Origin of the sequence: Pseudomonas sp. GD04015 (assembly GCF_029837675.1) — a bacterium.
Classification (GTDB): domain Bacteria; phylum Pseudomonadota; class Gammaproteobacteria; order Pseudomonadales; family Pseudomonadaceae; genus Aquipseudomonas; species Aquipseudomonas paralcaligenes.
This window is the reverse complement of sequence record NZ_JAOEEE010000002.1, coordinates 55,491-112,208: the sequence shown is the minus strand read 5'-3', so window position 1 is coordinate 112,208 and position 56,718 is coordinate 55,491. Positions and strand designations below refer to the sequence as shown.

General features: G+C 66.3%; 51 protein-coding genes (2 of these 51 running past the window's edge). 35 read left to right on the top strand and 16 right to left on the bottom strand.

The features are described 5' to 3' along the window. The 5 genes from N7640_RS02125 to N7640_RS02105 form a co-directional block, all read left to right on the top strand. On the top strand, window positions 1-2,510 hold the 3' portion of the coding sequence (locus tag N7640_RS02125; protein ID WP_279901612.1) for an Hpt domain-containing protein. It extends 5,467 nt beyond the left edge of the window; 2,510 of the gene's 7,977 nt are visible here — the last part of the coding sequence; the start codon falls outside the window, past its left edge; it ends in the stop codon at window positions 2,508-2,510. After that, the gene (locus N7640_RS02120) at window positions 2,503-3,522 is read left to right on the top strand and encodes a chemotaxis protein CheB (RefSeq protein WP_279901613.1); all 1,020 of its coding nucleotides are present in this window, start codon (window positions 2,503-2,505) and stop codon (window positions 3,520-3,522) included. Before N7640_RS02125 ends, N7640_RS02120 begins: the two co-directional genes overlap by 8 nt. Before the next feature lie 28 nt (window positions 3,523-3,550). Beyond that, window positions 3,551-4,021 (top strand): chemotaxis protein CheW, encoded by a 471-nt coding sequence (locus tag N7640_RS02115; RefSeq protein ID WP_279901614.1) that lies wholly within the window; start codon window positions 3,551-3,553, stop codon window positions 4,019-4,021. Between the two features lies 1 nt (window position 4,022). Beyond that, a complete protein-coding gene (locus N7640_RS02110) occupies window positions 4,023-4,814 on the top strand; it encodes an AraC family transcriptional regulator (RefSeq protein ID WP_279901615.1) in 792 nt (263 codons plus the stop codon). An 83-nt stretch (window positions 4,815-4,897) separates the two neighbouring features. Next, window positions 4,898-5,509, top strand: coding sequence for a LysE family translocator (locus N7640_RS02105; RefSeq protein ID WP_279901616.1), 612 nt, complete (start codon window positions 4,898-4,900; stop codon window positions 5,507-5,509). A gap of 1 nt (window position 5,510) precedes the next feature. Here the strand turns inward: N7640_RS02105 and N7640_RS02100 are convergent, their stop codons facing one another. The 4 genes from N7640_RS02100 to gpmI form a co-directional block, all read right to left on the bottom strand. Further along, window positions 5,511-6,230 (bottom strand): 16S rRNA (uracil(1498)-N(3))-methyltransferase, encoded by a 720-nt coding sequence (locus tag N7640_RS02100; protein ID WP_279901617.1) that lies wholly within the window; start codon window positions 6,228-6,230, stop codon window positions 5,511-5,513. A 364-nt stretch (window positions 6,231-6,594) separates the two neighbouring features. Then, on the bottom strand, window positions 6,595-7,905 hold the full coding sequence (locus N7640_RS02095; RefSeq protein WP_279901618.1) for a S41 family peptidase: 1,311 nt from the start codon (window positions 7,903-7,905) through the stop codon (window positions 6,595-6,597). 41 nt (window positions 7,906-7,946) lie between these two features. Then, window positions 7,947-9,191, bottom strand: a complete 1,245-nt coding sequence (locus N7640_RS02090; protein WP_279901619.1) for a murein hydrolase activator EnvC — start codon at window positions 9,189-9,191, stop codon at window positions 7,947-7,949. Window positions 9,192-9,299: 108 nt separating this feature from the next. Next, on the bottom strand, window positions 9,300-10,835 hold the full coding sequence (gpmI, locus tag N7640_RS02085) for a 2,3-bisphosphoglycerate-independent phosphoglycerate mutase (protein WP_279901620.1): 1,536 nt from the start codon (window positions 10,833-10,835) through the stop codon (window positions 9,300-9,302). A gap of 138 nt (window positions 10,836-10,973) precedes the next feature. On the opposite strand from gpmI, the gene N7640_RS02080 reads away from it, so the two are divergent. Genes N7640_RS02080 through secB form a run of 3 tightly spaced genes read left to right on the top strand, consistent with a single transcriptional unit; the run spans window position 10,974 to window position 12,161 of the window. After that, a complete protein-coding gene (locus tag N7640_RS02080; protein WP_220813728.1) occupies window positions 10,974-11,387 on the top strand; it encodes a rhodanese-like domain-containing protein in 414 nt (137 codons plus the stop codon). A 1-nt stretch (window position 11,388) separates the two neighbouring features. After that, window positions 11,389-11,643, top strand: coding sequence for a glutaredoxin 3 (grxC, locus tag N7640_RS02075; RefSeq protein WP_279901621.1), 255 nt, complete (start codon window positions 11,389-11,391; stop codon window positions 11,641-11,643). Between the two features lie 35 nt (window positions 11,644-11,678). Continuing rightward, window positions 11,679-12,161, top strand: a complete 483-nt coding sequence (gene secB, locus N7640_RS02070; RefSeq protein WP_220813730.1) for a protein-export chaperone SecB — start codon at window positions 11,679-11,681, stop codon at window positions 12,159-12,161. A 45-nt stretch (window positions 12,162-12,206) separates the two neighbouring features. Here the strand turns inward: secB and trmL are convergent, their stop codons facing one another. Continuing rightward, on the bottom strand, window positions 12,207-12,668 hold the full coding sequence (gene trmL, locus N7640_RS02065) for a tRNA (uridine(34)/cytosine(34)/5-carboxymethylaminomethyluridine(34)-2'-O)-methyltransferase TrmL (protein WP_279901622.1): 462 nt from the start codon (window positions 12,666-12,668) through the stop codon (window positions 12,207-12,209). A 91-nt stretch (window positions 12,669-12,759) separates the two neighbouring features. Here trmL and N7640_RS02060 point away from each other — a divergent pair, with 91 nt between their 5' ends. Then, the gene (locus tag N7640_RS02060) at window positions 12,760-13,299 is read left to right on the top strand and encodes a hypothetical protein (RefSeq protein WP_279901623.1); all 540 of its coding nucleotides are present in this window, start codon (window positions 12,760-12,762) and stop codon (window positions 13,297-13,299) included. Window positions 13,300-13,741: 442 nt separating this feature from the next. Next, entirely contained in the window at window positions 13,742-14,476 is a 735-nt protein-coding gene (locus tag N7640_RS02055) for a transporter substrate-binding domain-containing protein (RefSeq protein WP_279901624.1), read from the top strand. Here the strand turns inward: N7640_RS02055 and N7640_RS02050 are convergent. Genes N7640_RS02050 through N7640_RS02040 form a run of 3 tightly spaced genes read right to left on the bottom strand, consistent with a single transcriptional unit; the run spans window position 14,457 to window position 18,047 of the window. After that, entirely contained in the window at window positions 14,457-15,713 is a 1,257-nt protein-coding gene (locus tag N7640_RS02050; protein WP_220813734.1) for a diguanylate cyclase, read from the bottom strand. The genes N7640_RS02055 and N7640_RS02050 overlap by 20 nt on opposite strands. 13 nt (window positions 15,714-15,726) lie before the next feature. Further along, the gene (dbpA, locus tag N7640_RS02045; protein ID WP_279901625.1) at window positions 15,727-17,100 is read right to left on the bottom strand and encodes an ATP-dependent RNA helicase DbpA; all 1,374 of its coding nucleotides are present in this window, start codon (window positions 17,098-17,100) and stop codon (window positions 15,727-15,729) included. Between the two features lie 59 nt (window positions 17,101-17,159). Next, the gene (locus N7640_RS02040; RefSeq protein ID WP_279901626.1) at window positions 17,160-18,047 is read right to left on the bottom strand and encodes an acyltransferase; all 888 of its coding nucleotides are present in this window, start codon (window positions 18,045-18,047) and stop codon (window positions 17,160-17,162) included. 209 nt (window positions 18,048-18,256) lie between these two features. On the opposite strand from N7640_RS02040, the gene N7640_RS02035 reads away from it, so the two are divergent. The 9 genes from N7640_RS02035 to N7640_RS01995 all read left to right on the top strand — a co-directional run bounded on the left by N7640_RS02035 (window position 18,257) and on the right by N7640_RS01995 (window position 30,969). Continuing rightward, window positions 18,257-19,501 carry an HD-GYP domain-containing protein gene (locus tag N7640_RS02035; RefSeq protein WP_279901627.1) on the top strand — a complete coding sequence of 415 codons (1,245 nt, stop codon included), beginning with the start codon at window positions 18,257-18,259 and terminating at the stop codon, window positions 19,499-19,501. A gap of 154 nt (window positions 19,502-19,655) precedes the next feature. Then, complete coding sequence (locus N7640_RS02030; protein WP_279901628.1) at window positions 19,656-20,768, top strand: hypothetical protein; 1,113 nt, start codon at window positions 19,656-19,658, stop codon at window positions 20,766-20,768. Window positions 20,769-21,399: 631 nt separating this feature from the next. Next, window positions 21,400-24,987 (top strand): DUF2339 domain-containing protein, encoded by a 3,588-nt coding sequence (locus N7640_RS02025; RefSeq protein WP_279901629.1) that lies wholly within the window; start codon window positions 21,400-21,402, stop codon window positions 24,985-24,987. Further along, window positions 24,984-26,318 (top strand): DUF3999 domain-containing protein, encoded by a 1,335-nt coding sequence (locus N7640_RS02020; protein WP_279901630.1) that lies wholly within the window; start codon window positions 24,984-24,986, stop codon window positions 26,316-26,318. The genes N7640_RS02025 and N7640_RS02020 overlap by 4 nt, the downstream gene beginning before the upstream one ends. Window positions 26,319-26,409: 91 nt before the next feature. Further along, entirely contained in the window at window positions 26,410-28,245 is a 1,836-nt protein-coding gene (locus N7640_RS02015) for an autotransporter domain-containing SGNH/GDSL hydrolase family protein (protein ID WP_279901632.1), read from the top strand. A 150-nt stretch (window positions 28,246-28,395) separates the two neighbouring features. Next, window positions 28,396-29,406, top strand: coding sequence for a class 1 fructose-bisphosphatase (locus N7640_RS02010; protein ID WP_279901634.1), 1,011 nt, complete (start codon window positions 28,396-28,398; stop codon window positions 29,404-29,406). Window positions 29,407-29,409: 3 nt separating this feature from the next. Continuing rightward, a complete protein-coding gene (locus N7640_RS02005) occupies window positions 29,410-30,009 on the top strand; it encodes a DUF924 domain-containing protein (protein WP_279901636.1) in 600 nt (199 codons plus the stop codon). Between the two features lie 106 nt (window positions 30,010-30,115). Beyond that, window positions 30,116-30,370, top strand: coding sequence for an outer membrane protein assembly factor BamE (bamE, locus tag N7640_RS02000; protein WP_279901637.1), 255 nt, complete (start codon window positions 30,116-30,118; stop codon window positions 30,368-30,370). A gap of 59 nt (window positions 30,371-30,429) precedes the next feature. Beyond that, window positions 30,430-30,969 carry a lipocalin family protein gene (locus tag N7640_RS01995; RefSeq protein ID WP_279901639.1) on the top strand — a complete coding sequence of 180 codons (540 nt, stop codon included), beginning with the start codon at window positions 30,430-30,432 and terminating at the stop codon, window positions 30,967-30,969. On the opposite strand, the gene N7640_RS01990 is transcribed toward N7640_RS01995, so the two are convergent. Then, window positions 30,966-31,394, bottom strand: a complete 429-nt coding sequence (locus N7640_RS01990) for a DUF2141 domain-containing protein (RefSeq protein ID WP_279901641.1) — start codon at window positions 31,392-31,394, stop codon at window positions 30,966-30,968. The genes N7640_RS01995 and N7640_RS01990 overlap by 4 nt on opposite strands. Before the next feature lie 33 nt (window positions 31,395-31,427). Here N7640_RS01990 and N7640_RS01985 point away from each other — a divergent pair, with 33 nt between their 5' ends. From N7640_RS01985 to N7640_RS01945, 9 genes are all read left to right on the top strand, one after another. After that, complete coding sequence (locus N7640_RS01985) at window positions 31,428-32,345, top strand: dialkylrecorsinol condensing enzyme (protein WP_279901642.1); 918 nt, start codon at window positions 31,428-31,430, stop codon at window positions 32,343-32,345. 20 nt (window positions 32,346-32,365) lie between these two features. Further along, entirely contained in the window at window positions 32,366-33,523 is a 1,158-nt protein-coding gene (locus N7640_RS01980; RefSeq protein ID WP_279901643.1) for a beta-ketoacyl-ACP synthase III, read from the top strand. Then, entirely contained in the window at window positions 33,513-33,920 is a 408-nt protein-coding gene (locus N7640_RS01975) for a hypothetical protein (protein ID WP_279901644.1), read from the top strand. The genes N7640_RS01980 and N7640_RS01975 overlap by 11 nt, the downstream gene beginning before the upstream one ends. Further along, window positions 33,917-34,930 carry a BtrH N-terminal domain-containing protein gene (locus N7640_RS01970; protein WP_279901645.1) on the top strand — a complete coding sequence of 338 codons (1,014 nt, stop codon included), beginning with the start codon at window positions 33,917-33,919 and terminating at the stop codon, window positions 34,928-34,930. Before N7640_RS01975 ends, N7640_RS01970 begins: the two co-directional genes overlap by 4 nt. 109 nt (window positions 34,931-35,039) lie before the next feature. Beyond that, window positions 35,040-35,189 (top strand): hypothetical protein, encoded by a 150-nt coding sequence (locus N7640_RS01965; RefSeq protein ID WP_279901646.1) that lies wholly within the window; start codon window positions 35,040-35,042, stop codon window positions 35,187-35,189. Between the two features lie 162 nt (window positions 35,190-35,351). Further along, entirely contained in the window at window positions 35,352-36,926 is a 1,575-nt protein-coding gene (locus tag N7640_RS01960; protein WP_279901647.1) for a DUF6531 domain-containing protein, read from the top strand. Between the two features lie 21 nt (window positions 36,927-36,947). Beyond that, window positions 36,948-38,429 (top strand): DUF6531 domain-containing protein, encoded by a 1,482-nt coding sequence (locus N7640_RS01955; protein ID WP_279901648.1) that lies wholly within the window; start codon window positions 36,948-36,950, stop codon window positions 38,427-38,429. A 19-nt stretch (window positions 38,430-38,448) separates the two neighbouring features. Next, window positions 38,449-41,079: an RHS repeat-associated core domain-containing protein gene (locus tag N7640_RS01950; RefSeq protein ID WP_279901649.1), complete on the top strand. Its 2,631-nt coding sequence runs from the start codon at window positions 38,449-38,451 to the stop codon at window positions 41,077-41,079. A gap of 12 nt (window positions 41,080-41,091) precedes the next feature. Then, complete coding sequence (locus tag N7640_RS01945) at window positions 41,092-41,460, top strand: hypothetical protein (RefSeq protein ID WP_279901650.1); 369 nt, start codon at window positions 41,092-41,094, stop codon at window positions 41,458-41,460. 207 nt (window positions 41,461-41,667) lie between these two features. On the opposite strand, the gene N7640_RS01940 is transcribed toward N7640_RS01945, so the two are convergent. Beyond that, window positions 41,668-43,371 carry an amidase gene (locus tag N7640_RS01940; RefSeq protein ID WP_279901651.1) on the bottom strand — a complete coding sequence of 568 codons (1,704 nt, stop codon included), beginning with the start codon at window positions 43,369-43,371 and terminating at the stop codon, window positions 41,668-41,670. Window positions 43,372-43,540: 169 nt separating this feature from the next. Next, entirely contained in the window at window positions 43,541-44,287 is a 747-nt protein-coding gene (locus tag N7640_RS01935) for a sulfite exporter TauE/SafE family protein (protein ID WP_279901652.1), read from the bottom strand. A gap of 87 nt (window positions 44,288-44,374) precedes the next feature. On the opposite strand from N7640_RS01935, the gene N7640_RS01930 reads away from it, so the two are divergent. Together N7640_RS01930 and N7640_RS01925 are read left to right on the top strand one after the other, a co-directional pair. Beyond that, window positions 44,375-45,277: a LysR family transcriptional regulator gene (locus N7640_RS01930; protein ID WP_279901654.1), complete on the top strand. Its 903-nt coding sequence runs from the start codon at window positions 44,375-44,377 to the stop codon at window positions 45,275-45,277. Window positions 45,278-45,338: 61 nt separating this feature from the next. Continuing rightward, window positions 45,339-45,488: a hypothetical protein gene (locus tag N7640_RS01925; protein WP_279901655.1), complete on the top strand. Its 150-nt coding sequence runs from the start codon at window positions 45,339-45,341 to the stop codon at window positions 45,486-45,488. Here N7640_RS01925 and N7640_RS01920 read toward each other — a convergent pair. Together N7640_RS01920 and N7640_RS01915 are read right to left on the bottom strand one after the other, a co-directional pair. Further along, complete coding sequence (locus N7640_RS01920; RefSeq protein WP_279901657.1) at window positions 45,485-46,261, bottom strand: exodeoxyribonuclease III; 777 nt, start codon at window positions 46,259-46,261, stop codon at window positions 45,485-45,487. The two genes, N7640_RS01925 and N7640_RS01920, sit on opposite strands and share 4 nt — an antisense overlap. A 12-nt stretch (window positions 46,262-46,273) precedes the next feature. Further along, on the bottom strand, window positions 46,274-46,519 hold the full coding sequence (locus N7640_RS01915) for a hypothetical protein (RefSeq protein ID WP_279901658.1): 246 nt from the start codon (window positions 46,517-46,519) through the stop codon (window positions 46,274-46,276). A gap of 307 nt (window positions 46,520-46,826) precedes the next feature. On the opposite strand from N7640_RS01915, the gene N7640_RS01910 reads away from it, so the two are divergent. Then, the gene (locus tag N7640_RS01910) at window positions 46,827-47,312 is read left to right on the top strand and encodes a PaaI family thioesterase (protein WP_220812366.1); all 486 of its coding nucleotides are present in this window, start codon (window positions 46,827-46,829) and stop codon (window positions 47,310-47,312) included. A gap of 22 nt (window positions 47,313-47,334) precedes the next feature. Here N7640_RS01910 and N7640_RS01905 read toward each other — a convergent pair whose 3' ends face one another. Further along, on the bottom strand, window positions 47,335-47,466 hold the full coding sequence (locus N7640_RS01905; RefSeq protein ID WP_262880289.1) for a hypothetical protein: 132 nt from the start codon (window positions 47,464-47,466) through the stop codon (window positions 47,335-47,337). A gap of 30 nt (window positions 47,467-47,496) precedes the next feature. Further along, window positions 47,497-47,787 (bottom strand): hypothetical protein, encoded by a 291-nt coding sequence (locus N7640_RS01900; RefSeq protein WP_279901661.1) that lies wholly within the window; start codon window positions 47,785-47,787, stop codon window positions 47,497-47,499. Between the two features lie 308 nt (window positions 47,788-48,095). On the opposite strand from N7640_RS01900, the gene N7640_RS01895 reads away from it, so the two are divergent. Next, complete coding sequence (locus N7640_RS01895) at window positions 48,096-50,438, top strand: 7TM-DISM domain-containing protein (protein ID WP_279901662.1); 2,343 nt, start codon at window positions 48,096-48,098, stop codon at window positions 50,436-50,438. Window positions 50,439-50,471: 33 nt separating this feature from the next. After that, complete coding sequence (locus N7640_RS01890; protein WP_279901663.1) at window positions 50,472-52,805, top strand: TonB-dependent receptor; 2,334 nt, start codon at window positions 50,472-50,474, stop codon at window positions 52,803-52,805. Between the two features lie 72 nt (window positions 52,806-52,877). On the opposite strand, the gene N7640_RS01885 is transcribed toward N7640_RS01890, so the two are convergent. Then, window positions 52,878-53,417, bottom strand: a complete 540-nt coding sequence (locus N7640_RS01885) for a hypothetical protein (protein WP_279901664.1) — start codon at window positions 53,415-53,417, stop codon at window positions 52,878-52,880. A gap of 992 nt (window positions 53,418-54,409) precedes the next feature. On the opposite strand from N7640_RS01885, the gene N7640_RS01880 reads away from it, so the two are divergent. Both N7640_RS01880 and N7640_RS01875 read left to right on the top strand, forming a co-directional pair. After that, entirely contained in the window at window positions 54,410-55,681 is a 1,272-nt protein-coding gene (locus N7640_RS01880) for a reverse transcriptase domain-containing protein (RefSeq protein WP_279901665.1), read from the top strand. A gap of 95 nt (window positions 55,682-55,776) precedes the next feature. Then, window positions 55,777-56,718, top strand: partial view of a metallophosphoesterase gene (locus N7640_RS01875; protein ID WP_279901666.1) — the 5' end (the start) only. 1,878 nt of this gene lie beyond the right edge of the window; 942 of the gene's 2,820 nt are visible here — the first part of the coding sequence; the start codon lies at window positions 55,777-55,779; its stop codon lies beyond the right edge, outside the window.

Genomic DNA, 56,718 nt, shown 5'->3' with positions numbered 1-56,718 from the left:
TCGACGCGGTGCGTGGCAACCGCGCCGTGCCCGATGGCCTGGCGCTGATCGAAACCATCCGGCGCTTTCGCGCGGACCCGAATGCCCAACTGAGCGTACCCACCAGCGTGCACCTGCAGCCGGTGGTGGAAGAGGACGCCGGTGCCGAGGCGGACATCCTCGACATCTTCCTGGAAGAAGGCGACGACCTGCTGGAGGCCATGGAGGCCGCCATCGGCCACTGGGAGGCCGACCGCGAGAACGGCAAGGCCATCGACGAACTGCTGCGCATCCTGCACACCCTCAAGGGCGGTGCGCGGCTGGCCGGGCAGAAGCGCCTGGGCGATCTCAGCCACGACATCGAGCAGCACCTGACCGAGGCCCAGCAACAGGGCGCGCCCTGGCCGGACAGCCTGTTCCTCGACGTGCAGTCCGGCTTCGAAGGTCTCCAGGGCGAACTCGACCAACTGCGCAAGCGCCTGGACGACAGCCAGGCGGCCGACGAGCAGGCACCGAAGGCCGAGCAGCCGGCCGCCGAGCCGGTGCCGGTCACCCTGAGCACGCCGATCGTCGCCGCCAGCAGCCAGCCGCAGCAGGCCCAGCAGGTCAAGGTGCTGCCTTTCGTCGAGCGCGCCGCCGAGGCGGCCGCCCGCGCCGCCGCCCAGCGTGCGCCGCAGGAGCTGGTCAAGGTGCCGGCGGAGCTGCTCGAAGGGCTGGTCAACCTGGCCGGTGAGACCTCCATCTTCCGCGGCCGGGTCGAGCAGCAGGTGAGCGACGTCGGCTTCACCCTCGGCGAGATGGAAGCCACCATCGAGCGGGTGCGCGACCAGCTGCGCCGCCTCGACACCGAGACTCAGGCGCAGATCCTCAGCCGCTACCAGGCCGAGGCAGAGCGGGCCGGCTACGAAGATTTCGACCCCCTGGAGATGGACCGCCACTCGCAGCTGCAGCAGCTGTCGCGCGCCCTGTTCGAGTCCGCGTCCGACCTGCTCGACCTGAAGGAGACCCTGGCGGCGAAGAACCGCGACGCCGAGACCCTGCTGCTGCAGCAGGCGCGGGTCAACACCGAGCTGCAGGAAGGTCTGATGCGCACCCGCATGGTGACGTTCGACCGCCTGGTGCCGCGCCTGCGCCGGATTGTCCGCCAGGTGGCCGGCGAGCTGGGCAAGCAGGTCGACTTCCACGTCGGCAACGCCGAAGGCGAGATGGACCGCACCGTGCTCGAACGCATCGTCGCGCCGCTGGAGCACATGCTGCGCAACGCCGTCGACCACGGCATCGAGCCGGCCGACAAGCGCCGCGCCGCCGGCAAGCCCGAGGCCGGCAACATCCGCCTCAGCCTCGGCCGCGAGGGTGGCGACATCCTCCTGACCCTGGCCGACGACGGTGGCGGCATCCGCCTCGAAGCGGTCAGGCGCAAGGCCATCGAGCGTGGCCTGATGACCGAGGACAGCGACCTCAGCGATCACGAGATCCTGCAGTTCATTCTCGAGGCCGGCTTCTCCACCGCCGAGAAGGTCACCCAGATTTCCGGCCGTGGCGTCGGCATGGACGTGGTCCACTCCGAGGTGAAGCAGCTCGGCGGCTCGATGAGCATCGAGTCGACGGTCGGCGAGGGCACCCGCTTCCTGATCCGCCTGCCGTTCACCGTATCGGTCAACCGGGCGCTGATGGTCACCTCCGGCGAGGACTTCTACGCCATCCCGCTGAACACCATCGAGGGTATCGTGCGGGTCTCGCCGTACGAACTGGAGGCCTACTACGGCCCCGATGCACCGCGCTTCGAGTACGCCGGCCAGGCCTACGAGCTGAAGTACCTGGGCGACCTGCTGAACAACGGCCAGCAGCCCAAGCTGGTGGGCCAGAGCCTGCCGCTGCCGGTGATCCTGGTGCGTTCCAGCGAACACGCGGTGGCGGTGCAGGTGGACGGCCTGGCCGGTTCCCGCGAGATCGTGGTGAAGAGCCTCGGCCCGCAGTTCGCCGGGGTGCATGGTATCTCCGGCGCGACCATCCTCGGTGACGGCCGCGTGGTGGTGATTCTCGACCTGCTGGCGAACATCCGTGTACGCCACGCCCACCTGCTCGGCCAGGTCCAGGCGCCACGCCTGGCCAGCCAGGAGTCGGTGGCGGCGAGCGAGAGCGATGCCGCGCGGCCGACCCTGGTCATGGTGGTGGACGACTCCGTCACCGTGCGCAAGGTCACCAGCCGCCTGCTGGAACGCAACGGCATGAACGTGCTGACCGCGAAGGACGGCGTCGATGCCATCGCCCAGCTGCAGGAGCACCGCCCGGACATCATGCTGCTGGACATCGAGATGCCGCGCATGGACGGCTTCGAGGTGGCGACCCTGGTGCGCCACGACGAGCGCCTCAAGGACCTGCCGATCATCATGATCACCTCGCGGACCGGCGAGAAGCACCGCGAGCGGGCCATGGCCATCGGCGTCAACGAATACCTCGGCAAGCCCTACCAGGAGTCGGACCTGCTCGACAACATCCAGAAACTGGTCAAGGACAAGGCCAATGGCTGACAGAACTGCTGCTCGTATCGCGGTCATCGCCGACACCTCGCTGCAGCGCCACGTGCTGCAGCAGGCATTGTCCGGCAGCGGCTACCAGGTGGTGCTCAACAGCGACCCCGCGCGTTTGGACGAAGAGGCCCTGGCCGGTTGCGACGCCGACCTGTGGCTGGTCGACCTGGCCCAGTCGGAGGACTCGCCGCTGGTCGACAACCTGCTGGAGAAGGCCAGCGCCCCGGTGCTGTTCGGCGAGGGCCATGCCCCGGAGCGCCACTCCGAGAATTACCCGCGCTGGGAACGCCGCCTGTTCGGCAAGCTCAAGCGCCTGGTCGGCGACCCGGCCCAGGCCATCGGCCCGAGCCTGGAGGCCCTGCTGGCCGAGGCGCAGCGCCCCAGTCGCCTGGAGCTGCCGGCCGCGCTGGCCGGCACCCCGCTGGTGGCCGGCGAGCCGGCCCGCCAGGTCTGGCTGCTGGCCGCCTCCCTCGGCGGCCCCGCGGCGGTCAAGGAATTCCTCGACGCGCTCCCGGGCGGCCTGCCGATCGGCTTCGTCTATGCCCAGCACATCGACGCCGCCTTCGAGACGGCGCTGCCCCAGGCTGTCGGCCGGCACAGCCAGTGGCACGTCAACCCGGCGCGCAACGGTGACGCCGTGCGCTGCGGCGAAGTGGTGGTGGCGCCCATCGCCCATGAGCTGGGCTTCACCGAGGACGGCTCCATGCAGGTGGCCGACCGCGGCTGGCCCGAACCCTACAGCCCCTCGATCGACCAGATGATGCTCAACCTGGCCCAGCAGTACGGCACCAACTGCGGCGTGATCGCCTTCAGCGGCATGGGCAGCGACGGCAGCGCCGCCGCCGCCTACGTGCGCCGCCAGGGTGGTGTGATCTGGACCCAGAAGGCCGACAGCTGTGCCAGCCCGAGCATGCCCGACAGCCTGCGCGAAGGTGGCTACAGCAGCTTCAGCGGCGACCCGCGCGAGTTGGCCGCCGCCCTGGTCGCCCACCTGGCCGAGCAGTGCCAGTAACGGCCTCGCCGTCTTTCAAGGAGCCGCCATGAGCCAAGCCATCGCCAGCCAGAACAGCGTCAGCAGCCTCACCGGGTTGCTGGTGCCGCTGGCCGACAGAACCCTGCTGCTGCCCAACGTCACGGTCGCCGAGCTGATCCCCTACCGTCCGCCCCAGGTCACCCCGGGGCTGCCGTCCTGGTTCCTCGGCCAGGTGCCGTGGCGCGACCTGCAGCTGCCGCTGCTGTCCTTCGAGGCCGCGTCCGACGGCCAGCCGCAGATCGGCCCGGGTGTGCGGGTGGCCGTGCTCAATGCCCTGGGCGGCCGCGACAGGGTCAAGTTCATCGCCCTGCTGGTGCAGGGCATCCCGCGCTCGCTGAAGGTCGACAGCAGCCTGCAGCGCGCCAGCACCAGCCTGGCCCCGCTCGAACTGGACGCTGTGCAGCTCGGCGAGGCCGTGGTGAAGATTCCCGATCTGGTCGCGCTGGAGCAGAAGCTGGCGGATGCCGGCCTGATCTGACGTGAGCGGCGTTCGGCTGGCGCGACTCGGCGACCTGGAGGTCGCCAGCAGCTGCCTGCCGGGCCAGCAGTTCGAGAAGCACAGCCACGACGAATTCGTCATCGGCGCCAACCTGCTCGGCGAAGAGCATATCTGGCTGGATGGCCGTCGCTTCACGGCCGGCGTCGGCGCCATCACCACCTACAACCCCGGAGAGATTCAGGGCGGCGGCGTCGCCGAGGGGCAGCCCTGGCGCTATGTCGGCCTGTACCTGGCGCCCGCGCAGCTGGCCGAGAGCCTGGGGCGGGCCGAACTGCAGTTCGAGCGCCCGCTGCAGCAGACGCCGTCCCTGGCCGTCGACCTGGCCCGCGCGGTGGAAGCCTGCCTGAGCGACGACCCACTGCTGCGTGAACGTGGCGAAGAGGGCGTGACCCTGCTGCTCGGCCGCATCGTCGCTGGCGCCGGGGTGCGCCTGACCGCGGCGCGGGACATGGGCCCTGTCGCCGTGGCGCGGCTGCAGGAGCTGCTGGCGGCGCGCCTGGAGCGCACGCCCGGCCTGGACGAGATGGCCGCGGAACTCGGGCTCTCCAAGTTCCACCTGCTGCGCAGCTTCCAGAAGCACACCGGGCTCAGCCCTCGGCAGTGGGCCATGCAGTTACGCACCCGCCGCGCCCAGGGCCTGCTGCGCCTGGGCCTGCCGGCCGGCGAGGTCGCCCACGCCCTGGGCTTCGCCGACCAGAGCCATCTCAACCGTCACTTCCGCGCCGCCTATGGCCTCAGCCCGGGGCGATACCAGGCGTTCGTCCGGCGCTGAGTTTCGCCCGCCGCAATCCGGTCCAAGCCCGGCGACCCTGGCGCGGCGATAATCCGCGCCATTCGTGACTGCGGAGCTTTCCCATGCTGGCCATCTTCCTTGCCGCCATGCTGTTCGGCCTGGCCTTCTGCGCATCTCCCGGCGCCGTGTTCAGCGAGACCCTGCGGCGCGGCCTGATCGGCGGTTTCCGCCCGGCGCTGCTGGTGCAGCTCGGCTCGCTGATCGGCGACGCGGTCTGGGCGCTGATCGGCCTGACCAGCCTGGTCCTGCTGCTGGCCCAGGACAGCGTGCGGGTGCCGCTGACCATCGCCTGCGCGGTCTACCTGGCCTGGCTCGGCCTGCAGGGGCTGCGCGACGCCTGGAACCCGCCGGTCCAGGAGGCGAGCGGCGACACCCGGGGGCGCAACGCCTTCGGCGCCGGCGCGCTGCTGTCGCTTTCCAACCCGAAGAACATCGTGTTCTGGGGCGCCCTGGGCAGCGCCCTGGCGGGGATGGTCGAGGGCACGCCGAGCCGGGCGCAGATGGCGGTGTTCTTCGCCGGCTTCATGTTCGCCTCGCTGCTCTGGTGCTTCGTCTGCGCGGCGCTGGTGGACTGGCTGCGGCGCAACACCTCGGCGCTCTGGCATCGCATCAGCTATGCCGGCTGCGGCCTGCTTCTGCTGGCCCTGGCCGGGCTGACCCTGCGCGGGCTCTAGGTCAGAAGTCGCCCCACAGCTGCTGGGCCACGCTGAGCGCCACCACCGGCGCGGTCTCGGTGCGCAGCACTCGCGGACCGAGGCGGGCGGCCTGGAAGCCGGCGCCCTTGGCCTGCTCCACCTCGGCATCGGTCAGGCCGCCCTCGGGGCCGATCAGGAAGGCCAGGGTCTGCGGCTTGGCATGGCTTTCCAGCGGCGCGGCCACCGGATGCAGGACCAGTTTCAGTTCGGCCTGCACGCCGGCCTGCCACTCGGCCAGCGTCTGCGGCGCATGGATCGTCGGCAGCACCGAACGGCCGCACTGCTCGCAGGCGCTGATCGCCACCTGGCGCCAGTGGGCCAGGCGCTTGTCGGCACGTTCGTCCTTCAGTCGCACCTCGCAGCGTTCGGAGACGATGGGAGTGATTTCCGTAACGCCCAGCTCGGTGGCCTTCTGGATCGCCCAGTCCATCCGCTCGCCCCGCGACAGGCCCTGGCCCAGGTGGATGTGCAGCGGCGACTCGGCCAGGCCATCCAGCTGTTCGCGCAGTTCGACCCGAACCGTCTTCTTGCCGACCTCGACCAGCTCGCCCAGGTATTCCCGGCCGCTGCCGTCGAACAGTTGCACGGCGTCGCCTGCCGCATGCCGCAGCACGCGGCCGATGTAGTGGGCCTGGGCCTCGGGCAGCTCGTGCTGGCCGAGGGAGAGCGGGGCGTCGATGAAGAAGCGGGATAGGCGCATGGAAGTAGCTGTGGGCGGCAAGTGGAAAGACGCAAGCTTAAAGCTTTCGGCTCCGGTAGATACCGTTTTGTCTCGCACCGAGTAATGGTGAGTTCTGGGGCGAGGGATTCACCGGATGTCAGTGTGCCGTAGACGATGCATGGCAATTTGCGCATAGCAGCAATCTGTTTGCCGGCTTTGCCCTTAGGTCTCTTTCAGGGCTGTAGGAGCGAACTCTGCTTGAGCATGGTTGCGCACAAAGACTTCGCTGGAGAGCTAGCACCTACGGAGATGGTCAGAGTAGCGTGGCTGCTGCAATACGTAATGAGTGCACCACCAGGAAAAAACCGGGCATTGCCCGGTTTTTTCGTTTCCGCCCCCGGCGTCAGTCGCCGCGGGTGACGCTCAGCCCCTTGAGCAGGTTGAGCGCCTGGCTCAGCTGGTAGTCGTCGTCCTGCGGGCGCGGGTCCTGTTTCTTGCGGCTGCCGGTCGGGCGGTCTTCGCCGCCGTTGCCGTTGCCCAGGTGGCCGGCCAGGTCGGCTTCCTTGATCAGTTCGCCGCCATCCTCGCGGGTCAGCTTGGCGCGCGTCACCTCGATGTCCGGGATGATGCCCTGGGCCTGGATGGAGCGGCCGTTGGGCGTGTAGTAGAGGGCGGTGGTCAGCTTCAGTGCGCGGTCGTTGTTCAGCGGCAGCACGGTCTGCACCGAGCCCTTGCCGAAGCTGTCGGTACCCATCAGCACGCCGCGCTTGTGGTCCTGCAGGGCGCCGGCGACGATCTCCGAGGCCGAGGCGCTGCCGCCGTTGATCAGCACCACCAGCGGCACGCCCTCGCTGGCGTCGACCGGGTCGGCGTTGAAGCGCAGCTCGGAGTTGGCGATGCGGCCCTCGGTGTAGACGATCAGGCCCTGCTTGAGGAAGTGATCGGCCACCTCGACCGCGGCCTGCAGCACGCCGCCGGGGTTGTTGCGCAGGTCCAGCACCAGGCCGCGCAGCTTCTTGCCGTTGTCCTTGCGCAGCTTGGCCAGGGCCTTGCCGACTTCCTCGCCGGTGTTGACCTGGAACTGGGTGATGCGGATCAGCCCGTAGCCGTCCTCAAGCATCTGGCTCTTCACGCTGCGCACCTTGATCACCGCGCGGGTCAGTTCCACGTCGAACGGGCGGCCGCCCTCGCGCACCAGGGTCAGGCTGATCTTGCTGCCGGCCTTGCCGCGCATCTTGTCCACGGCTTCCATCAGCGACATGCCCTTGGTCGGCTGGCCGTCGATCTTGACGATCAGGTCGCTCGGCTGGATGCCGGCCTTGGAGGCAGGCGTATCGTCGATCGGCGAGACCACCTTGATGAAGCCGTCCTCGGTACCGACCTCGATACCGAGACCGCCGAACTCGCCGCTGGTGCTTTCCTGCAGCTCTGCGAAGGCTTCCGGCTCGAGGTAGGCCGAGTGCGGGTCGAGGTTGCTGAGCATGCCCTTGATGGCATTCTCCAGCAGGGTCTTGTCGTCCACCGGCTTCACGTAGGCGGCCTTGATGCGATCCATCACCTCGGCGAAGGTACGCAGCTCGTCCAGCGGCAGCGGTGCCTTGGCGTCGGTCGCGGTGGCGGGCGCCTCGACCACTTCTGCGGCCGCCGCGGCCGTGCCGCCGAGCAGCAGGCCGAGGGCCAGGGCGATGGGGGTGAGGCGACGGAATTGCTGCATGTGAACTCCCAATGTAATGAGGCACCGACGGTGGCTGGCCGTCAGCCCTGGGCGCGGCACCACTGCGCGGGGTCGCTCGGGCGGCCCTGCTGGCGGATGGCGAAGTACAGCGCCGGGGTATCCTGGCCACCGCTGGTGCCGACCGTGGCGATGGCTTCTCCTGCCTTGACGATGTCGCCGGCGTCCTTCAACAGGCTCTGATTGTGACCATACAGGCTCAGGTAACCGTTCCCGTGATCGAGGATGACCAGAAGCCCGGCGCCACGCAACCAGTCGGCGAATACCACGCGCCCGCCGTGCACCGCGTGCACCTGGCTGCCGGCGCCGGCGCCGATCAGCACGCCGTCCCAGGTGGAGCGTGAATCGCCGGCACGCGGTGAGCCGAAGCGCGCCACCAGCCGACCATTGACCGGCCACGGCAGCTTGCCCTTGGCCTTGGCGAAGGGACCGCCGAAGGCCGCGCCGTCGCTGGAGACCGCCGGACCGGACGGGGCGGTGGGCCTGCCGGACTCGCGTGCCTTCTGCGCCTCGAGCGCGGCCAGGCGGCGTGCCTCCTCGGCTTCGCGGGCCTGGCGGGCCAGGGTTTCCTCGATGGTCTTGAGAACGCGGGATAGCTCGATCTGTTCCTGCTCTCGCGCCTTGAGCTTGCGGTCGCCGGCGCCGTATTCCTTGTTCAGCTTGGCCAGCGCCACCTGGCGCTCCTTGCGCACGTTGGCCAGTTCGCCGCGACGGGTGTCCAGGGCGCTCTTCTGCTCCTGCAGCTGGGCCTGCTGGCTGGCGATGTCCTGCTCGACGTTGGCCAGCTGGCGCAGGGTCTCGTTGAAGGCGCCGAGCTGCTCCAGGCGGGCCTTGCCCAGGTAGTCGTAGTAGGTAAGGTTGCGCGAGAACTGCTCCGGCTGCTGCTGGTTGAGCAGCAGGCGCAGCGGTTCCCGCTGGCCGCTCTGGTAGGCGGCGCGCGCCTGGATGGCGATCAGCCGCTGCTGCTCAAGGCGCGACTGCTGGAGTTTTTTTTTCTCCTGGTCGAGGCGCTTCAGCTCTTCCTCGCTCTTCTTCAGCTCGCCTTCCAGGCCCTTGACCTGTTTCTCCAGGCCGCCCATTTCCTTCTCGGTGCGCTGCAGTTCCTTCTGCACGCCGGATTTCTCCTGCTGCAGCTTCTCCAGCAGTTTCTTCAGCTCGGCCACGTCGGCGCGGGCAGCTTCCAGCTGCTTCTGGGTTTCCGCCTTCTCGTCGGCGAAGGCCGGGACGACAAGGCAGGACAGGAGTACGAGGGCGAGGGCGCGGAACATGGGCGATGCGGGCACCTGGAGCGAGGGACGGCCTAGTATGCCCGTGGCGCCGCGCAAAAAAAACGCCCGCAGGCGGCAGCCGGCGAGCGTTTCACGGATTGCTCCGGGTTATTGCAGCTGGACGATGGTGGTGCCGGTCATTTCCGCCGGAACCGGCATGCCCATCAGGGTCAGCAGGGTCGGCGCCACGTCGGCCAGCACGCCGCCTTCGCGGATGCGCGCCGGGCGCTTGCCGACATAGATGAAGGGCACCGGCTCGCAGGTGTGGGCGGTGTGCGCCTGGCCGGTGCACTCGTCTTCCATCTGCTCGACGTTGCCGTGGTCGGCGGTGATCAGGGCCTCGCCGCCGACCCTGTCCAGCGCCTCGACGATGCGACCGACGCAGGTGTCCAGGGTCTCCACGGCCTTGACCGCCGCCTCGAACACGCCGGTGTGGCCGACCATGTCGCCGTTGGCGTAGTTGACCACGATCACGTCGAAGCGCTGGTTGTCGATGGCGTCGACGATCTTGTCGGTCACTTCCGGCGCGCTCATCTCCGGCTGCAGGTCGTAGGTGGCGACGTTGGGCGACGGGATCAGGATGCGCTCCTCGCCGGCGAAGGGCTCTTCGCGGCCGCCGGAGAAGAAGAAGGTGACGTGGGCGTACTTCTCGGTCTCGGCGATGCGCAGCTGGGTCTTGCCGTTGTTGGCCAGGTACTCGCCGAGCACGTTGGTCAGCGGTTCCGGCTTGTAGGCGCTGGGCGTCGGGATGGTGGCGGCGTACTGGGTCAGCATGACGAAGCCGGCCAGTTGCGGCACGCGCTTGCGCTCGAATTCCTTGAAGCCGGGCTCGACGAAGGCGCGGGTCAGCTCGCGGGCGCGGTCGGCGCGGAAGTTCATGAACACCACGGCGTCGCCGTCCTCCACCTTCACCGGCGCGCCGACAGTGGTGGCCTTGACGAACTCGTCGCTCTCGCCGCGCGCGTAGGCGGCTGCCAGGCCCTCGACGGCGCTGGCGGCGGCGAACTGGCCCTGGCCCTCGACGATCAGGTGGTAGGCCTGCTCGACGCGATCCCAGCGGTTGTCGCGGTCCATGGCGAAGTAGCGGCCGGTGAGGCTGGCGATGCGGCCCTTGCCGAGGCGGGCGAAGGTGGCGTCGAGCAGCTCCAGCGAGGGCTGTGCGCTCTTCGGCGGGGTGTCGCGGCCGTCGAGGAAGGCGTGCAGGTAGATCTTCTCGGCGCCACGCCGGGCGGCCAGCTCGGCCATGGCCACGATGTGGTCCTGGTGGCTGTGCACGCCGCCGTCGGAGAGCAGGCCGAGGATATGCACGGCCTTGTCGGCGCCCACCGCCTTGTCCACCGCGGCGTTGATCTCGGCGTTCTCGAAGAACTCGCCATCGCGGATCGCCTTGGTCACCCGAGTGAAGTCCTGATACACCACGCGGCCGGCGCCGAGGTTCATGTGACCGACCTCGGAGTTGCCCATCTGCCCGTCCGGCAGGCCCACGTCCATGCCGCTGCCGGAGATCAGGCCGTGCGGGAAAGTGGCGCGCAGGCGGTCGTAGACCGGGGTGCGGGCGGCGTGGATGGCGTTGTATTCGGGGCTGTCGCTGTGGCCGAAGCCGTCGAGGATGATCAGGACCAGGGGTTTGGGCGTGGCGCTCATGAAGGCTGGCTCGCTGTGGTGATCAAAAAGGTCGGGCATTCTACCGGCGGAACGCCCGCTGCGTCACCGCCGGGCGGGGCTTGGCCCGATGGGCGCGCTGTGTATACTGGCCGCCATTTTAGGCTTTGGAACCTCGCGATGCTGGCCCAACTGATTGAATTTGCCACTAACCACTATGTATTGAGTGGATGCTTCGTCGTGCTGGCGGTGCTGCTGCTGGTCACCGAGCTGCGCAAGGGCGGGCAGAGCCTGTCGAGCCGCGAGCTGACCGCGCTGGTGAACCGGGACGAAGGCGTGGTGCTGGACATTCGCAACAGCAAGGACTTCTCCGCCGGCCATATCGTCGACGCGTTGAACATTCCGTTCGACAAGGTCGCTGGCCGTCTCTCGGAGCTGGAGAAGTACAAGGCCAAGACCATCATCGTGGTCGATGCCATGGGCCAGCACGCTGGCAGCGTCGCCCGCGACCTGAAGAAGGCCGGCTTCACCGCCGCCAAGCTGTCCGGCGGCATCGCCACCTGGCGCGGCGACAACTTGCCGGTGGTCAAGTGACATGACCGAGGTGGTCGTCTACTCCAGCGCCTGGTGCCCCTACTGCATCCGCGCCAAGCAGCTGCTGACCGGCAAGGGCGTGGCCTTCCGCGAGATCAGCGTGGACGGCAAGCCGGACGTGCGTGCCGAGATGACCCGCAAGGCCGGGCGCACCTCGGTGCCGCAGATCTGGATCGGCACCACCCACGTCGGCGGTTGCGACGATCTCTTCGCCCTGGAGCGCGCCGGCCGGCTCGACGCGCTGCTCGGCTCCTGAACCCTTTCAGAAACCCCTAGTACAGAAGAACTGCCATGACTGAACAAGCAACCAACGGCGCCGCCGTCGAGAACAACGAAGGCCCTCAGTTTTCCCTGCAGCGCATCTATGTGAAGGACCTGTCCTTCGAGGCGCCGAAGAGCCCCGAGATCTTCCGCCTGGAGTGGGCCCCGAGCGTCGCCCTGGACCTGAACACCAAGCAGCGCCAGCTGGACGGCAACTTCTTCGAAGTGGTGCTGACCCTGTCGGTCACCGTGAAGACCGGCGAAGACATCGCCTTCATCGCTGAAGTGCAGCAGGCCGGCATCTTCCTGATCCAGGGCCTGGACCCGGCTTCCATGAGCCACACCCTGGGCGCCTTCTGCCCGAACATCCTGTTCCCCTATGCCCGCGAGACCCTGGACAGCCTGGTCATCCGTGGTTCCTTCCCGGCCCTGATGCTGTCGCCGGTGAACTTCGACGCCCTGTACGCCCAGGAGCTGCAGCGTCAGCAGGAAGCAGCCGGCGCCCAGGCCTGATCGCCCGCCGCTGTCGAGGAGCCGCCGCAAGGCGGCTTCTGCGTTTCAGGCTCCGGCGAAATCCAGCTGGCGCCAGCCCTCGTAGACCACCACGGCCACCGCGTTGGACAGGTTGAGGCTGCGGCACTGGGGGCGCATGGGCATGCGCAGGCGCTGCTCGTCCGGGATCTGCGCCAGCACGTCGGCGGGCAGGCCGCGGCTTTCCGGGCCGAACAGCAGCAGGTCGCCGGCGCGGTAGCTCATCTGGGCATAGCCGTGGCTGGCCTTGGTGGTGAAGGCCAGCACCCGGTCGGGCCGGACGTCCGTGATACAGTCGGCCAGCGATGCGTGGCGCTTCAGCGTGGCGTATTCGTGGTAGTCCAGGCCCGCACGGCGCAGGCGCTTGTCGTCCAGTTCGAAGCCCAGTGGCTCGATCAGGTGCAGGTGGCAGCCGGTGTTGGCGCAGAGGCGGATGATGTTGCCGGTGTTCGGAGGAATCTCCGGCTGGAACAGTACAACATGAAACATGGGCGGGGCTCGACAGGACCGGGGCCGCTATTCTACATCGCCGCCGGCGCCATTCCGCGCGACGGCGGCTCTTTGCGGTGGGGGAATCGCCTTGGCCTGGTTCGCCAGAAGAACGGACGCGCATGTCGAGGACGATCCGCAGGCGCGGGCGGATGCCCGCATCGCCCGCCGGGAGCGCATCGAGCGCCTGCGTCGCGGCAGTGTCTGGTACCTGGCCGTGATGCTGCTGGCCGTGCTGATCGGCCTGATGATCGGGCGCGTGGTCAACGGCCAGATTCCCTGGGGCGGCGCCCCGCCCCAGCGCCAGGCGCCGCCGCTGCAGGTGATGGTGGAAAGCGAGGCCGGCGCGCTGCGCCTGCAGCTTGTCTCGGAACGTCCGCTGGAGTACCGCCGTGTCGAGGCACCCGGCGCGGTGAGTCTGGTCCTGGCGGATACCCGGCTGTCGGGCGAGCCGCGCAGCGGCCGCGTGACGGGGCCGGGCGGCAGCCTGTCCTGGCGGGTGGAGCCCCGTGGCGGCGATGTCCACGTCCTGCTGGTCGGCCTGGGAGAGGGGCTTCGGGTGCTGGACCGGGCGCTGCCGTCCGCCGACGACTGGCGGCTGGTGATCGAGGCTCGGATGGACGCGCCGTAGAGCGCAACGGTGCATCGGATTTGGGCACGCTGCACTGGATGGGGTCACGGTCCACCGCCCGGGTTGGCTTCTGCCACTGGCGGCGCGGAGGGCACATGGTCCGTGGTCGCGGGTGGTTTTCCGGGTTTTGCCGCGCCGGAAAGCACAAGGGCCACCGCGGAGGGTGGCCCTTGTGCCTGGCTTGTAAAAGAGGGGATTCCCCGGCCTGCCTGTACCAAGGTCCCCAAAAAAGCAGTTGCCTGATACTAAGCAGAAGGTGTGCCAGTTTTGTGACGACGCCCGAAAAACCTTTCTCCCGGGTCTGTGACCTGCTGCTCGCCGACGAAGGTACGCCGCGCGTGATGGGGGCCGTCTGGCTAGGCTTAGGGTCTGCCTGCGTTTCGGCTTGATATGTGCTGAGACGTCAATGGACTCTGGGATGTTTTGCAGTCGGATGTCGGTTATGAACGGATTTCGTGGCGCGGTGCTGTGGGTCGCCCTGCTGCTGGTGCAGCCGGTCGTGGCCGAGCACCTGCGCCTGGCGGGCAATCCCTGGCCGCCCTTCACCGACCAGCGCCTGCCCGGCAACGGCCTGGCGGTAGAGCTGGTGAGCGCTGCGCTGCAGCGGGCCGGGCACACCACCGAATATGTGGAAGTGCCCTGGGCCAGGGCGCTGAGGGGGTTCCAGCAGGGCGACTACGACGTGGTGGTCGCCGCCTGGTACAGCCCCGAGCGGGCCCGCTACGGACGGTTCTCCGAGCCCTACCTGGTCAACCGCATCCGCTTCCTGCGCCGCGCCGGCAAGCCCTTCGAGTTTCGTGGGCTGGACAGCCTGAGGCCGTTCAGCATCGCGGTGGTGCGCGGCTACAGCTACGACCCGGCGTTCGACAAGGCGCCCGGGCTGGACCGGGTGCCGGTGCTGGAGTTCGCCATGGGCGCGCGGATGCTGGCGGCCGGGCGCGTGCAGCTGACCCTGGAGGACGAGCTTGTGGCCCGCTACCACCTGCGCCACGGGTTACGGGAGATTCGCGGCGCGGTGGAGTTCGTGGATACGCCGCTCAGCGAGAACGGCCTGCACATCATGCTGCGCCGCAGCCATCCGCTGCACCGGCAGATCGTGCGCGAGTTCGACGCGGCCATCGCCGCGATGAAGGCCGACGGCAGCTACCGGCGCATCTTCAGGCGTCACGGCCTGTAGGGGCGCTGGCGATGGTGCGCCCGCGGCCGCTGCGCTTGGCCTGGTACAGGCGCATGTCGGCGAGGTGCAGCAGGCTCTCCAGGTCGTCCGGTATGCCGTGGTAGACGCCGGCGCTGAAGCCCAGCGGCGGCGCGCCGGGGGCGTACTTCAGGGTGGCGCAGTGCTGGCGCAGGGTGTCCAGGGTGTGGGTCACCGTCTCGCCGTCGACACGGCTGACCAGGGCGAATTCCTCGCCGCCCAGGCGTCCCAGCAGGGTGTCCGGGAACGCCTGGCGCAGGGCGCGGGCGAACTGCAGCAGGGCGGCGTCGCCGCTGGCGTGGCCGTGCTCGTCGTTGATCGTCTTGAAGTGGTCGAGGTCGATCATCGCCACGCTGAGGTCCTGGCCGCCCTTCTGCGCCTGGCGTATCAGATCCACGCCCTGCTCGTAGAAGGCGCGGCGGTTGTACAGGCCGGTCAGCGAGTCGAACAGCGCCGCCTGTTTCAGCGCGCGCATCATGTCGCGGCGCTCCAGGCAGGACATCACCCGGCAGTTGAGTTCCTCGGGGCAGAACGGCTTGCGCAGGAAGTCGTCGGCGCCGTGCTTGATGAACAGGGCGCTGAGCGAGCCCTTGGCGTCGGCCGACAGGCCCAGGATGATCAGCTCGTTGCGCTTCATCTTCTGCCGCAGCAGCTTGACCAGTTCGAAGCCGCTGACCCCGGGCATGCTGTGGTCGACCAGGAACAGGTCGATGTCCGGCTGCTCGCGCAGGATGCGCAGCGCCTCGTCGCCGTCGCAGGCGTCGATGATCTGGTACAGGTGCGGGGTCAGCACCCGGCGGATGAAGTGGCGGGTGGCCTCGGAATCCTCCGCCACCAGGATCTTCACGTGGCTGTTGCTCTCCAGCCGGTGCAGCAGGCGGAAGGCGTATTCGTAGGAGTGCTGGCTCTCCTTCAGCACGTAGTCGACCACGCCCTTGAGCAGCAGGTCGTCGCGCCGGTGCTCGTCGTAGGAGCCACTGAGCACGATGCAGGGCAGGTTGTACTGCATCACCAGGTCGACGATCTCGCCGTTCGGCGCGTCCGGCAGGTTGAGGTCGACGATGGCGGCGAAGAACAGCGCCGAGGACGTTTCCAGCAGTACCTGGGCTTCGCCCAGCGAGGCGCAGAACAGCGGCTGCAGCGCCGGTTCCTGGCGGAACAGGTGGTCGAGGATCTTCAGTACCAGGGGGCTGTCTTCGACAACCAGGATGTTGCGCATAGCCGTCTCGCCTCTAGATCATCCGTACCTTGACCGCGCGTCCCTTGATCCGGCCGCTCTGCAGGCGCTGCAGGGCCTGGCGGGCGACGGCGCGGTCCACCGCCACGTAGGCCTGGTAATCGAAGATGGCGATCTTGCCCACCTTGTCGCCGGGGATGCCCGCGTCGCCGGTCAGCGCGCCGAGGATGTCGCCGGGGCGCAGCTTGTCCTTGCGCCCGGAGGCGATGCACAGGCTGTGCATCGGCGGCAGCAGCGGCTCGCCCTTGTCCTTCAGTTCGCCGAGCAGTTGCCAGGTCAGCGGCGCTCCCTGCAGTTCCTCGATGGCCTGGGCGCGATGGGCCTCGCTCGGCGTCACCAGGGACAACGCCAGGCCCTTCTCGCCGGCGCGGCCGCTGCGGCCGATACGGTGGATGTGCACCTGCGGGTCGCGCGCCAGTTCGACGTTGATCACCAGTTCCAGGCCGGCGACGTCCAGGCCGCGGGCGGCGACGTCGGTGGCCACCAGCACGCTGAGGCTGCGGTTGGCGAACAGGGTCAGCACCTGGTCGCGGTCGCGCTGCTCCAGGTCGCCGTGCAGGGCGGCGGCGGAAATCTTCTCCGATTCGAGCAGGGCGGCCAGTTCGTCGCACTGCTGGCGGGTGGCGCAGAAGGCCACCGCCGGCTGCTTGCGGAAGTGGCGCAGCAGGCGGATCACCGCCTCCATGCGCTGCTTCGGCTCGATCTCGTAGAAACGCTGCTCGATCTGCCCGTCGTCGTGCAGCGCCTCGACCTGCACCCGCTCCGGCTCGAGCAGGAAGCGCGCCGCCAGCTGGCCGATGCCTTCCGGGTAGGTGGCGGAGAACAGCAGGGTCTGGCGTCGCGCCGGGGTCTGCTCGATGACCTCGGCGATGCTGTCGAAGAAACCCATGTCGAGCATGCGGTCGGCCTCGTCCAGCACCAGGGTGTTGAGGCCGTCGAGCTTCAGGGTGCCCTTGCGCAGGTGTTCCTGGATGCGCCCCGGGGTGCCGACGACGATGTGCGCGCCGTGCTCCAGCGAGCCGATCTGCGGGCCCAGCGGCACGCCGCCGCAGAGGGTGAGAATCTTGATGTTGTCCGAGGCGCGGGCCAGGCGGCGCAGCTCCTTGGTCACCTGGTCAGCCAGCTCGCGGGTCGGGCACAGCACCAGTGCCTGGCAGCCGAAGAAGCGCGGGTTGAGTGGGTGCAGCAGGCCGATGCCGAACGCGGCGGTCTTGCCGCTGCCGGTCTTGGCCTGGGCGATCAGGTCGCGCCCCGCGAGGATCAGCGGCAGGCTGGCGGCCTGGATCGGCGTCATCTCGGCGTAGCCGAGGGCGGCGAGGTTGTCGCGCATGGCGGCGGACAGCGGCAGGGAAGCGAAGGCGGTGGTCACGGAAAGGGCCTGACGGAAATGATGCCCCGAAGTGTAACAGGCCCCGGCCCGGTGCCGGGTTAGACCTGTTCCTTGAGTTCGGCGATGCGCCGGTCCTTGTCCTGCCACAGCTGGCTGACCCAGGTCTGCACGCGCAGGCGGAATTGCGGGTCGCGCTCGTAGTCGCCGTCCCACAGCGCCGGGTCCAGCTCGCGGGTCTGGATGTCTATGATCACCTTCGGCACCTGGCCGCTGATCAGCTTCCAGAAGCCCGGCGGGCGCAGGCCCGGGTAGACCAGGGTGACGTCGAGCAGGGCGTCCAGCTGCGGACCCAGGGCGGCCAGGGTGAAGGCCACGCCGCCGGCCTTGGGCTTGAGCAGGTGCTGGTAGGGCGAACCCTGCTGCGCCTGCTTGGCCGGGGTGAAGCGGGTGCCTTCCAGGTAGTTGACCACCGTCACCGGCAGGTCCTTGAAGCGCTCGCAGGCGCGCTTGGTGATTTCCAGGTCCTTGCCGGCCATTTCCGGGTGCCTGGCCAGGTAGGCCTTGGAGTAGCGCTTCATGAAGGGATAGTCGAGCGCCCAGAAGGCCAGGCCGAGGAAGGGCACCCAGATCAGCTGCTGCTTGAGGAAGAACTTGAAGTAGGGCGTCTTGCGGTTGAAGGCCTGGACCAGCGCGGGGATGTCGACCCAGGACTGGTGGTTGCTGATCACCAGGTAGGAGCGGTCGCGGCGCAGTCCCTCGCCGCCGCGGATGTCCCAGACGGTCGGCGTGAGCAGGGCGAAGATCAGCTTGTCGATCTCGGCCCAGGTTTCCGCCACCCACATCACGCCGCGCGAACAGGCGTTGCGCAGCGCCTTGCCGGGCAGCACCAGCTTGAGCAGGGCGATCAGCAGCAGCGGGCCGATCAGGACCAGGGTGTTGAGCAGCAGTAGCAGGACCACGCTGCAGGCGGTGAGCAGTCGGCGCATGGGGACTCCTTGTCGCTAGGTGGCGCCATGATAGCCGGGCGCGGGGAAATGTCCCGCCCGATCACGCCCGCGCATGGCGTGGCGCCGGCCCACGCAGCCCGCGACGCTGCGCTCAAAGCGAAATAAAAGTCGCTGATGGCAATGTGCCCCGTTTCGTCCTGGCGTATTCTGGGGAAAGAATCGGACAACCATTCAGCGGTCCATCCATCGTGCTCAAGCGTATTGCCGTCTCCGAGCTGGTGCTCGGTATGTATATCCACGAGTTCTGCGGTTCATGGATGGACCATCCCTTCTGGCGGGGGCGCTTCCTGCTCGACAACGAGCGGGACCTGCAGCGCGTGCTCGACAGCGACGTGAGCGAAGTCTGGATCGACGTGAGTAAGGGCCTCGACGTGCCGGCCGGGCATATCAGCCAGAGCCTCGAGGAAGTCGAGGCGGAGGCCGAGGCGCGCCTGCTGGCCGCCGAGAGCCGCACGCCGCCGGTGCGCACCAGCCTGGATCACGAGGTGCAGCGGGCGCTCAAGCTGTGCGCCCAGTCCAAGGCGGCGGTGGTGCAGATGTTCAGCGACGCCCGCATGGGCCAGGCCATCGTGCTGGAGCACGTGGCCGAGCTGGTGGAGGAAATCTCCGACTCGGTGCTGCGCCACCCCAACGCGCTGATTAGCCTGGCGCGGCTGAAGACCTCCGACGAATACACCTACATGCACTCCGTGGCGGTCTGCGCCCTGATGATCGCCCTGTCGCGGCAGATGGGCCTGCCCGAGGCGCAGGTGCGCGAGGCCGGCGAGGCGGGTCTGCTGCACGACATCGGCAAGATGGCGATCCCCGACGCCATCCTCAACAAGCCGGGCAAGCTCACCGACGTCGAGTTCGGCACCATGCGCCGCCACCCGGAGGCCGGCGCGAAGATGCTGCTGGAGTGCCGCCAGGTCAGCGCGCTGGTGCTCGACGTGTGCCTGCACCACCACGAGAAGTTCGACGGCTCGGGCTACCCGCACCGGCTGGCCGGCGAGCAGATCAGCCTGTTCGCGCGGATGGGCGCCATCTGCGACGTGTACGACGCCATCACCTCGGACCGCCCCTACAAGAAGGGCTGGGACCCGGCCGAGTCGATCCGCAAGATGGCCGAGTGGAAGGGCCACTTCGACCCGCAACTGTTCCAGGCCTTCGTCAAGTCGATGGGCATCTACCCCATCGGCTCGCTGGTGCGCCTGGAGAGCGGCCGCCTCGGCGTGGTGGTCGAGCAGCACGAGAAGTCGCTGCTCACGCCGCGGGTCAAGGTGTTCTTCTCTGCCCGCTCGAAGCTGCCGATCCCCCAGGAAGTGATCGACCTGGCCAGGCTGGCCGGCCGCGACAAGATCGTCGGCCGCGAGTCCGCCGAGGAGTGGGGCCTCAAGAACATCGAAGAGCTGTGGTCGGGCATTCCGACCGGCAAGGGCTCGATCTTCGACTGAGTCTCCGCTTCTTTCCCCACCTTTTTCTGCGCTGGCGAACGCTGGGCGAACGTTGCCCCGGATGATGGCCTGGGCAGGCGGCGCTCTCGTGTCGGGAGAAGCAGCAAAGGGGGGCGTCGCCTGCACTCCACGGCAGACGACACGGTGACGAGGGATGAAGGATCTGAAGTACCAGGCATGGCCCGTGAGCCCCGCGCTGACGGCCCGGCTGCTCGCGGCGGAGCCGGAGTTCGTCGGCCTGGAACGCATCGCCGGCCTGGCCGGCGACGGCTACCTGCGGGTGGCGGCGGTGAGTGCGGACGGCCTGCACGTGGTGGGCATGCTCGCCGACCCGGCGGACGCGCTGAGCATGCGCGCCTTCCTATGGACCCGCGCCAGCGGTCTGCAACAGCTGGGCGGCCTGAACGGCGGGCGCTACTGCTCCGCCGAGGCGATCAGCGCCTACGGCCGGGTGGTGGTCGGAACCGCCGAGGACGGTGACGCCGAAGGCGCCGACCGCGCCTTCCGCTGGACCCGCCAGGGCGGCGTGTTCAGCCTCGGCACGCTCAACTACGGGCGCTATTCCCAGGCCTACGCCTGCAGCGCCGATGGCCTGGTGGTGGTCGGCGATGCTGCCGACGGCGCAGCCGGCCACGCCTGCCGCGGCTTCTACTGGACCTTCGCCACCGGCATGCGCAGCCTCGGTGCGCTCAACGGCGGCCTGACCAGCCACGCCTGCTCGGTCAGCGCCAACGGCCGGGTGATCGCCGGCTACGCCGACGACGGCGAGCGCGACAACGCCCGCCGTGCCGTGCGCTGGACCGAGGCTGAGGGGCTGCGCAACCTCGGCACCCTCAACGGCGGCCACTACGCCATGGCCACCGCGGTCAGCGCCGACGGCCGCGTCATCGTCGGCGTCGCCACCGACGGCCATGCCGGCGAGGCCCTGCGCGCCTTCGTCTGGCGCGAGGAGACCGGCATGCGCGGGCTCGGCGGGCTGAACGGCGGGCTGATCTCCCGCGCCAACGCGGTGAGCGCGGATGGCTCGGTGGTGGTCGGCGTGGCCAGCGACGGCCGCGCGGCCGACGAGGACCGCGGCTTCGTGTGGACCGCCGAGGGCGGCATGCGCACGGTGGAGGCCTGGCTCTACGAACATTCCCTGGCCGCGGCGGCGGTGCCAGTGGTGCAGGCCACCGGGGTCAGCGCCGACGGGCAGATGCTGGTTGGCCAGTTGGAGGGCGAGCGGGCGTTCGTCGCCAGCGTGCGGCCGCGCTGGCCGCTGTTCTGAGTTTCGGGTGCCAGGGAGGGCGCCCACCCTTCGTTCGATTTCCATGGGTCCACAGGGACGTGGCCCACCCTATTCGCTGGGGAGGTGGTTGTGCAGGAGTGGCTGATCGTGGGTGGTCTGGTGGTGGTGTACTGCAGCGGTCTGTATGTGGCGGGCAGGGTTCGCCTACCGGGATGAAAGCGGCGCTTTCAGAACCTGCCTCCGCGGTTATTTCCCCTGGACGGGGCGTAGGGTGCGCCGTGCACACCGATACACCGGCAACTCCAATGTTCGGTCGTAGCCCGGATGAAATCTGGGAGCGGTGTGTATGGAAGCACCGCCTTTCGGCCGGTTATCGCGTGTGTTGATACTTCGGGTTTCAGTACGCTCGGCAATCGATCCGGCAGAAAGTCCCGCCAGGTGCGCACAGCATACCCTACGAAGCGCATGTGCCCGTTCAGCAGCACATGGCGGGTACATGTTTTTTTCATGTCCTCGAACGTGGGATGCGCGCCCCGGCAACCATACGCAAGCGAAACGTTGTGCCCATGCACCAGTTAGCCAACGTCATCACTGGGTAGCGTCCGGTGCGCCGATATACTCGGTGGCTCCTCGGTGAAGCATTTCGCCTCAACGGCTCGGGAAATACTGCATGCAATGGATTTTCATGCTGGTCGGCCTGGTGCTCGGCGCACTGGTCGGAGAATCGGTGACCTCGGCCCTGCTCGGTGGGTTGATTGGCCTGGGGCTGGGCCAGGCGCTGCGGCTGCAGCAGCTGGCTGCGGAGAACGCCGGGCTGCGCCGCGAGCTGAAGGGCTTCGCCGAGCGTTTCGAGCACGGCACCACGGCCCTGTACGAGCGGCTGGTGAAGCTGGAAAGCGGCCGGCCGGCGGAGGCGATCCCCGAGGCGCCTCCGGCTTCCGAGACGCCGCCCGTGGTCGAAGCCGCGCCGCCTGAGCCGGAGATCGCGCCCGAGCCCATGCCGGACGAACTGGTCTGGGAGCTGCCGGAGCTGCCGCAAGCGACACCGGCGGCCCCGGCCGCCATCGAAGCCGCGCTGCCTGCCGTTCACGTTCCCACGCCGCCGCCGACTCCTCCGCGCCGTCCCGAGCCCCGTCCCGCGAAGCCGCGCGAGCCGTCGCCCATCGAGCGCGGCATCGCCCTGGCCAAGGCCTGGCTGCTGGGCGGCAACACCGTGCTGCGGATCGGCGTGGTGCTGCTGTTCCTCGGCCTGGCCTTCCTCCTGCGCTACGCCACCGAGGGCATGGAAGTGCCGGTGGCGCTGCGCTACGCGGGCGTGGCGGCGAGCGCCATCGCCCTGCTGGGCCTGGGCTGGTGGTTGCGTCGGCGCAACCCGAACTACGGCCTGATGCTGCAGGGAACCGGCATCGCCGTGCTGTACCTGACGGTGTTCGCCGCCATGCGCCTGCACCCGCTGCTCGACCCGAAGATGGCCCTGGGCCTGCTGGTGCTGGTCACCGCCTTCTCGGCCATCCTGGCGGTGGCGCAGAATGCCCTGGGCCTGGCGGTGGCGGCGGCCCTCGGCGGCTTCGCCGCGCCGATCCTCACCTCCACCGGTAGCGGCAACCACGTGGCGCTGTTCTCCTACTTCGTCCTGCTCAACGCCGGCATCCTCGCCATCGCCTGGTTCAAGGCCTGGCGCCTGCTCAACCTGGTCGGCTTCGTCGGCACCTTCGGCATCGGCTTCGCCTGGGGTTTGCGCTCCTACACGCCGGAATTGTTGTGGAGCACCGAGCCGTTCCTGGTGCTGTTCTTCCTGATGTATGTGGTCATCGGCCTGCTGTTCGCCCGGCGCAAGCTGCGTGAGGCGGCCGACGCGCCGGAGGGCCGCGACGAGCTGCTGCGCTGGTCGCGCGGGCGTGCCGACTACATCGACGGCACCGTGCTGTTCGGCCCGCCGCTGGTGGGCTTCGGCCTGCAGTACGCGGTGGTCCAGCACATCGAGCTGGCCGCCGCCTTCAGCGCCCTGGCCCTCGGCCTGTTCTACCTGGGTCTGGCGCGCCTGCTGCGCGGGCGCAACGTGTTGCTGCTGACGGAAACCTGCCTGGCCCTGGGCGTGGTGTTCGGCACCCTGGCGATCCCGCTGGGTCTCGATGTGCGCTGGACCTCCGCCGCCTGGGCGGTGGAGGGCGCCGGCATCTACTGGCTGGGCCTGCGCCAGGGCCGGCCGCTGGCCCGCGCCTTCGCGCTGCTGTTGCAGGTCGGCGCGGCGCTGGCCTTCCTCGGACAGCTGGACATCGGCCGCGACACCCTGCTGGACGGCGCACCGCTGGGGGCGCTGATGCTCGGCGTGGCGCTGCTGTTCACCGGGTGGCAGCTGCGCCGTGCGCCTGTCGAGGCCAGCCGCGACTGGGAGCGTGCAGGGCTGCCCTGGCTGGCGGTGGCGGGGCTTTCCTTCCTCTATCTGATCGCGCCGCTGTGCCTGGGGGCCGAGGGCACGGCCATCGCCTGGGCGCTGGCCGGTCTGGCGACCCTGTTCGCCGGCCTGCGCCTGCAGGCGCGCAGCTTCCTGTTCACCGCCTTCGCCGTGCAGCTGCTGGGCGGGTGCGTGTTCCTCGTGCAGATGCAGGGCGGCGGCCTGGGTGATTCCGGCGCGCTGCATTCCGGCTGGCGCGGCCTGCTGGTGTGTTCGCTGATCGGCCTGGCGCTGGTGGCCGGCATGCTGATCGCCGTGCGCGACCGGCTGGTGAGCCAGGACGTGCGGCTGATGCGCGGCCTGTCGCTGGTCATGCTGGTCGGCCTGCTGTTCGTCAATCTGGCCGTGCTGTTCGTGCTGCCCTGGCGCAGCGCTGCGGCGGTCTGGGCCGGCAGCGGTTTGCTGATCATCTGGCTCAGCCTGCGCCTGCAACTACGTGCCAGCTTCCTGTTCGGCCTGCTGCTGCAGGTGGTCGGCGGCGTCGCCTTCCTGGCCGCCAGCCCGCTGCTGCTCGGCCAGCTGCCGAGCGAGGGGCTGCGGCCGCTGGCCCATGCCGGCTTCTGGGCGCCGCTGGTGCTGGCGCTGGCCGCCCAGGTCGGCGCCTGGCGCCTGCGCCACGTGCTGCTGCGCCAGCAGGCCGGGGCGCTGGGCAGCCTGAGCCTGCAACGCCTGTCCCAGCTGCTGCTGGCCTGGGGCGCCGGCTGGTGGGCGCTGGCCCTGGCCAGCGAGGTGCTGCGCTTCGTCGACCCCGCGTGGCAGGGCGCCGCGCTGCTCGCCCTGGCCGCGCTCAGCACGGGGCTGTGGAGCTGGCTGGCCGGGCGCCTGCGCTGGCGTTCCCTGGCGCTGCTCTGCCTGCTGCTGGTGCCGGCGGCGGTGGTCATCCTGCTGCACCTGGCGCATCGTACCTATCATCCGGCGGCCGGCTTCGGCTGGCTCGGCTGGGGCCTGGTGTTCGCCGCCCACCTGTGGTCGTTGCGCCGCCTGGACGGCCTGCTGCCGGCCGGCCCGCGCAGCGCCGCCCATGTGCTCGGCTGCTGGCTGGTGCTCGGCGTGCTGGCGCTGGAGCTGCGCTACGGGCTGATGCTGCTGGCCGAGCACTACAACGCCTGGCGCTGGCTGGGCTGGGCCATGCTGCCGAGCCTGTTCCTCCTGGCGATGGCCGCGCCGCGCGCCTGGCCCTGGCCGGTGGCCGCCTACGAACGCGAGTACCGGGTGCTGGCCGCGGCGCCGCTGGCGGCGCTGATGCTCGGCTGGATCTGGCTGGCCAACGTCGCCAGCGACGGCAGCGCCGAACCGCTGCCCTACCTGCCGCTGTTCAACCCGCTGGAGCTGGGTATGTTGCTGGTGCTGCTGGCGGTCTACGCCTGGCTGCGCCGTGGCCTGCCGCAGCTGGGGCTGGCCGCGCACGGCGAGCGCATCGCCCAGGCCGTGGTCGGCGCCACGTTGTTCGCCGTGCTCACTGCCGCCGTGTTCCGCGCGGCGCATCACTGGGGCGGCGTGCCCTACGAGCTGGACGCGCTGCTCGACTCGATGCTGGTGCAGGCCGGACTGTCCATCGTCTGGACCCTGATCGCCCTGCCGCTGATGATCCTCGGCCACCTGCGCGCCCGCCGCGAGCTGTGGCTGCTGGGCGCGGCGCTGATCGCCGTGGTGGTGGCCAAGCTGTTCTTCGTCGAGTTGGGCAACCGCGGCGGCCTGGAGCGCATCGTCTCCTTCATCGGCGTCGGCGTGCTGCTGCTGGTGGTCGGCTACTTCGCCCCGTTGCCGCCCCGCAAGACCGAATCCCCACAGGTGACCTCATGAACAAGTCCATCCTCTGCCTGCTCGCCCTGCTGGCGACGCCCTGGCTCCAGGCCGCCCAGACCACCCAGGTGCCGCTGCGCCTGGAGGGCGAGGGGCCCTGGTACCGGCTGGAGGTGCCGTTCGGCCTGCAACTGGCCGCCAGCCACGCCGACCTGCGCGACCTGCGGGTGCTCAACGCCGAGGGCGAGGAGCTGGCCTACGCACTGACCCTGGGCAGCGCCCGCGCCGAAGAGAAGCGCGTCGAGGCGGCGGTGAAGTGGTTCCCCCTGCGCGGGCCGGCCGATGCCCAGGCGGCGCCGGCCATCCGCGTGCAGCGCGGCACCACCGGCACCCTGGTGGAGGTGGCGCCGGAGCCGGCCGGGGAGGGCGAGCAGGTGCTGCGTGGCTGGCTGCTGGACGCCAGCGCCTTCGACCAGCCCCTGCACCGCCTGCGGCTGGACTGGAGTACCGAGCAGGAGGGCTTCCAGCGCTTTTCCATCGAGGCCAGTGACGACCTGCAGCACTGGCGGCCCTGGGACGACGGACAGATCGCCCGCCTGAGCTTCGCCGACGAGCGCGTCGAGCAGCGCGAGGTGCCGCTGCCGGGGGCCAAGGCCCGCTACCTGCGCCTGCTCTGGCAGGCCCCGCGACAGGCGCCGGCGCTGCTCGACGCGCGTCTGGTGAGCATCGAGCGGCGCGACCAGGGGCCGGCGCTGGCCTGGTCCGCGCCGCTGACGCCGGCCTCGGCCAAGGCCGGTGAATACAGCTGGGAACTGCCGCTGGCGCTGCCCCTGAAACGCATCCGCGTGGAGCTGCCGGCGGGTAACGTGCTGGCCCCGGTCAGCCTGGCGGCGCGGCGCGCCGGCACGCTGGAGTGGCAGCCCCTGGCGGCCGGCCTGCTCTATCGCCTGCCGGAGAACGGCAAGGAGGAACTGCGCGACGAGATCGAGCTGCCCGGCGTGCCGGTGCAGCAGCTGCGCCTGCGGGTCGATGCCCGCGGCGGCGGGCTCGGCCAGGAGGCTCCGGTCCTGCGCGTGGCGCTGAACGGGACCCAGGTGGTGTTCCTCGCCCGGGGCTCCGAGCCGTACCGGCTGGCCGTCGGCGACGCCTCGGCGCGCTCGGCGGCGCTGCCGCTGGGCACGCTGATTCCCGGCTACGAGCCCGGCCGCCTGGCCAGCCTGGGAACCGCCATCGCCCCGGACACGGCGCCGGCCCCTGAGCGGGCGACCGCCAGCCAGCCGGCGTACGACTGGCAGCGCCTCGGCCTGTGGGGCGTGCTGCTGGCCGGCGTCGCCCTGCTGGGCGGCATGGCCTTCAGCCTGTTGCGCAAGCCGGAGGCGGGGGATCGCTAGAGGTCTGCGCGTATGTGGTGAATTGCGACGCAAATCACGCTAGAGTCAGGGAGGTGCCAACCGGTCGAACAACAACGATAAGGATTTTCCGATGAAGCGCATCCTGACTCCCCTGGCCGCCGCATGCCTGCTGGCCGGTGCTTCCCTCTCGCTGCACGCGTCTCCCTATTCTTCCCTGGTCGTGTTCGGTGACAGCCTGAGCGATGCCGGCTGGAGCGCCGATAGCGACGGCCCGGACGGCGCCACCACGCGCTTCACCAACCGCACCGGCCCGACCTACCTGCCGGGCGAAGCCTTCGGCCCGGTCGCGCCGATGATCCTGGGTGAGCGGCTGGGCCTCGACGACGCCGGCCTCGCCTCGGCGAACGCCGGTGGCAACAACTGGGCGGTAGGTGGCTACCGCACCGACCAGATTCTCGACTCGATCAACAGCGCCGACGGCTACCTCGCCTCCGTTGGCGGACGTGCCGACCCGAACGCGCTGTACTACCTGACCGGCGGCGGCAACGACTTCCTCCAGTTCCGCGTGACCAGCCCGGAGACGGCCCAGGCCGCGGCCGGGCGCCTGGTCGACAGCCTGCAGACCCTGCAGCAGTCCGGCGCCCGCTACATCATGGTCTGGCTGCTGCCGGACGTGGGCAAGACGCCGGCCATCTCCACCACGCCGCTGGCGGAGACCGTCTCCCAGCTCGGCCTGGCCTACAACGACGAGCTGGTCCGCCTGCTGCCGACGGTGGATGCGCAGGTGATCCCGCTGAACGTGCCGTTGATGCTCTCGGAAGTGCTGGCCAACCCCGGGCAGTACGGCCTGGCGACCGACCAGAACCTGATCGGCACCTGCTTCGACGGCTGCTCCACGCCGAACCCGGTCTACGGCCTGAACGGCACCAATCCCGACCCGACCAAGCTGCTGTTCAACGATGGCGTGCACCCCACCATCGCCGGCCAACTGCTGATCGCCGACTACGCCCATTCCCTGCTGGCCGCCCCCTGGGAGGTCAGCCTGCTGCCGGAAATGGCCCACGGCACCCTGCGTTCCCACCAGGACCAGCTGCGCGCCCAGTGGCTGGCGGACTGGGAAGCCTGGCAGGCGGTCGGCCAGGTGCGCACCTTCATCAACGCCGGCGGCCAGCGGCAGAACTACGACATCCATGGCGGCGACGCCGACGGCAACGGCTACAGCCTCAACCTCGGCGCCAGCTACCGTCTCGACGATGCCTGGCGCATCGGCCTGGCGGCGGGGCTCTACGAGCAGGGCCTGGAGGTCGGCGCCGGCGATTCCGACTACGACCTGCGCAGCTACCTCGCCACCGCCTTCGCCCAGTACCAGCACAACCGCTGGTGGGGCGAGCTGGCCGCCAGCGTCGGCTACCTGGACTACCACGACCTCGACCGCCAGTTCGCCCTGGGCACCTCCACCCGCCGCGAGAAGGCCGACACCGACGGCGACCTGTGGAGCCTGAGCGCCCGGGTCGGCTACGACATTGCCCAGAGCACCGACAGTCCCTGGCACCTCAGCCCGTTCGTCAGCGCCGACTATGCGCGGGTCGAGGTGGACGGCTACGCCGAGGACGGCCTGAGCGCCACCGCGCTGAACTTCGGCGACCAGAAACGCACCTCCAAGCGCCTCGGCGTCGGCCTGCAGGGCCTGTTCGACCTGAGCCAGCAGACCCGCCTGTTCGGCGAACTGGCGCTGGAGCGCGAGTACGAGGACGACGCCGGCGACGTGGACATGTCCCTGCGCAGCCTGCCGACCATCGGCTACACCCTGGAAGGCTACACGCCAGACGACAAGACCTGGCGCGCCAGCTTCGGCGTCAGCCACCAGATCGCGCAGGGCCTGGCGGTGCGCGGCGCCTACACCTACCGCGACGCCGACGACAGCGACCAGCATGGCGTCAACCTGTCGCTTTCCTGGGACCTGTAAGCGCTCTATCCCGCGGCCCCGCAACGGGGCCGCGTTCTTGAACTTCCCCCGTGTCGCCATCCTCTCATCTGCTGTCGGGCACGGCAGAGGCGCCCGAGCCCGCAAAGGGTTAAACTGCCGCCGATTTTTCCACGCCTCCGGAGCCCCTCCATGTCGCGCGTCACCCTCAGCCGCTACCTCATCGAACAGACCCGCAGTCACAACACGCCGGCCGACCTGCGCTTCCTCATCGAGGTGGTGGCGCGTGCCTGCAAGGAAATCAGCCACGCCGTCTCCAAGGGCGCGCTCGGCGGCGTGCTTGGCAGCATGGATACCGAGAACGTCCAGGGCGAGGTGCAGAAGAAGCTCGACGTGATCTCCAACGAGATCCTGCTGGAGGCCAACGAGTGGGGCGGCCACCTGGCCGGCATGGCTTCCGAGGAGATGGACAACGCCTACCAGATTCCCGGCAAGTACCCGAAGGGCGCCTACCTGCTGGTGTTCGACCCGCTGGACGGCTCCAGCAACATCGACGTCAACGTTTCGGTCGGCACCATCTTCTCCGTGCTGCGCTGCCCGGACCAGCACCTGAGCCAGAACGACAGCCTCAACGAGCAGGCCTTCCTGCAGCCGGGCACCCAGCAGGTCGCCGCCGGCTACGCCATCTACGGCCCGCAGACCATGCTGCTGCTGACCCTGGGCGATGGCGTCAAGGGCTTCACCCTGGACCGCGAGCTGGGCAGCTTCGTGCTCACCCACGACAACATCCGCGTGCCGGAGAGCACCGCCGAGTTCGCCATCAATATGTCCAACCAGCGCCACTGGGAAGCCCCGGTCAAGCAATACGTGGACGAGCTGCTGGCCGGCAAGGAAGGCCCGCTGGGCAAGAACTACAACATGCGCTGGATCGCCTCCATGGTGGCCGACGTGCACCGCATCCTCACCCGCGGCGGCCTGTTCATGTACCCGCGCGACGCCCGCGAGCCGGAGAAGCCGGGCAAGCTGCGCCTGATGTACGAGGCCAACCCCATGTCCTTCATCATCGAGCAGGCCGGCGGCGCCGCCACCAACGGCCACCAGCGCATCCTCGACATCCAGCCGGACTCCCTGCACCAGCGCGTGGCGGTATTCCTCGGCTCGAAGGAAGAAGTCGAGCGCGTCACCGGTTATCACAAGGCCTGAGCCATGAGCGCCTGGCAGCCGCTGCTGGACTGGTGGTTCGGCGACGCCGCGAGCGCCGGCGAGGTGGCGGCCCGGCGCAATGGACTGTGGTTCGGCTACCGCCCCGAGCAGGATGAGGAAGCCCGCCTTCGCTTCGGCGACCTCTGCGCCGAGGCGCTGGCCGGCGGCCTGCGGGACTGGACCGGGCAGGCGCAGGGCCGGCTGGCGCTGATCCTGCTGCTGGACCAGCTGCCGCGCATGATCCACCGCGGCACCCCGCAGGCCTTCGCCGGCGACGAGCGGGCCAGGGTGCTGCTGCGCGAAGGCCTGGCCCAGGGCTTCGACGCCGAGCTGGCTCCCATCCAGCGGGTGTTCGCCTACCTGGTGCTGGAGCACGCCGAGGACCTCGCCCTGCAGGACCAGGCCGTCGCCCGCTTCACCGCCCTGCGCGACCAGGCGCCGGCCAGCGAGCGCGAACTGTTCAGCAACTACCTGGACTTCGCCGAGCGCCACCGCGAGGTGATCCGCCGCTTCGGCCGCTTCCCCCACCGCAACGCGATCCTCGGTCGCCCGTCCACGCCCGAGGAATTGGCCTTCCTCGAACAACCGGGTTCGCGCTTCTGACGCGGCGCAAGCGCGAACTGTGAACCGTCGCGGAGGCCGGAGGGGCGCAATCGGACGCATCCTGTGGCAAGCTCGGCGGCAGTCTGGTCCGTTCTGGAGTCACCTCATGTCGCTGCGCCACTACGCCGTACTCGCCGCCTGTGTCCTGCTCGCCGCCTGCAGCAAGATCAACCAGGAAAACTATTCCAAGCTCAAGGCCGGCATGGCCAAGAGCGAAGTGGAGAACCTGCTCGGCAGCCCCACCGAATGCTCGGGGGCCATCGGCCTGACCAGCTGCACCTGGGGCGACGAGAAGAGCTTCATCAGCGTCCAGTTCGCCGCCGACAAGGTGGTGATCTTCTCCGGCCAGGGGCTCAAGTAACTTTCCCGCTCCTTCGGCGGCGTCCGCGGTCGAATCCGCATACGCCGAAGGAGAACCCCATGCGCGCCATCCTGTTTCCGCTGCTGTTTCTAGTCCTGGCCGGCTGCGCCGGCTCCGGCACCCCGGACGGCCCGCCGCGCACGGCCGGCGCGGTGGACCTGCAACGCTACCAGGGCACCTGGTACGAACTGGCGCGCCTGCCGATGTTCTTCCAGCGCGCCTGCGTCGCTTCCGAGGCGCACTACCGCCTGCGCGAAGACGGCGCGGTGGCGGTGACCAACCGCTGCCGCACCGCGGAGGGTACGTGGAAGGAGGCGCGCGGCGAGGCGACGCTGCAACGGCCGGAGCGGACGGACAAACTGTGGGTGCGCTTCGACAACTGGTTCGGCAACCTCTTCCCGACCCTGTCCAGGGGCGACTACTGGGTGCTCTACCTCGACGCCGACTACAGCGTCGCCCTGGTGGGGAATCCCGACCGCGACTACCTGTGGTTGCTGTCGCGAACGCCGCAGGTCTCGTCCGAGACGCGCGAGCGCCTGCTGGCCGAGGCCCGCGCGCGTGGCTACGACACCTCGGAGCTGATCTGGCGCGCCGACTAGCGCTTGCTGCGCAGTTTCACCGTGATCCGCGTATCGCCGCTGCCATGCTCGAACAGGCAGCGCAGCGGCGTCGGCTGGCCGTTCACCAGGGACGGATTGGTCGAGAAGCCCACTGGCTCCCGTGGCACGCCGCGCCGGCTGAGCGCCAGCTGGCCGTCGCCGTCCAGGTCTTGGAACAGTTGCACGGCGTAGCGCCCGGGCGGCAGGTCGCGCAGCCGCAGCTCGGCCTCGCCGCCCTGGATCAGGTGCAGCACGCGGGTGTCCCAGTCCGGCTGGTCGGCGAGCACCAGGGCCAGGTGCACAGGGGCATCGCCCTGGCGGCCCTCAACGTCGATCAGGATGTCCCCGGCGACGGCCTGTGAACTGACGAACAGTAGGGCCAGAAGGCGCGGCCAGGTTACGGTTTGAAGAATTCGCTGTGGCATAATTCGACCCATTTTGCAGGGAATCGGCAGCGGATGCGTCAGGTTTTGGTAGTCCACTTCTCACAAACCGGCCAACTGGATCGCCTGGTCCGGTCGGTATGCGCGCCGCTGGAGAAAACCGCCGGCGTGCAGGTGGACTATTTGGAGCTGCAACCGGAGCGCCCCTTTCCCTTTCCCTGGCCCTTCCTGGGCTTCTTCCGCATCTTTCCCGAGACGGTGCTGATGCGCCCCCAGCCGTTGCAACCACTGCGGGTGGACGCGGACAAGCGCTATGACTTGGTGATCCTCGCCTACCAGGTCTGGTTCCTCTCGCCGTCGCTGCCGGTGACCAGCTTCCTCGCCTCGCCGGAGGCGGCCCGGTTGCTCCGCGACACGCCGGTGGTGACCCTGATCGGCTGCCGCAACATGTGGCTGATGGCCCAGGAAAAGGTCAAGGCGCGCCTCGCCCAGTTGGGTGCGCGGCTGGTGGACAACATCGCCCTGACCGATGCCTGCGGCACCGCCGCGAGCTTCCTGGCCACCCCGCTGTGGATGTTCACCGGCCGGCAGAAACCCTACTCCTGGGTGCCGCGCGCCGGCATCGAGGACGGCGAGATCGCCGCCGCCAGCCGCTTCGGCGAGGCCATGGCGCAGCGCCTGACCACCGACGCGACGCCCATCACCGAACCCATGCTCAAGGGCCTCGGCGCCGTGCGCGTCGACGAGAAGCTGATCGGCAGCGAGAAGGTCGGCAACCGCAGCTTCCAGCTGTGGAGCCGCCTGCTCTCGGCCCTCGGCCCCCAGCAGAGCGTCCGCCGTGGCGCCGGCCTGGTGTTCTACATCGTCTTCCTGATCTGCCTGATCATCACCGTGGTGCCGCTCGGCGCCCTGCTCAAGAAACTGCTGGCTCCGCTGTCCAGGGATCGGACTCTGCGTGAAAAGGCCTACTTCGCCGGTCCGTCCGGCGAGTGAAGTGACCCGAGGAATTCAACGTGGCCAATCCCGTCTTCATCAATCGCATCAGCGCCTACCTGCCCTTCGATCCGGTCGACAACGAACAGATGGAGGAGCGCCTCGGCCTGGTCGGCGGGCGTCCGTCGCGGGCGCGCCGCCTGGTGCTCAAGCGCAACGGCATCCAGAACCGGCACTACGTGATCGACCCGGCTAGCGGTGAGCCGGCGATGAACAACGCGCAGATCAGCGCCGCGGCTATCCGCGGGCTGGCCGGACCGGGCTTCGAGCTGGACGCGCTGGACTGCCTGGTGGCCAGCACCTCATCCCCCGACCAGACCATGCCCGGCCACGCGGTGATGGTGCACGGTGAACTGGGCAGCCCGCCCGGCGAAGTGGTGACCACCGCCGGCATCTGCCTGTGCGGCATGACCGCGCTGAAATACGCCTGGCTCAGCGTGGCCAGCGGCGAGAGCCGTAACGCCGTGGCCTGCGGCTCGGAAGTCGCCTCCACTCTGATGCAGGCGCGCAACTTCGACGCCGAGTACGAGCGCCGCGCCGGCGAGCTGGAGAACCACCCGGAGATCGCCTTCGAGAAGGACTTCCTGCGCTGGATGCTCTCCGACGGTGCCGGCGCCGTCTGGCTGCAAGGGCAACCCAACCCGAGCGGGCTGAGCCTGCGCATCGACTGGATCGACATCCTCTCCTTCGCCGACCAGATGCCGCCGTGTATGTACGCCGGCGCCGAGATGGAAGAGGGCGCGCTGACCGGCTGGAGCCGCTTCGACGCCGACGAGCGCAGCCGCCGCTCGGTGATGGCGATCAAGCAGGACGTCAAGCTGCTCAACGACAACATCGTGCGCATCACCGTGGTCGAGGCGCTCAAGCGCATCCTGCGCAAGCGCGAACTGCGCGCCGCCGACATCGACCACTTCCTGCCGCACTACTCCTCCGAATTCTTCCGCGAGCGCCTGGCCGAGGGCCTGGCCGAGGCCGACCTGCCGATCCCCCAGGAGCGCTGGTTCACCAACCTGACCAGCAAGGGCAACACCGGTGCGGCCTCGATCTTCATCATCCTCGAGGAACTGTTCAACGGCGGCCGCCTGCGCCGTGGCGAGCGCCTGCTCTGCTACGTGCCGGAGAGCGGCCGTTTCTCCAGCGCGTTCATGCATCTGACGGTGGTCGGCGATGAAGCTTGACGAAGTGCCCCAGGACCACAGCTCCACCTACGGTGGCCACAGCAAGCTGGTCTACGCGGTGGACGAACAGGGCCACTACCAACGCGCGCAGAGCGACGGCTGGGAGACCGAGGCCTACGCCACCCAACTGGCGGTGGCCGAGCTGGAAGCCCAGGAAGCCGAGGCCGAGGCGGCCTGGCGACGTGGCGAGGCGTCGCCGCTGAAGTGCCTGATGTACCGCTACCGCCTGGACGAGCCGGCGCTGGCGCAGATCACCGGCCTCTGGCAGTGGCGCATCCGCCGCCACTTCCGCCCGGCCGTCTACCGGCGCCTGAACGCCGCCATCCTCGCCCGATACGCCGAAGCCTTCGGCCTGCCGGTGGAACAACTGATCGGCTACCAGAAGGACCCAGCATGAGCAGCTTCGAACCGCTTTTCCAGCACCGCCAGAGTGCCCACTGCGAAAGCGGGGTGATGGCCAGCCTGCTGACCCACGCCGGCCTGCCGATGAGCGAGCCGATGGCCTTCGGCCTGGCCTCGGGCCTGGCCTTCGCCTACCTGCCCATCGTCAAGCTCGGCGGCATGCCGCTGATCGCCTACCGCATGCCGCCCCGGCACCTGATCAAGACCCTGAGCAAGCGCCTCGGCGCGCGCCTGCACAGCCGCACCTTCGGCAACCCGGAAGAGGGCCGCCGCGCCCTCGACGCGCTGCTCGACCAGGGCCGCCTGGCCGGTCTGCAAAGCTCGGTGTTCTGGCTGCCGTACTTCCCGCCGGAAATGCGCTTCCACTTCAACGCCCACAACCTGCTGGCCTACGGCCGCGACGGCGACGAATACCTGATCAGCGACCCGGTGTTCGAAGAACCGGTGCGCTGCGCCAGCGCCGACCTGCAGAAGGCGCGCTTCGCCAAGGGCGCGCTGGCGGCCAAGGGCCTGATGTACTGGCTCGACGACGTGCCCCGGGAGCAGGACTGGGACAAACTCATCCGCCAGGCCGTGCTGGCCACCACCCGCATCCTCGACGGTATGCCGCTGCCCTGGATCGGCATCCGCGGCATCCGCCACCTGGCCACCCAGGTGGAAAAGCTCGACCCCGCCCAGACCAAGTACAACCGCCTCTACCTCACCCACATCGTGCGCATGCAGGAAGAAATCGGCACCGGCGGCGCCGGCTTCCGCTTCATGTACGCCAGCTTCCTGCAGGAAGCCGGCGAGAAGCTCGGCGCCCCCGACCTGGCCGAAGCCTCGGCCCGCCTCACCGCCATCGGCGACGACTGGCGCCAGTTCGCCTCCGCCTGCGTGCGCGCCAGCCGCAGCAAGGGCGAAACCCCGGACTTCCGCCCTATCGCCGAACGCCTGCGTGGCATCGCCGGGCAGGAGCGGGTGTTGATGAAGGAGTTGGGGGCTTGGAGCAAGCGTAAGGGCTGATCAGTGGCTAAGGGTTGGCATTTCATGCCGCCTCGGCATGGTAGGAGCATACAAGTGGGATACTCGCAAAGCTGAATGAGATGCCCATGCTTCGCATAACGAAAAATTTATGGAGCAGTACGGCAGTATTGCTGGTTATTTCGGCTCGGCCCTGTACGAAAAGTGTCTGCGCATCGGTGATGCTGCGTTAAAAACAGTCTCAGAGTGCTCATTTACAGCACGTAAGCTCCGCTTCTTCGCCTGTTTTTGCCTTGCCTGACCTTCGCTCGACGACTTTTCGTACAGAGCCTAGGAGGCCATATCGTTGAGATACACTAATTATCGAATAGGCCTGTCAATACTTGAGATGGTGTGTCAGTCGCGGATAAGGGTTTAATAGAAAGACACGTGTTTTAATGCTTTGTTGTGACAGGGAGTCAATATGAAATATAAAAGTGCTGATGTTGGTAATGGTGGTGGCTTTTGGGGGGGCGGTTGCGAGGGAGAGGAGAGTTTTTTATATAGAGAAATGGGTAGGGCTTTGCGCTTGTTTCTTGTTCTTGCGATCCTATTTATCTTGCCCTTGGGTGCGAGTGCCAAACAAATGCTTTGGAGTCATTTTGTTGCACCTAGTCGCTGGACTGACCCTAGCCCAGAAAATCTTTGTCGGAGGGTCGGTAGTGTTAATTATAATGGTTGGATTATACGCCTCGAGAAGGTTTTCATCAGTCCATCACATTTCTCTCAAAGCAAAGCGTCATGTTCGGTTAGAACTCATAAAAAACCAGATTCTGTTTATCTGCGGTTCAATCTTTACTTGGTCGGGGGGGAGTGCCTTGAAGGAGAGGTACTGAATACCGTTACAGGTATGTGCGAGCCTGACCCCGATGTGGGAAACAAGGGAAATGGTCCTTCCCCCTGCATGTTCAACCCCATTGATGTCTCTACCGGGGAAAAGCTGGAGAGTGGCGTTGACCTAGCGGGGGCGGGCCTGCCGGTTGCCCGTTACTACAGCAGCCGAAGCGGGCTATGGCGCCACCAGTTTTCGCACAGGTTGCAGAAGTCCGGAAATAGAATCTGGATCAGGCAACCCAGTGGAAGTGATGTGAGCTTCCTTGTCGAAGAAGGTGAGTCATCAGTCGCTAATCATCTTGGCAAGTTGTCGATCTCCGAGTCGGGTTATGTTTATATCGCTCGTGCAGGTGATATATATGATTTCGATGCACTGGGGAATCTGTTGAAAATACAGCCCCCACATGGCTTGCCATTTATAATTTATCGCCACCTCAATGGTAAGTTGAAAGTTAGTCAGGGCGACAGATATGTCGATATGGAGCAGGATGCCAATGGCCAGCCAATCAAAGTGAGTTCCTCGGCGGGGGATACCATCGAGTACTCTTACGCGCCGGGTCTCATTGCCAATAAGCTGATCAAAGTCGAGGTTACGCGAGGTGGAGTAGAAGAGGTTACGGAGTTCCTGTATGAAAATGCAGCGTTCCCCAGTGCGCTGACAGGGATGGTAGATCCACGAGGGGTGCGGTATGCGACTTGGCACTACGATTCTCAAGGGCGGGCCATCTCCAGCGAGCATGCCGGTCAGGCGGACAGGGGAGAGATCGCTTACAACCAGGATGGCACCGTGTCGGTAACCAATGAGCTTGGAAAAGTGGCAGTCTATCAACTCCAAACCATTGGAGGTGTGCGACACATTACATCGATCCAGGGAGAGCCCTCAGCCAATTGCCCGAGTAGCAATTCTAGTTTCACCTACGATAATCGAGGTCTGCTCAAGACCAGGACCGACAACAAGGGCATCCTGACTACTTACTTCTACAACGACCATGGCTTGGAGGTTTCTCGTACCGAAGCCGCTGGCACCCCGCAGGCGCGCACCGTCACCACAGAGTGGCATCCCTCGTTGTTTCTGCCCGTGGTAGTCACCGAACCCAGTCGCATCATCCGTTACCAGTACGACAACCAGGGAAGGCAGCTCAGCCGCACCATCGAAGCACGCTGATTACAGAGGGAATTGACTTAAATGGAGTTTCGCACATTGTTTTCTGGAATGAGAATAAGTGGGGCTTTTTACGTTGCGTTGGTCTGCATGGTATGTCTTCCGAATAAGGCTTTATCCGAGTCTTATTATTGGAAGTTCTTTAATCTAGGCAGTGGCTTCCCGGTAAAGGGTAATCCTAAAGATGCTTGTATATCGGGAAAAAATGCCGCATGGACCTATAGCAAGATAGAGTTTATGGCCGAGTATCGAGTGGCTTGCTACTTCTCTTACTTGGGGGTGGAACATCAATATTACACTGCTGAGCGTGGGGGGAAGTCCTGCCCTCCTGGAACCAGCTACAATCCGTCTATAGGAGAGTGCAATAATGATAGCGATAAAGGCCCGCCCGACTCTTGCCCAAGTCCAATTGCAGGCAATCCCATTAATTTTTCTGTTGGCAACAAGTTTCAAACTGAAAGCGACTATTCAGGTGGCAATTCTGCACTGAAATTTACTCGTAGCTTCAACAGTCTCGATGGGCTCTGGCGTCATGAGTTCTCTACCCATCTGCGCTTTGCTGGTACGCAATACGTCTCAGTAGTCATGCACCATGGCCGCGAATCCTTCTTCACGGTCAGCGGTGCTGCCGTTACACCGACTTCCGCCGATCTGGGTGTATTGAGCAAAACAGCCAGCGGCTGGCAATTCGTCTCAATCGATAACGAGCGTTTCACCTTCGATACTCTCGGCAAGCTCACCCAGTGGAGTAATACCCATGGAGCTGTTCGGCTGCTTGTTTATTCGGGGAGTCAAGTCATCGTCACCGACAACCTCGGCAATAGCCTGACCTTTACAGAAGACGCCGATCATCAACCGCTGACCCTGACCGCCCCCGGTGTGCAGATTTCCTATGGATACGACGCCAATAAGCGCCTTGCCTCGGTGACCCGCACGGTTGGCGGTCAAACTTTCCAACGCCAGTTCCACTATGAGGTGGCGGGTAAGCCGAATCTGCTGACCGGCATCACGGATGAACGTGGTATCCGCTATGCCACCTGGAACTACGACGACCAGGGGCGTGCTATTTCCAGCGAGCATGCAGGCGGTGCGGATCGGGTGACAATGGCTTACAACAGCGACGGCACCGTATCGGTGACCAACGAGCTGGGCAAGGTGGCGCAGTACAGCTTCCAGACTATCAAGGGCGTGCGTCGCATCACCGCTATCGAGGGGGAACCCTCGGCCAACTGTCCCAACAGTAACTCCAGCTTCACCTACGATAGTCGCGGTCTGCTCAAGACCAAGACCGATAACAAGGGCACCCTGACCACATACAGCTACAACGCTCGTGGCCTCGAAAGCTCTCGCACCGAGGCTGCCGGCACCCCGCAGGCCCGCACTATCACTACAGAGTGGCATCCCACGATGTTCCTGCCGTTGGTGGTGACCGAGCCTAAACGCATCATTCGTTACCAGTACGACAACCAGGGAAGGCAGCTCAGCCGTACCGTCGAAGCACGCTGATTACAGAAGGAACTGATCGATGAAGATTTCACATCGCGCGAGCCTGCTGGCGCTTGCGCTGGTTTCTGCGCTCGGCCTACCGGTGGCCCAGGCCGCGGAAAGCAGCTGGAGCTACACCTACAACCCATTCGGCCAGGTAGAAACCGCCGACGGCCCACGCACCGACGTCAACGATGTCACGACCTACAGCTACGACAGCCAGGGTCGTCTCACCCAGGTCACCAATGCCCTGGGACATATCACCCAGCTGTACGACTTCGACAGCTACGGCAATCCCCAGACCGTGGTCGACGCCAATAACGTCACCACCAGCCTGACCTATACACCCCAAGGCTGGCTGGCCTCGGCGAGCGTAGCGGGTAGCACGACCAGCTTCGAGCACGATGCCGTCGGCCAGATCACCAAGGTCACCCGTGGCGACGGCAGCTGGCTGGAATACACCTGGGACGGCGCGCGACGGCTCACACGGATCACCAACAACCTGGGCGAGTCGGTGGAGTACGACTACGACGCCATGGGCAACCGGACCGCCCAGCGCCTGAAGGATGCCTCCAGCACGCTGACCCAGCAGCAGACCTGGGTCTATGACGAACTGGGGCGCCTGCTGCGCTCCATCGGAGCTGCCGGGCAGACCCGCCAGTATGGCTACGACCTCAACGACAACCCGACCCTCAGCAAGACGCCCCGGCAGCACAGCACCACCAGCAGCTACGATGCCCTTGATCGACTGGTTTCCAGCACCGATCCCCGCAACGGCAATACCGCCCTTGCCTACGATGCCCAGGACAACCTGACCAGGGTCACAGACCCGCGGGGCGTCATCACTCAATACGAGTACGACGGCTTGGGCAACCTGACGAAAGTCATCAGCCCCGACAGCGGAACCACCACCTACACCCATGATACTGCCGGCAATGTCACCAGCAAGACCGACGCTCGCGGCGTTGTCACCACCTACAGCTACGATGCCCTGAATCGCCTCACGGGCAGGCAGTACCCTGCCTCGCCAGCGCTCAACGTCCAGTACCACTACGACATGACGGCCGAGGGCAACCACGGCATCGGGCGCCTCACCGCGATACAGGATGCCAGCGGGGTGCTCGGCTACTTCTACGATGCTCGCGGCAACCTCGTGGAGCAGATTCGCTCGGTCGAAGTGGCTGGCACCGACACCTATGAAGCCCTGGAGTACGGCTACGATGCCGCAGGGCAGCTGACACACGTTGTCTATCCGGCTGGCTTCGCGGTGACGTATCAGCGCAATGGCGCAGGCCAGGTCAGCGACATAAGCATCCTCCAAGGCCAGGAATCGCCGGTAGCCTTCGCTACGGGATTGGCGTACACCCCCTTCGGGCCGCTGAAGAGCCTGACGTGGGCCAACGGCCTCACCCTTTCGCGCACCTACGATCAGGACTACCGCCTCACTCAGCAGAGTGTGGGGCCCTGGCAGGCCAACTATGGCTATGACGCCAATAGCAATATCGAAAGCCTGCAAAGCGGCTTGTTTGGCGACCTGTTCTACAGCTATGACGAGCTGGATCGCCTGACCCAGGAGGAACAGGCCAACCTGCGGCAGCAGTACACCTACGATGCCGTCGGCAACCGTACCAGCAAGACGGTCACCCATCTCGGCAGCACACCCACCAGTACGACCACCACGCTGGGCTATGCCACGAACAGCAATCGGCTGACCCAGATAGGTAACCAGGCCGTCACCAGCGATGCCGCCGGCAACCTGACCAAGGACAGAGCTTCTAGAGAACTCCAGTACGACGCCCAGGGGCGCCTGTCCAGGGTGAAGATTGGCAACGATGTCGTCGCCGAATACCGCTACAACGCCCTCGGTCAGCGTACTCACAAGATCACCAGCATCGCGGTGGTGACCTTCCTCTACGGCCCCGATGGCCAGCTGCTTGGGGAAACCCGCTACAACAGCGCCGGCACCAGGCTGAGCAGCCAGTACTACCTGTGGCTGGACAGCATGCCCATCGGTGGCCAGGCCTTGAACTACGCCCCGAATGGGAGTGTGAGCAGCCGAACCACCTTCTACCTGCATGCCGACCACCTGAACAGTCCGCGGCTGGCAACCAACCAGGCAGGCCAGGAAATCTGGCGCTGGAAGTCCGATGCCTTTGGCGAGGGTGTCGCCAGCGTCGTGCAGGGCAGCGGTATCGATGCCATCAACCTGCGTTTCCCGGGGCAGTACTACGACTTCGAAAGTGGGCTGCACTACAACTACTTCCGCGATTACGACCCGCAGACTGGGCGCTATGTCGAGAGTGATCCCATTGGACTGGCTGGCGGGATAAATACCTTCGGGTATGTGGATGGCAATCCTATAAGGTGGATGGATCTTAATGGCCTATCTAAGACACAAGATCCCCGTAATGGAAATGATCCAATCTTGCTGGATCTAAAAGATGCAGCTCGAAGAAATGACCGAGAGGCAATATCGAAAATTGAGCAAGACGCAAGAAATGGTGGATATGGAGAGCTCTCTAAGGAAAGATCGAATAATGTTAAGGCGTGGTGCAAGCTAGCCAAGGATGGGAGGTTGCTAAGGATGTTTATGGGTGGAGCCATTGTTAATGCTTTATCTCCAAGCGCTCAAAGAGCTTGTCAAATTGATCCAGAAAGTGACGCTTGTTAAAGTCGAGGGAATATGGCTCGTTACGCAGCAAGCATTTTATTTGTATTTAATAATCTTGGGAGTCCTTCGCTAAAAAAAATATGCGAAAGGAAAATATTCTTAATTAGTGCTAAAGATGCAGAGGGCGCTTATCTAAGCGCTACTCTAAAGGGGGAGGCAGAGGAGTTTTCATTCTCTGATGGGGGTGACGTAGTGCATTATATCTTCCTCGGTGTGTCTGAGCTTATTTCCCTCGAAAATGAAGATGACGATGTTGTATGGGCAGTCTATGAGGAAAAACTCAAGCCATTGGAAAGAATTGAAAAAATAATCCCTCCTAAACAGAGACTAAAAGCATTCGATACCTTTAACAAAAAAGGAAAAATGAAGCTACTAAGATAGTTCTGATTGGATCAGATGAGGTGCCTCAAACTAGGAATCTGGTTTCCACTGCTCCCTTTCTGGTTCCAGCCTCAATAGCTACTCGATATACAGCCGCTCTTGAGCCAAACAGCGCGGCAGAAACTGCAGACACTGCTTGGCGAGACTCAAAACCGAAATGCTACAGGCTACAGATAAGAGCCAGTTACATCTTGGGCGGCCTCATTCCTAAGCCAGCGGCGGCGTTCGCGGCGGAACCTGCCGCCTCGACCCGGTCGACTCATAGGCCGAGGCCAGGCGCAGCAGGGCCGAGTCGTCGTAGGCGCGGCCGGCGAAGGTGAGGCCCACGGGCATGCCGATGTCGGCCATCACGCCCATCGGCACGGTGACGGTGGGGACGCCCAGGTGGCGGATGGCCAGGTTGCCGTTGGCGACCCAGACGCCGTTGCTCCAGGCAATGTCGGCGGAGGCCGGGTTGATGTCGGCGTCCGCCGGGCCTACGTCGGCCACGGTGGGGAAGATCACCGCGTCGAGGCCCAGTTGGTCCATCCAGTCTTCCAGATCGAGCTTGCGGGTCTTTTCCAGGCCGCGCAGGCCGTCGGGCAGGGTCGGGATCTGGTCCCAGGGCTTGATGCCGCGCTCGGCCATGCGCACGTATTCGTCCATGCCGGCGGCCAGGTCGCCTTCGCGGTTGGGCAGGGTGCCAGGGTCGTGGGGGAAGATCTGTGGTCCGTCGACGTCGGCCAGGCGGTTCAGCCGAGGGTCGCCGTTGGCGCGCAGGAAGTCGTCGAAGCCCCAGGCCGACAGGTCCCACAGTTCGTCGTGCAGGAATTCCTCGGAAACGATGCCGCGGTTGAACACGGTCGGCGCGCCGGGGCGGTCGCCCTCGCAGTTGGAGACCAGCGGGAAGTCGACCTCGATCACTTCGGCACCTGCCGCTTCGAGCGCCTGGCGCGCGGCTTGCCACAGGTCGATCACCGAGGGCCGGGTGTGGATGCGCTGGCCGGTCGGGCCGCCGATGCCCGGCGCCTCGCTGGTGCCTATGTCCGGGTCCTGGTTGATGAACATGCGCGGCACGCCGAAGCGCTTGCCGGCCAGCGCCTCGGCCGTCGCCGCCAGCGCCGGATAGGATGTGGGGCGCACCTCGGAGGCTTTGGGGATTGGCACCCAGGGCTGCAGGCGCCACAGGTCGCCGCGGGTGTCCGGGTCGTCGGCCACCACCACGTCGAGCACCGCGAGTAGGTCGGCCATGGTGCGGGCGTAGGGCACCACCACGTCCATGGTCGGGGTCAGCGGCCAGTTGCCGCGCACCGAGATCACCCCGCGCGATGGCGTGTAGGCGCACAGGCCGTTGTTCGAGGCCGGCCCGCGGCCGCTCGACCAGGTTTCCTCGGCCAGGCCGAAGGCGGCGAAGCTGGCGGCGGTGGCGGTGCCGGCACCATTGGACGAGCCCGAGGCGAAGGGCGCGGTGAGGTAGGCGGCGTTGTACGGGCTTTCCGCGCGACCGTAGACACCGCGCTGCATGCCGCCGTTGGCCATGGGCGGCATGTTGGTCTTGCCCAGGCAGATCGCGCCGGCCGCGCGCAGCCGCTCGATGGTGAAGGCGTCGCGCTGGGCAACCAGGTCCTTGAAGGCCGGGCTGCCGGAGGCGGCGGTCAGGCCCTTGACCAGGTAGCTGTCCTTGGCGGTGTAGGGGATGCCGTCCAGCGGGCCGAGCGTTTCGCCGCGCGCGCGGCGGGCGTCGGAGGCCCTGGCCTCGTCGAGCGCCTCGGGGTTGCGCACCACCACGGCGTTGAGCCGGGTGGGGGTGTCGGGACCGTCGTAGGCGTCGATCCGGGCCAGGTAGGCCTGGACCAGTTCGACGGCGGTGGTGCGGCCGGATTCGAGCGCGGCGCGTAGCTCGGCGATGGAGGCTTCGGTGACTTCGATCATGCCGTCAGCTCCTGTCGCCGAGGGTGGAGGTCGTCATGGGGTTCTGGGCGGTGCTCATATCGGTTCTCGCTGAGTGCGTGGCACGGCTGGCGCACGGGCCAGCGGCGCCGATGAGTCGGCGCGGTCGGCCTTCTATGATGCCGCGTATCCGGTGCCTCGCCTACGGGGCTCAGTGGAACGGACGCACCATCAGCTCCAGCCCCAGCAGCAGGAGGAACGACAGGAAGCCGCGACGGAACAGCGCCGCGCCGATCCGCGCGCGGATCTTCTGACCGAGCCACATGCCGGCCAGCGCAGGGAGGATGGCCAGCGCAGAAGCGCCGAGCTGGTCCTGCTGGATGAAGCCCCGGGCGGCGAGGCCGGCCGCGAGGGCGAGGGTGGAGACAGTGAAGGACAGGCCGAGCGCCTGCACCAGCTCGTCCTTGTCCAGGCGCAGCGCCTGCAGGTAGGGCACAGCCGGGATCACGAAGACCCCGGTGGCGCCGGTGATCGCCCCGGTCAGCAGGCCGACGATGGGCGACAGCCACGGCTCGGCCCGCGCCGGCACCGACAGCGCCGGCGACAGCAGCGCGTAGCCGGCGTAGACGACCAGCGCGCTACCCAGCGCCAGGCCCGACCAGCGGGCGTCGACCCGGACCAGCAGCTCCGCGCTGGCGAGGGTGCCCAGCACGATCCCCGCCATCATCGGCCACAGCCGGCGCAGCATCCGCCGGGTCTGCGGGCCGGCGAGCAACTGCCACAGATTGGTCACGAGGGAGGGCACCAGCAGCATCGCCGCGGCGGCGGCGGGCGACATCAGGCTGCCCAGCAGCGCCATGGCGACGGTGGGCAGGCCCATGCCGGTGACGCCCTTGACCAGGCCCGCGGCGAGGAAGATCAGGGTGACCAGCAGCGCAAAGACAGTGGATTCGTTCATGGGCTTATTGGAGCCGGGCCGATCCGGGCGCACAATGCGGTTTTCCCGGCGGTGCCTTCGGGTCATCCGAAGGCTGGAGGTGGACTCATGCGGCTCGACCTGGCGGACCTTCGTCTCTTCCTGTGCGTGGTGGATGCCGGCAGCATCACCCGCGGCGCCGCCGACGCGAACCTCGCGCTGGCCTCCGCCAGCGAGCGACTGCGCAATATCGAGGCCGACGCGGGCGTCGCCCTGCTGCGGCGCCACCCGCGGGGCGTGGCGGCCACCGAGGCCGGCGAGGCGCTGGCCCATCACGCGCGCCTGATCCTGCGCCAGCAGGCGCTGCTGCGCGGCGAGCTGGAGGAGTTCGCGGTGGGCGCCCGGGGCACCCTGCACCTGTACGCCAATACCTCGGCGCTGACGGAATTCCTGCCGCGCCGGCTCGCCCCGTGGCTGGCGCAGCGGCCGGGCCTGCACATCGAGCTGAAGGAGCGCACCAGCGCGGAGATCGTCAGGGCCATCGACGCCGGGCTGGCCGAGGCGGGCATCGTGTCCGACGCGGTTCAGGCGGCAGGGCTGCGGCTGGAGCCGGTGGCGAAGGATCATCTGGTGCTGATCGCGCCGGCGGATCACCGGCTGGCTCCGAGCGGCGGCGTGCGCCTGGCCGAGGTGCTGGGCGAGGCGTTCGTCGGCATGGCGTCCGGCAGCGCGCTGCAGGATCACCTCGACGAGCACGCCCGGAATGCGGGCCGGCCGCTGCAGCTGCGCATCCGCATGAAGACCTTCGAGGGGCTGTGCGAGATGGTTGCCCACGGCATCGGCTTGGGCATCGTCCCCCAGGCCGTCGCCGCCCGCCACCGGCGCCGCTACGGCTACCGGGTGCTGGCCCTGGAAGAAGACTGGGCGCGCCGGCGGCTCTGCCTGTGCTATCGCGACTGGCAGGAGCTGTCGGCGCCGATGCGCAGCCTGCTCGCCGGCCTGGGCGCGGAGGCCGGCCGGCGGATAGGTTGAACCCCGTTGCGGGGTGTTCCTCGAACCTTGCGAGGCCAATGCCGGCCGTTTGAGGTGACGTATGACCCGCAGCGAGAAGCCGCAAGAGAGGCAGGCGCCCATGCCGAACCACACCCCGGTCGAGGTGGGAGAAAACATCCGGTCGGAGGACCGGCGGGACCCCGACGAGGGCAACGAGCTGGTCGCGCCGCAGGCGGAAGGTCAGCGTTAGACGTCGAGCAGCACCCAGGCGGGAGCGTGGTCGCTGGCGCGCTCTTCGCCGCGCACCCAGCGGTCCACGCCGGCATCGGCCAGGCGCGGCGCCAGCGCTTCGGACAGCAGCAGGTGGTCGATGCGCAGCCCCGAGTCGCGCTGCCAGTGCTGGCGGAAGTAGTCCCAGAAGGTGTAGATGCGCTGCTCGGGGAAGCGGTGCCTGATGGCGTCGGTCCAGCCCTGGTCGAGCAGGCGCTGGTAGCAGGCCCGGCTCTCCGGCTGCAGCAGCGCGTCCTTCAGCCACGACCTGGGGTTGTAGATGTCGAGGTCGGTGGGCACCACGTTGTAGTCCCCCGCCAGCACCACGGGGTGCCCGCTCGACAGCAGCGACCCAGCATGTTCGATGAGGCGCTCGAACCAGGCCAGCTTGTAGTCGAACTTGGGGCCGGGCTGTGGGTTGCCGTTGGGCGGGTAGAGGCAGCCGACGATCACACCATGGGCGGCGGCTTCCAGGTAGCGGCTCTGGCTGTCCGAGGCGTCGCCGGGCAGCGCGCGGCGGATCTCCAGGGGCTGCATGCCCTTCGCCAGTATCGCCACGCCGTTCCAGGACGGCTGGCCGCGCCAGAGGGCGCCGTAGCCCGCCCGCTCCAGTTCGGCGGCGGGGAACTTGTCGTCGGCGGCCTTCAGCTCCTGCAGGCAGACGATGTCCGGCGCCTCCCGTTCGAGCCAGGCGAGCAGGGCGGGGAGTCGGGGGCGGATGCCGTTGATGTTGAACGTGGCGATGCGCAGCATGCCGGCGCGGGCTCAGTCGCGCAGGCGAATGATGCCCGCCACGGGGAAGCCGGCCACGTGCACGGTGAGGTTCTCGGCGATCTGCTTGCACAGCTGTGGCGTCGCCAGTTGCTCGACGGACAGGCCTTCCACGGCGAAGCGCTCGCCGGTGACTTCGTTGAGCACTGTCAGGGTGGTCACGCCATCCAGAGCGCAGGCGCAGTCGAGCCTGTAGCCGGGAATCGCGCGCGAGAAGTCGGAAACGCAAGTGGTGTTCATGTTCGCTCTCCAATGCCCGATAGGAGGCACGCCTCATGACGGACAGAAGCCAGGCGAGGCGGGAAAGTTCATACGATTCCAGGGCTGGCGCGGCCTGGAGCGACGGGCGGCTTCCGCGCCTTGGTTAGCGCCTGTGAGTGAAGCGCGCTTCGGCCCGCCTTCGACACTGGAGTCGGCACCACTTTTCTCGGAATGGCTTGCCTGCAATGGTGGCTGCAAGGTACATCGTCGGAAGCATGATGGCGCGTGACCGACTCAGTGAGGCGCCGTCGCCGTGGCAGAAACCTGGGATCGAATGGAGGCGGGAATGACCGGAAACACGCGCTATCTCACCGTTCTGGAATACCTGCAGCGCCAGCTGGAGGGCACGCTTGGCGACGGGGACGAGACGCACATGCTGTACCCGACCGCGATCTCCAAGCTGCTGGGCTTCCGCCTGGTGGCCATCGATGAGGCCATGGCCGAGATCGAGCTGGACGCCGACGCCATCCGGCACGGCAACCAGCAGGGCACCGTGCACGGCGGTATGCTCTGCGAGCTGGCGGACGCCGCCATCGGCACGGCGCATTCGACGCTGATGAGCGAGGGCGAGAGCTTCACCAGCATCGACCTGAAGGCCACGTTCCTGCGGCCGGTGTGGCAGGACAGGCTGCGCGCCCGCGCCTGGGCGTCGCACCGGGGCAGCACCATCAGTCATTACCAGTGCGACATCCGCCGCGAGGACGGCAAGGTGGTGGCCACCGTGACCAGCGCGGTGATGACCCTGCGCGGCGAGCGCGCGCAAGGACGCTGAGGGCGGGCGCCGCCGGTACCGCTCAGGAGCCTATCGCCTCCAGGCAGAGCCAGCCGACGATCAGGAAGAACACGCCTGCCAGCACGGTGATGAGCGTCATGGTCGCCTCGATGTTGATCAGTCCCGAGGGACTGACCACGAAGCGCGTCGGCAAGTTGGATTTATTTTTTCGGCGCCGGCGCCGTCATTTGTCGTCGTAGGGCGGGTACCGATCGTCGGGCGCGCGGCGTTCCGCCCGCGGGTCCGATGCGCTGTCCGGAATGTGCGGCGGATGCGGCGGGTCGATCTGCGGGTCGCCGAGGTCCGGCGAGTCCGGGTCGAAGCCCAGTTCCGGGTCCACGTCGCGCCCGGCGGACCCGCCGCGCTCGGGGTAGCCGGGCAGGCCGCGGGCGTCGGTCGGAGCGCCCCGTTCGGGCCACTTATCGGTGAGGGTGGTCTGTTCCTGGTTGTCAGCGTTGCCGTGGTGCGATTTCATGTTCGCCTCCGCTGCCGGGGCCGAGAGGCCGATGGCGGGTTTGCTGTCCACTCCCTGGTCATGACGGTCCGTGCATAAGGTCTGAGTCTGGTGTCGTCCGAATACTCGATGTGTTTGCCGAGCGCCGTCGGCGCCTGCCTCCGGGCGTTCGCGGTGGTGTCAGGCTGTGGACGCCGGTTCCGCCGCGAAGGTTTCAGCCATCCGCTCGCCGGCTCCCCGTCGCCGGCGCTCCGCAGGTGTGGCCGCGAGCCGTGGGGGCGCCACCTCCCGTGAGAGGTTGGTGGCGGAGGCTGGTGCTGGTGGGCTGCATGCTGCTCGCCGGCGTGGCCTGCGCATCACCGGAGTGCCCGGCGCAGCGGATCGAACTGTCCAGCCAGGCGCAGATACTGGAGGACCCGGGCGGCACCCTGACCGCCGACCAGGTGCTGGCGCTGCCCGACAGCGCCTTCGTTCCCGCCACCCAGGAATTCCTGCCCCATCATTACAGCCGCTCGGCCTTCTGGCTGCGCCTGCGCTTGCCGGGTGACTTCGCGGGCGGGTGCCCGCGCTGGCTCACGGTAGGCGATCCCCGCCTGTCGGATATCCAGGTGTTCGTCCGCCAGGACGAGCAGTGGCACACGATGCGCGCCGGCGCCGAACACCCGCTGGAGCAGTGGCCCGCCGAGGCCCGCCAGCCGGCCTTCCCGCTGTCGCTGTCGGCGGACCGGGAGCTGAACCTGCTGATCCGCGTGGCCAGCAACACGGTGGTCATCATCGAACCCCGGCTCTGGTCGGAGCTGGGGTTGCTCGAGCACCGGCAGAACAGCGCCATGGCGGACGGCATGACGCTGGGCATCACCCTGCTGATGGTGCCCTTCAGCTTCGTCGTCGGCTGGATCCTGCGATCACGGCTGCTGGTCGCCCACGCCCTGACGCTCGTCACCTACGCGATGCTGGTCAGCGTGGTCAACGGCTACCTGGTGCATCTGCCCGCGCTGCTGCCATGGTCGTGGTGGATGATGTGGGCGCTGGGGCTGATCCAGTACTGCCTGCTGCTGGTCTATTTCCGGGTGCTGTTCCAGGTGCGCCAGCTGCCGCCTGTGTGGGGCAGGGCCTACGACCTGTTCATCGTCATGATGCTGCTCTGCCACGCCTGGATGCTGGTCGACAACATCGAGGGGCGCATCCTGTTCGATTGGGCGCGCAAGGCCGTCTATCTGCTGCTGACCGCCACGTTGCTGATGGGTTGGCGGCGGCAAGTGGCTTACAGCTGGCTGGTGTACCTAGTCTACGGGCTGATCATGCTGCAGGGGCTGATACGCCTGCTGTCCGTGGCGGGCGTGCCCTGGCAGACCACCGCCGACATACTGAGCGTGACTTCCACCCTGCCGGGATTGCTCCTGCTGGCCTGTACCCTGGCCCTGGAGGTGGGGCGCGTGCGGGCCCGGGAGAGTCGTGCCCTCGCCGACCTGGACAACCAGCAGAAGGCCGAGCACGAGCGCCTGGAAAGCACGGTGGCCATGCGCACCCGCCAGCTGCGCGAGTCGCTGCAGGCGCGCAGCCTGCTGATGGCGCGGATCAGCCATGACCTGCGCTCGCCGCTGGTCAGCATCGTCAACTACGCGAGGCTGCTGCCCCCCGGCCTGCCCCAGGACTATCCGCGCCGGATCGAGCGCAACGCCCGCCGCCAGCTGGAGCTGATCGACGAACTGCTGGAGTTCTCGCGCAGCGAGCTGCACCAGCTCGAGGTGGTCCTGGCGCCCGGCTATCTCTACGGCTTCCTGCAGGAGATCGAGGACGAGGGTGGCTTCCTTGCGGCGCAGCAGAACAACACCTTCGAATCCCGCTTCGATTCGCGGCTGCCGACGCTGGTGCAGGCGGACTTCCGCCGCCTGCGCCAGATACTGATCAACCTGCTGGCCAACGCCGCCAAGTTCACCCGCGACGGCCAGGTGCTGTTCGAGGTGCAGTGCCTGGCCTGCGACGCCGGATCGGCCCGCCTGCGCTTCGTGGTGCGCGACACCGGCATCGGCATCCCCCCGGAAGAGCGTAAGCACCTGGTGCAGCCGTTCTGGCGTGGTCGCGGGGCCAGGCGCGTGTCCGGCAGCGGGCTGGGACTGTCCACCGTCAGCGAACTGCTCCAGCAGATGGGCAGCAGGCTGATGCTGGACGAGACGCAGGCGCACGGCACCGGCTTCAGCTTCGAGGTGGAGTTCGCCCGGGCACGGGAGGAGGACCTGGACTTCTCGTTCGAGGAGAGCCACACCGTGCGGGTCGATGGCGCCGGCCGCCACGTGCTGCTGGTGGACGATGTCGAGCACAACCGCGAATGGCTGAGCGACCTGCTCGGCGGCTATGGCTTCGACGTCACTGCGGTGGCGGACGCGCCGCAGGCTCTGGACGCGCTGCGGCGCGAGCCTTGCGACCTGCTGATCAGCGACCAGGCGATGCCCGGCATGGATGGCTGGGCGCTGCTGTCCACGGTGCGCGAGCGGTGGCCGGCGCTGCCGGTGCTGCTTTATTCTTCCGCCCCTCCGCTGCCGCCGGCGGGCTATCCGGCCGACCTGCAGTTCGATGCCGTCCTGCTCAAGCCGTCCGACACGGCCGCGCTGCTCGCGACCATCGAGCGGGTCGCGCCCGGCTCCCGCGCCGCCGTGGATACCGGTTCGTAGGAGGCTCATCGTGTGCGGATGAAGGGGAGAGGGATGGTTCGCAATGGTTATCCGGTCGGCATCGTTTTGCTGTCCTGCCTGGGCGGTACGCAAGGCCTGTCCGCCGCCGAAGCCGCACCGGCCCTGGTGCTCGACGAGGTGAAGGTGAGCGCGCGCCACCGCGAGGAGAGCGCCCAGCAGGTGCCCATCGCCCTGACCGTGCTCGACGGCGAGCAGCTGAACGACGCAGGCATCTACCGGACCGAGGACATGCAGCAGCGCGCCCCCAGCCTGCTGGTGTCGGCGCCCAACGCGCGCTACACCAGCTACGGCATCCGCGGGCTCGGCTCCAGCTCGTTCAACGACGGTATCGACGGCAGCGTCGGCGTGTTCCTCGACGGGGTCTACCTGGGGCGCCAGGGCATGTCGCTGTACGATCTGGTCGACCTCCAGCGCGTCGAGGTACTGCGCGGGCCGCAGGGCACCCTGTACGGCAAGAACACTTCGGCGGGGGCGATCAACATCAGCAGCCGGGCGCCGACCTTCGAGCCGGAGGGCAGTGCCGAGGTGTCGTTCGGCGAGCATGGCCTGCGCCAGTACCGCGGCACGGTGTCGGGCGCGCTGGTCGATGGCGTGCTGGCCGGGCGCCTGACCGGCTACGATGTCGAGCGCGATGGGCTGATCGACAACGTCTACGACGGCAGCGAGCTGCGCGACCAGAACCGCCAGGGCCTGCGCGGGCAGCTGCTGTGGACGCCGAGCGACAGCTTCAGTGCGCGCCTGATCGGCGAGTACGGCTGGCAGGACGAGCACACCAACGTGTTCATGGCCAGCAACTACAGCCAGGCCACGGTCAAGCGCGCGGCCTTCCTCGGCTACCGCCAGCTGCCCATCGCCCCCTATGCGCGGCGGGTGCAGCAGGACGAGCCGAACACCATCAAGACCCTGCAGACCGGCCTCACCCTCGAACTCGAGGGCCAGCTGGCCAACGGCGCCACGCTGACAAGCATCACCGGCTACCGCGACTGGGCGTACGACGCCGACCAGGACGGCGACGGCACGGCGCTGTCCATCGCCCAGAACGTCGCGGTGCGGCTCGACCACCATCAGTTCAGCCAGGAGCTGCGCCTGGCCGACTCGCCCAACGAGCACTTCGACTATGTCGCCGGGCTGTACTACCTGCGCCAGAGCCTGGACCGCGAGCTGGGCGTGCGCTTCGGCGACGACGCGGCGGCGTTCTTCCTCGGTGACCGGCCGGAGCTGGCCATGCTCGGCGTCACCCCCGGGATGATCCCGCCCTCGCTGCTGGACGGTGCCCGGCAGACCTTCGACGGCGAGCAGCGGACGGACAGCCGCGCGGTGTTCGGCCAGGTCACCTGGCACGCCACCGACCGCCTCGACATCACACCGGGTCTGCGCTACACCCGCGAGCGCAAACAGGGCTGGCTGTCGCGCCAGGTGTCCGGGCTGGCGCCGCTGGGGCCTGACCCGGTGTCGCAGATCGCCGGACCGCTGCTGCGCGACACCACCCTGGGCGGCGCGTACTACCGGCGGGACGCGATCGAGGAGAGCAACCTGTCTGGCCAGCTCGCGGCCAGCTACCGCTTCGCCGACGACCTGCTGGGCTATGCCAGCTGGTCCCGGGGCTACAAGGCCGGCGGCATCAACCTCGAAGTGATCGGCCCCAACGTCCAGCCGACCTTCGACGCGGAGCGCGTCACCTCGGTCGAGGTCGGGCTCAAGAGCAGCTTCTGGAACGATCGGGCCATGCTGGACCTGGCCCTGTACCAGGCTGATGTCGACGACTACCAGGCGCTGACCAATCGGGCGCCGGCCAACGAGTACGCGCCGCCGATCCGCGACAACCTGATCAACGTCGGTAAGGTCCGTCTGCGGGGTATCGAACTCGACGGCCTGCTGCGCGCCAGCGAGCGCGTCGACCTGCGGCTGGGCGTGGCCTGGAGCGACGCGCGCTACCGCGATTTCCCCAACGCGCCCTGCTCCCCGTCCGTCGCCCAGTGGTCGTGCGACCTGAAGGGCGAACGGCTGTTCAACGCGCCGGAGTGGAGCGCCACCGCCGGTGTCGACTACCGGCACCCGCTGGAACAGGGCCTGGAGCTGTTCGGCGCGCTCGACTACAGCTTTCGCAGCGGCTACTACGGCACCCTCGAAGGCGGCGAGGGCAGCTACCAGCCGTCCTACGCGCTGACCAACCTGCGCCTGGGCCTGCGCCGCGCCGACCGGCGCTGGGAGGCCGAGCTGTGGGCGCGCAACCTGTTCGACGAGGACTACATCACCGCCGTCTACGCCCAGCTCGGCGCGGGCGACTACGGCGTGCTGACCGGCGACCCCCGCAGCCTGGGCGTGACCCTGCGTACCCGCTGGTAGACCTCCAGCGGCAGGCTAGAAATGCAGAAACCCGGGGAAATCCCAGGTTTCTGAACGTACTGCATTGCGCTATCAGCTTGGCGGAAGCCGCTTCATGACGGCTTGCATATCCAGGGGCTCAGGTCCGATCAGATTCTCCAAGGCGATACGAGCGTCTTCCGGCAGCTTGTCGAACACCACGGCCATCTCGTAGTAGCCAGGCCCGGGAAAGACCGCGTCCACCAGGTTGCTGCTGATCTGGCTTGGCGCCTGGCCAAGCGCCTTCTGTGTCCGCTCCAGTGACAGAGCCGCGTGCAACAAGTCGTCCAGAGCCGCGCGCGAGCAGGCGTACTGATTGCGCTGCACCAGATAGCCCACGGCCAACCCCAGATCGTGGCGTGGCAATCCAAGAGCCTGCAGGTTTTCGGTAGTCAGATTGGCTGGCAGTGCGGCCTGCTCGCGTGCTGTGCATTCCTTCTCTGCCGCCGCAAGCAAGGTCGTCTTGACGGCGACCTCTCTCTGGAGGAGCCGAAGAACTTCCTCGTTCGCCATGGCGCCATGGGACGAAAGCGCTGCAGCGAGCGCAACGCTCCAGCGCAGCACGTAACTGGTCAGTTCGCGGGCGACAGCCATGAGGGACTCCTTCCTAGAGTTTTCGGGCTTGCGATTGTTACCCAATAGGAGCGCGGCTGCATCCCAACATACCTCCAAATCGTGGCACATGGACTGTGCCCTGACATCGGGTGAAACCTGGGTGCTGCAGCGGCGGGTTCGGCAGAGGTCTTAGCTCAAGCGAGCCATTGACTCGCTCGGCTGGGCTGGCTGTACGTCGAATTGGTGCAGCAGAAAAAACAAAGGCCTGCATCGCTGCAGGCCTTTGATTTGAATGGTGCGGCACCAAGAGTCGAACGAATTTTTATGTATATGATTTTTATGTATTTTATTTGGATTTCTGAATCGACTTATCCCTTTGAATATCCTTTATCCCGGCACTGATCGAATACGGTTAGCACATCTGATTTTCAGCTATTTCTAACCGTATTTGGATTGTTCCCTAAAATGTAACTTGAGTTGTATTTCAGCTGACGAACGACAGGAGCCGATGGTGGCTCTTTGCGAGCTCAGCATCGAGCCGATATTCAATAGTACAACTCTGGTCTACCTCGTCTGGGCAGTGATGGCTGAACCAATGGAAACTGCAGCCAAAAACCGACGGTGAGCCAGGAAAATAAATTTGCTCCCTTTTCGCATTGGGTCAAAGCTGCTCTGTCCCGACCTGAGTGACTGCTGTCATGGCCGGCTGCTGTCTGGCGGCAATGACAGCACCCGGCTAGGAGTAGCCCCTGATGAAGCATAGATTTCGATCTCAATTGGATCCTACAGGGTTCTTATTGCTCGGAACCTGCGCGGCGGGCTATTGTGGCGGTGCTTCGTTTGCTTGCTGATCGATCCGCCACGCGGCGGTGAACCCAGTTTGCCAGACGGCAGCGATCTCTCTTCGGAGGGCGCTGTTCGGGTCGCGACCAAGATAGCCGTTCTGGTATCTGGGTCTCCCGTAGGTAGTGAGTCCCTGTAGCAGTTGGGTGAGAGCGAACTGGTGATGCCCAACAACACAAGGATTGTTTGTGAGTAGGTTATATAAGGACATTTACAGTCAACGAACGCTCTACGGCGCCTGGAGGAAGGTTCGCAGTAGCGCCTTCTTCTCTTCCTCCGACGAAATCAGACGGGAGGCTGAGGAATTCGAAAGCCGCCTCCCTGACTCATTAATTGAAATTCAGCGCGCCCTATCGAAACAGCTGTTCATATTTCACCAGCAAACTGGCGTCGCACAGAAGAAGCCTGGTGGGAAATCCCGGCCCTTAGTATTGGCCCCCATACCGAACCGTGTCGTCCAGCGCGCCTTGCTCGACGTGCTGCAGCGTCGTGTCCGCTTCGTTAGGCAGGTTCTGGCCACGCCCACAAGCTACGGCGGCATTCCCGAAAAACGCGTAGCCATGGCTATCGCTGATGCACGGAAAGCAATGCGCATGGGGGCACGATTCCACATTCGGTCGGACATCCCCGCCTTCTTCACGAGGATAAACAAAGACCGGGTTCTAGAACTACTCCGACCACATCTGAACTGTGAGGCTACCCTCAAGCTTTTTGAGGAAGCCATCAGAACAGATTTGGCTAATATCGACGACCTCAGGCGGAAGGGGCTGGGCGAAATTTTTCCGATCGGTATCGAGGGGGTGGCCCAAGGCTCTCCACTGTCTCCTCTGATAGCCAATATCTACCTGGCCGAGTTCGACTTAGCGATGAACTCGAACGGCATCACATGCCTGCGCTACATCGATGACTTCCTGCTCCTTGGGGCAAGCCTTAGTGATGTAGAGAAAGCATTCAACAGATCGCTGAAGGAGCTGGGTAAGATCGGGTTGGAGGCATACGACCCACGGACAAACAAAGCAAAGGCCTCCCGTGGGGCCACAGAAGTTGGGTTCGATTTCTTGGGATGCAATGTCTCCCCTGGTCTGTTTCAACCTAGCGAAGCGACGCGCAGACGATTCAGGGCAAAACTGGACGCTGAGTTCGTCGCAGCCTCATACGCTCTTCGCTATAACGCACAGTATCAAGACGGGGACGGAAAGTACTCATACTCATCCTCCCTCTACCGTTTAGACAAAATCATTCTGGGGTGGGGAAAAGCTTTCACGTTCTGCAATGGTTATCAGTGCATGATTGCCTTGGATAACTTTATTTCAAATAAACTTGCTCTGCTTGAAGCACAGAAATTCGCTGCTCTTGCCAAGTCCGATAGTACCGCTCACAGACGTATCTTAGGAGTTCGTCTCCTAGCAGGCATTCAAGCTAAATCTCCCCAAAACTTGCCAGCTCAGTGTGAGAATTAACTGGGATTTCACGGGAAAGCTAGAGTGGAAACTTAGTTTTGCTTTGGATTAAATATAAGTATTTTTTAAATAGATGCTACGCAAAGGAGATGTGCGTGAGCGAATTAAAATGGCTTCACTTGTCAGATTTTCACTTTGGCAAAAAGCCGTACAGCACTTACCAACAGCCGCTGGTGGCTCGGAAACTCATTGAGCATGTCATCGCTCGGAGCACAAAGGAAGGAGGCCCCGACCTTGTATTTATCACTGGAGACATTGCCAACTCAGGTCAGTCGAGTGAATACGCGCTCTTCAATGATCACGTCATTTTCCCACTCCTGGCGCATTTTGGTGACGATTTCATTGATAACATATTCTTGGTTCCAGGCAATCACGACGTTCAGCGAGAAGTACAGCGGAATTTTGGTCGCAACGAGCACCTATCACTAGATAGCGGTAATTTCGAACCTACAGCAGAGTCGCTAAAAGATCGCGCAGACCTTGTCGAACGACTTAAAGGATTTATTACATCTCCGTTTGCTAGCGAGTTATCAGCATTCGAGGGCAAAGAAGGAGTTTACCGCAGAGAGTTAAATTTTGGCGAAAAGAAAGTCGGCATACTCGGAATAAATACCTCATGGCTTTGCCGGGACAACAACGATAAAGGAATGTTAACCCCTGGTGTGCCAATTATTAGAGACGCTTTGGAACAAGGCGCCGATTGTGATCTCACGTTCGTGTTAGGGCACCACCCTTTAGACTGGTACTCTCCTTCTCATGCGGAGCCGATAAGAACATTATTTGCAAGATACAATGTTATTTATTTGTACGGGCATATGCATAAAGTTTGGGGGAAACCTGAGTATGCGAATGGCTCAGCTTTCATGACAATCCAAGCTGGAGCTTCATTCCAAGCTGGCGAAGCTAGTCAATGGAAAAATAGTATCCTGTGGGGGCGCGCAAATCTAGTCAAAAAGTCACTTGCACTAATTCCATTTACATGGAATTTCGATGAGCAGATTTGGAAGCTCAATTCGAATGGGTTTCCAGAGGAGCAT

Excerpts from the sequence above, each read along its gene's own strand:
- N7640_RS02120 (WP_279901613.1), top strand. The coding sequence starts at position 2,503 with ATGGCTGACAGAACTGCTGCTCGTATCGCGGTCATCGCCGACACCTCG.
- N7640_RS02115 (WP_279901614.1), top strand. The coding sequence starts at position 3,551 with ATGAGCCAAGCCATCGCCAGCCAGAACAGCGTCAGCAGCCTCACCGGG.
- N7640_RS02105 (WP_279901616.1), top strand. The coding sequence starts at position 4,898 with ATGCTGGCCATCTTCCTTGCCGCCATGCTGTTCGGCCTGGCCTTCTGC.
- N7640_RS02100 (WP_279901617.1), bottom strand. The coding sequence starts at position 6,230 with ATGCGCCTATCCCGCTTCTTCATCGACGCCCCGCTCTCCCTCGGCCAG.
- N7640_RS02095 (WP_279901618.1), bottom strand. The coding sequence starts at position 7,905 with ATGCAGCAATTCCGTCGCCTCACCCCCATCGCCCTGGCCCTCGGCCTG.
- N7640_RS02090 (WP_279901619.1), bottom strand. The coding sequence starts at position 9,191 with ATGTTCCGCGCCCTCGCCCTCGTACTCCTGTCCTGCCTTGTCGTCCCG.
- gpmI (WP_279901620.1), bottom strand. The coding sequence starts at position 10,835 with ATGAGCGCCACGCCCAAACCCCTGGTCCTGATCATCCTCGACGGCTTC.
- N7640_RS02080 (WP_220813728.1), top strand. The coding sequence starts at position 10,974 with ATGCTGGCCCAACTGATTGAATTTGCCACTAACCACTATGTATTGAGT.
- grxC (WP_279901621.1), top strand. The coding sequence starts at position 11,389 with ATGACCGAGGTGGTCGTCTACTCCAGCGCCTGGTGCCCCTACTGCATC.
- secB (WP_220813730.1), top strand. The coding sequence starts at position 11,679 with ATGACTGAACAAGCAACCAACGGCGCCGCCGTCGAGAACAACGAAGGC.
- trmL (WP_279901622.1), bottom strand. The coding sequence starts at position 12,668 with ATGTTTCATGTTGTACTGTTCCAGCCGGAGATTCCTCCGAACACCGGC.
- N7640_RS02055 (WP_279901624.1), top strand. The coding sequence starts at position 13,742 with ATGAACGGATTTCGTGGCGCGGTGCTGTGGGTCGCCCTGCTGCTGGTG.
- N7640_RS02050 (WP_220813734.1), bottom strand. The coding sequence starts at position 15,713 with ATGCGCAACATCCTGGTTGTCGAAGACAGCCCCCTGGTACTGAAGATC.
- N7640_RS02040 (WP_279901626.1), bottom strand. The coding sequence starts at position 18,047 with ATGCGCCGACTGCTCACCGCCTGCAGCGTGGTCCTGCTACTGCTGCTC.
- N7640_RS02030 (WP_279901628.1), top strand. The coding sequence starts at position 19,656 with ATGAAGGATCTGAAGTACCAGGCATGGCCCGTGAGCCCCGCGCTGACG.
- N7640_RS02025 (WP_279901629.1), top strand. The coding sequence starts at position 21,400 with ATGCAATGGATTTTCATGCTGGTCGGCCTGGTGCTCGGCGCACTGGTC.
- N7640_RS02020 (WP_279901630.1), top strand. The coding sequence starts at position 24,984 with ATGAACAAGTCCATCCTCTGCCTGCTCGCCCTGCTGGCGACGCCCTGG.
- N7640_RS02015 (WP_279901632.1), top strand. The coding sequence starts at position 26,410 with ATGAAGCGCATCCTGACTCCCCTGGCCGCCGCATGCCTGCTGGCCGGT.
- N7640_RS02010 (WP_279901634.1), top strand. The coding sequence starts at position 28,396 with ATGTCGCGCGTCACCCTCAGCCGCTACCTCATCGAACAGACCCGCAGT.
- N7640_RS02005 (WP_279901636.1), top strand. The coding sequence starts at position 29,410 with ATGAGCGCCTGGCAGCCGCTGCTGGACTGGTGGTTCGGCGACGCCGCG.
- bamE (WP_279901637.1), top strand. The coding sequence starts at position 30,116 with ATGTCGCTGCGCCACTACGCCGTACTCGCCGCCTGTGTCCTGCTCGCC.
- N7640_RS01995 (WP_279901639.1), top strand. The coding sequence starts at position 30,430 with ATGCGCGCCATCCTGTTTCCGCTGCTGTTTCTAGTCCTGGCCGGCTGC.
- N7640_RS01990 (WP_279901641.1), bottom strand. The coding sequence starts at position 31,394 with ATGCCACAGCGAATTCTTCAAACCGTAACCTGGCCGCGCCTTCTGGCC.
- N7640_RS01985 (WP_279901642.1), top strand. The coding sequence starts at position 31,428 with ATGCGTCAGGTTTTGGTAGTCCACTTCTCACAAACCGGCCAACTGGAT.
- N7640_RS01975 (WP_279901644.1), top strand. The coding sequence starts at position 33,513 with ATGAAGCTTGACGAAGTGCCCCAGGACCACAGCTCCACCTACGGTGGC.
- N7640_RS01970 (WP_279901645.1), top strand. The coding sequence starts at position 33,917 with ATGAGCAGCTTCGAACCGCTTTTCCAGCACCGCCAGAGTGCCCACTGC.
- N7640_RS01965 (WP_279901646.1), top strand. The coding sequence starts at position 35,040 with ATGGAGCAGTACGGCAGTATTGCTGGTTATTTCGGCTCGGCCCTGTAC.
- N7640_RS01960 (WP_279901647.1), top strand. The coding sequence starts at position 35,352 with ATGAAATATAAAAGTGCTGATGTTGGTAATGGTGGTGGCTTTTGGGGG.
- N7640_RS01955 (WP_279901648.1), top strand. The coding sequence starts at position 36,948 with ATGGAGTTTCGCACATTGTTTTCTGGAATGAGAATAAGTGGGGCTTTT.
- N7640_RS01950 (WP_279901649.1), top strand. The coding sequence starts at position 38,449 with ATGAAGATTTCACATCGCGCGAGCCTGCTGGCGCTTGCGCTGGTTTCT.
- N7640_RS01945 (WP_279901650.1), top strand. The coding sequence starts at position 41,092 with ATGGCTCGTTACGCAGCAAGCATTTTATTTGTATTTAATAATCTTGGG.
- N7640_RS01940 (WP_279901651.1), bottom strand. The coding sequence starts at position 43,371 with ATGATCGAAGTCACCGAAGCCTCCATCGCCGAGCTACGCGCCGCGCTC.
- N7640_RS01935 (WP_279901652.1), bottom strand. The coding sequence starts at position 44,287 with ATGAACGAATCCACTGTCTTTGCGCTGCTGGTCACCCTGATCTTCCTC.
- N7640_RS01930 (WP_279901654.1), top strand. The coding sequence starts at position 44,375 with ATGCGGCTCGACCTGGCGGACCTTCGTCTCTTCCTGTGCGTGGTGGAT.
- N7640_RS01925 (WP_279901655.1), top strand. The coding sequence starts at position 45,339 with ATGACCCGCAGCGAGAAGCCGCAAGAGAGGCAGGCGCCCATGCCGAAC.
- N7640_RS01920 (WP_279901657.1), bottom strand. The coding sequence starts at position 46,261 with ATGCTGCGCATCGCCACGTTCAACATCAACGGCATCCGCCCCCGACTC.
- N7640_RS01915 (WP_279901658.1), bottom strand. The coding sequence starts at position 46,519 with ATGAACACCACTTGCGTTTCCGACTTCTCGCGCGCGATTCCCGGCTAC.
- N7640_RS01910 (WP_220812366.1), top strand. The coding sequence starts at position 46,827 with ATGACCGGAAACACGCGCTATCTCACCGTTCTGGAATACCTGCAGCGC.
- N7640_RS01900 (WP_279901661.1), bottom strand. The coding sequence starts at position 47,787 with ATGAAATCGCACCACGGCAACGCTGACAACCAGGAACAGACCACCCTC.
- N7640_RS01895 (WP_279901662.1), top strand. The coding sequence starts at position 48,096 with ATGCTGCTCGCCGGCGTGGCCTGCGCATCACCGGAGTGCCCGGCGCAG.
- N7640_RS01890 (WP_279901663.1), top strand. The coding sequence starts at position 50,472 with ATGGTTCGCAATGGTTATCCGGTCGGCATCGTTTTGCTGTCCTGCCTG.
- N7640_RS01885 (WP_279901664.1), bottom strand. The coding sequence starts at position 53,417 with ATGGCTGTCGCCCGCGAACTGACCAGTTACGTGCTGCGCTGGAGCGTT.